Origin of the sequence: Bacillus cereus group sp. MYBK101-2, assembly GCF_051918845.1 — a bacterium.
GTDB lineage: Bacteria > Bacillota > Bacilli > Bacillales > Bacillaceae_G > Bacillus_A > Bacillus_A paranthracis.
This window is the reverse complement of sequence record NZ_JBQAIE010000015.1, coordinates 1-57,671: the sequence shown is the minus strand read 5'-3', so window position 1 is coordinate 57,671 and position 57,671 is coordinate 1. Positions and strand designations below refer to the sequence as shown.

Below are 57,671 nucleotides of genomic sequence, written 5' to 3'. Positions count from 1 at the left end.
GGGTGGGATGATGTAGTCAATACGATGAAATACAACGTAGAACGATACTGGAGTGAAAAAGCGAAGCAGCCATATTTATTTTTTATAGAAGAGTGGGTAGAATCAGCTGTCGTTACGATGGGCCGCATTTTATATACTCTAGATCATAAAACAATCGTTTCAAAAGATAGAGGATTGCAATACTTGTCAGAACGTTCAGGGGAAGAATGGGAGATTTTATTAAAAGAAGTAGCAAGAATACGGCAGAATCCAAAAGAAAAGCGAATGCTCTCAAGGTGGAGAAGGGCAGATATGACGAAGAGGTATTTGCTGCACTTAATTGAGACGTGTAGAGAGAAATGGTAGGGAAGAAAATGGACGATACAGTTGAATGTATTGTCTTTTTTTACGTTTAATTTGGTATATAATGGTTGAAAAGGTTTAATTATACTGGAGGGGATATAGTGGACACGGAATTAGTTACATATAAAGAAAAGAATGTGCAAATGAGTATGTTAGAAGTAATCAGCATGATAGTAATTATTTTTGGGATCATGTATGGAATTGGTTATTTGAACTTTTTATATGACTCCTCATTATATCCGTGGTATGTAGATCATCTCATTTCACCCTTCACGTTTTGTATGATTATTGTAATGTATGCACCGGCAAGAAATTACTGTGTGCATTTACTAAAATCAATACAATTCAATAACTTAAAACATTATGTAACAATAATAATGACGATGATCGTACTGCTTATATATCTTGCGGTATTAAATTTAGTTTTACCACATGGGCTTCGTGTGGAGGAATCTAATATAGTAATAGAGCCTACTAAAAATGAAATCATTTTATATGTAGTTGTACTCACGATTTTTGCGCCGATTTGGGAAGAGCTTGTATTCCGAGGTATGTTTTTTATGAAATTATCTCAGCGCTTCTCTACACTTAGTAGTGCCGTTATAAGTGCTTTCATATTTACTTTAGGGCATCCCCTTACAGTAGGGAGTATTTTATATATTTTTGGTATAGGCATAAGTTTAGCCTACACCTATAAGAAAACAAACAATTTACTCGTTCCAATTGGAATTCATGTATTAAACAATGCATTTTATTTATTAGTAAATTTTCAACTGTAAAAAAGACGCCTTTTTGAAAGGGCGTCTTTCGTATTTTGTAGTAGGTGGGAAAGGCTTTACAAGTATTATGTAGAGGAAAGATAATAGAAAAAATATGTGTGTGGAGGAAGACGATGAATAAATATAAATTACATATAGATAGAGAACAATTATGGAAAGGCTGCATCTTAAATTCGATTGCAAATGCAATTTTTGTAGCACATGATCCTGATCTCTCACATGAAAGTTCATGGGATGGATGTAACTATAGTATGCAAGATAGTCAAGGCGGAAGAGGGACAATTACGTTTCATCCGGATTATACGATCGTATGTCTTCAAGATGTGAATAGTGAAAGAATTGATGAGTGGATTGATGCGAAAAATTATTTTGAAGAGGCACCTTCGGAAGTAATAGATATTGCGAAAGAAGAAGCACTTCAATATGTATTAGAAGAAGTAGAAGGTGAAACAGTTCCTTTTATTACAACTGCATTTTGGATTGAGGATAGCGGTGCGTATTCAATTGATTCATTTGAAGAGATGGAAGAGCACGGCGGATTCTTATTAGAAATTCCATTACTTGATAAGGAATCAGCGATGGAAAGATTGGAAGAAGAGTATGAGCTAACAGAGGAACAAATAGAGCTTTTACAACTCGTGTATGAGAGAAAAATTAAAAATCCAAACGAGGAAATTATGTTGTCTAAAGAAGAAGTAGCGATGATCGGAACGGATGATAGTGAAGGATTGGAAGTATGTAAGGATTCATTTGAAGAGATGAATATTACTTGGGCGTTGTAGGAGGATATAAAAGGTGTGATAAAGGACTAGTGGGAAGCAAAATGTGAAATTATATTTTGCTTCCCACTAGTTTTTTCATATACATATCAACTTCACGAAAGAATACTTGCTCTTTTTCCTCGGTATTAAGATGTACAGCACAATGCAAATATTGCTGTAAGTAGCGATTAGCTTGTTCGTACTGTTTTAAGCTATAGAAAGAGAAACAAGTAAGAAGCAGAAATGCTTTTTCTTGTAATATTGGAACGACAGCTAGTACCGGAGTAATAGCGTGTATATTTGTTTTTATTAAATTTTCATAAGACGCCTACACATGAAACCAGTCGAAAATAGTAGAAAGGTAATTCGGAATGTCGATAGTTTCATGTGAAACATTATGCAATAATTGGTTCTGTTTCATATGTATAGGTTCTATTCTCGTTTGTAGAATGCAATCGAATATTGAAGTGTTTTCTTGTATTTGTAACTGGTCTGTAATAAGCTGCGGGAGACCGATCGGGTGAACTCCGATATTTACATAAAAACTATCTTCAAACTGGCTTTTTTGTATGTTAATGAGCTTATAAAATCCGTTTTCAGCTTTGCAAAATGTATGTCTTTTTTTCTTAAATCCAAGCGGTTTTAAAGCAACATGTAAACTTGCAATGGAATTTTGTACCGCTTTAGAATAAGGCTTACTCTTCGTCATATTCATATGTAGTTAAGTTTTGTAAGAAACTTTCAAAGTTAGGTGCTAATTCAATTATTTGCTCAACTTCATTATCAATAAATATAACTGGAGGATTTTCAGCTACATTTCGATAGTCTAATGCAATCCACGTATGCCCGTCCCCTGATAAAAGTACGAGATTCTCAGGCATTTCCCATTCCTGAATGAAATAATGACTCTCTAAAATACTAGATTCATTTTCATCAAAAGAAATGCCATATAAGCCAGAAACATTAACGTGATCGTCTGCCCAAGAATTCGGCTCTGAAGTAGGGTGAGCATCAAGGCGCAGTGTTCCTCCATTTTGTTCTTTTAGAAGGTTTATGTATGATTCCGGAAGCTTTACGTTCAGTACTTCTTCTGCTTTTTTGATTAGTTCGTCGTTAATGGGTGCTAGTTTTAAATAATCATCTTCTGTCCAAATTGTAGTCTTCATATTGGATCACCTCAAATAATAGTTTTAAGAATCTTATGTCATATATTATAGTTAGTTTGAATAACGAGCAATAGAGGGAGGAAATAATGAAAAAGTTTCAAGTCGAACTAAATAAACTGCCGACAGAAAATGCCGGAGAAATAGTAATTAGTATAGATGAGAGAATTGTGTTGCAAGAAAAAACAGACATAATCGACCCGATTTGTCAGTTGTTTGACGCATGGGGTGAATGTTTTAAAGATGATGGTGCTGTGATTTTTTTAGATGGATATGAAAAAAAGGTAGAGTTTAAGAAGAAGGATGGGGACTTTCTCATTATTAATCAGAGAGGAAAAAAGTTAGCTAGTGTTGATAGCGAACAATTTTTACGAGTAATCTTTTCGTTTCTTAAAAAAGAGATAGAGCAGATTTACATAAGTGGAGTTGATTCTTTTCGAATAAAAGATGCGTATCATAGAATTTTAGAAATTGAGCCATTTCTTTCTGAACTTGTAAATGGAAATAACGCAATTATGTATCGAACATATCATTCTACAAGTGGTAAGTATGAATTAAACTGGAATTATGTAAAGGGGATAGAGGTTGAACCGATATTTATTCCGTTACTATCTCATGATGAGAAGAGTATCTTTTATGTGGAGGAAAATAACCACGAAATTCGTAAACTCGATAGTGAAACGAAAGAAGAGATTTGGCAGTGTCATATTCCACTAGTAGAAGATTGTGATTGCATAACTGTGGATGGTGTCATAATTATTTGGCATGCAAATAGATTTGGAGAAAGTATTACGAAATTGTCCGTAATTTCGTCCAGTTGTGGGGAGCTTCTATGGGATTTAGAAATAGAAGGGCATGTCATACAAGAGGTAAAAGCTACGAGGGAAGAGTTACCACGTTTATTAGTTATTACACAGGAAGGCTACAATGTTTTATTAGAGCTTGAAAGTGGAGTAAAAGTATGGGAAAAGAATGTCCAAGTCGGAGGAGAAAAATTGCAGTGCCATATTGGCCGAGATTACTATGTATTAGCAGGGAATCCTTCTGATGAAGATGGGGAAATGGATGTATATAGTAACGCTGCAATTGCCATTCAATTATTAGACGCTTCTACACTATGGAAACAAACAATTGAAGAGTGTAATCCAAATGAACCAGTTGCTTTGACTCATGAACATTTTATATGTGTAGCAATGGAGGTATTACAAAAGTGGGAATACGGAAAAGAGGGGTATAACTTAATTTTTGAAAAAGCTCTTGATGAGGCCTGGTATTCTCACATTGCATCAGATGAATCAAAAATACTATTAACAAGAACAGAGTATGGATATGAAGATGTAAGTAGACAAATACAATGTTATGACCATAAGAACAGTCAAAAGTTATATGAAGTAAATATGTCTTTTGAAATCAAACTGCCTCCATTTTTTATCGGAGAGATAATGGTAGTGTCCTTAGGAGAAGGCAGAATTTGTGGTGTTCATATTCAAACGGGTAAAGTGATTTGGAACAATACTACTTTACATGACATTGTAGAAGTTCTGTTATATAGAGATGGTGAAATTTACATTGCTACTTCAAATTTAGAATTAATAATACTTGATGCTGAATGTGGTGAAGTAAAAGATATAGTGAAACTGCCTAAAAATGTAGTCAACATAGATTTTATTGTATCAATTGAGGAAGTGAATGATAGATTATTTATTAGTTGTGTAAGAGGGAATATGTTTGAAATAGTAAAGAAAGGTGTTTCAAAGTGATTTTGAAACATCTTTTTTTATGAATATACAAAATGATTAACTTAGTGTATTAAATGTATCATTCATAAGTATTCTAATATATTTAAAAGTAAAATGAAATAATAAACGGATAATTGTCGGATTATATTCGATTTTCGTTCATTTTTATGAAATATATGTACTTTTTGTTAGAATCCTTCTTTTTATTTCTATAAAATACACGTATGTAGAAATAAGAAAAGGATGATGTACGTGAAGGACACGGTTTTACAAGAAACAATTTCTCCGCAACAGTTACATACAGTCGTTCAAAAGAATACGGCGTATTATGATTTTAAGTGGGGCAAAGTAGAAAATCCAGCGCAAGGAAATACGTGGAATTGGGTAGCCTTTTTCTTCCCTCCCTTTTGGTTAGCTTATCGTAAAATGTATAAGTTGTTTAGTATACTTATGTTATTATCGGTTCCTAGTATACTGATCCCTCCTTTTATAGACATTCCAGATGGGATTTTTTTATCAATTGGTTTAGTTCTTCAATTAGGAATAATGATATTTACTGGATGGCAAGGAAATCGTTTATATTATAAGCATGCTGTTCGTATTTTACATAAGGGAGAAAATATGCCTGATCATGAGAAGGCATATTACTTACAATCAAAGGGTGGCGCTAGTTTTGCTGGCATGGTTGGTTTACACATTATAGTTGGGTTAGTATTTGGCGGAGCCACGTTCGGACTCTCCTTTTTACCAACTGAACCAAATATAAAAAACGTTGTTCGTTCAAGTGATGAAGGATTTACTTTAGAGATTATGACGGATAATCCAACTTGGAAGTTTGTGAAGAAAGAAAAAGATTATGATGTAGTAGAATTTACTGGATATGATTATACAGAAAAGAAAAACGTGAAAATAAAATTTGCTGTTTATTTCGATGAAGATTATTTCGAGTGGCAAGAAGTATATGAAAATAATAAGAAGTTAAGTGAAGAAGAGTTAGAAGAGTATCAATTTTATATTGAAGAAAATAGTTGGAGTTTCTAGTGAGAACTCATTCATTTTGAAAAGAAGAATCTTGTAAGGATTCTTCTTTTTTTATCCTTTTTGGCAAGAAGACTCCATCTGATTTGTGTTACGGGTGAAACCCAACAATTCAGGTGGAGATGAATTGCCGTCATAAGGTAGATCAAACACTTTTGTTTCTTTTTGTCTTATGATACAATCTGCCTTTAGGTAAGGAGGGAATAGATCGTAAGACACCGAAATTGGATAATCATAATCATTTTGTTATTTGAGCCAATAGGAATTGCGATGAAGACTATGTTCACATTTTGTTTCGTTCCCAATATTGATTTGCCAAAAGTAATTAACAGTTACAAAAGTGTTAGTTCTTGTTTCGTGAAACGAGATTTCCTAAGATAAAATACGATTTTAGAAAAAAAATTAATGAACTCTCTAAGAAAGGTGGTGAAAACAATGGCTAGAAAGAAAGCCGTGAAAGTACTACGTAAACAAAAGAAAAGAGAAAACATGCAACGATTCACGCAAAAACAAAATCTCGGGCGAGCTTGCTTGACTGCAAAAGAATTTCGCTTACTTCAGCGCATGTCGCATAGTTCAAAAGCGTTGCGAAATGTTGGATTGTATACCATTAAACAAAGTTACTTGAATCATAACAAGATAGCTACTGTAAAAGAAGTGGACACTGCTATGCAAGCCGATTCGAATTACTGGGGCATGCAATCCAACTCTGTTCAAGCGATTCGTAGAGCCTTATATGCAGAAGTGAAGAGCTTTTTTAAAGCAATGGAACAATGGAAGAAAAATCCTGAGAAGTTCACAGGACGTCCTAAGTTTCCGAATTATTCTCGTTCAACGGACAAACGAATCATTGAAATCTATCAAGTTCCAAAAGTAGATGAGAATGGGTATTGGATGATTCCGATGAATGCTGCATTCAGAAAAAAATTCGGTTCCATTAAAATACGCATGCCTAAAAATGTAAGAAATAAAAAAATCTCTTACATCGAGATTGTACCGAAGCAAAAAGGTCGGTTCTTTGAGGTGCATTACACATATGAAATGTATGTTTCTCAAATGAAGAAACAACCCACGACTACGAATAACGCTTTGAGTTGCGATTTAGGTGTAGATAGATTAGTAAGTTGCGCAACAAATACAGGTGATACATTCTTAATTGATGGAAAAAAATTAAAATCTATTAATCAGTACTTCAATAAAATGATACGTAATCTAGGGCTGAAAAATATGGAAAACGGAATTTCAAAACGTATTGTAACGAATAAAATGGCCGCACTTTGGCATAAACGAGAACGACAAATAAACGGTTATATTTCACAAACTGTAGGCCTGTTATTTAAAAAAGTGAAAGCATGTAACATAGATACGGTTGTAGTAGGATATAATGTTGGTTGGAAACAAAAATCTGATATGGGGAAAAAGAATAATCAAAAGTTTGTTCAAATCCCGTTTCATAAACTGCTTTCAGCAATTGAGAATAAATGTATAAAAGAAGGGATACGATTTTTCAAACAAGAAGAAAGCTATACTTCAAAAGCTAGTTTTCTGGATAAAGATCCGGTTCCAGTTTGGTCTAAGGATGATAGGACGCATTATCGCTTTAGCGGCAAACGAATCACTCGTGGTCTGTACCAAAGTAAATCAGGAACATGTATCCATGCTGATATTAATGGTGCGCTGAATACATTGCAAAAATCAAGAGTTGTAGAATTGGATGAAAGTCTGAAAGTGAAAACACCGATTCTATTAGAAGTGCAAAAACGTAAGGCTGTTGCTTCGCGCATAGCTTAGTGGGTGCGTCAACCATCCATGTGTACTCGACTTGTCGGGGCTTGTAGCACACGCCAGATTCATTTGAGTGGTGGCTTCTTCCACAAGGGAGAACTGCTCTTTTTCGAAAGGGTGGTGCAAGTGGGAAAACAATCGTTCGTTGTCAGTACCAACCAAAAATATACTTGGGGTGTTACCATAAGGTGGCATGAATGCTAGAGCGTCAACTGTTTAGCGATAGACGAAAAGACCTAGCGTTCGAATTCAAGCTCCCACTGAAGCGTTTCATCTCAGTGGGGTAGTTGACTTATCGAGATGTAAACATCAATTTTGATTTTTACGTATAAATAATGAACGGAGGAAATGAATTTATGGCTACTTTACCAAATTGTCCAAAATGTAATTCGGAATATACGTATGAGGATGGCGTTCTTTTCGTATGTCCAGAATGTGCTCATGAGTGGGGCCAAGAAGCAGAAGCTGAAAATAATGATGGTGCAAAAGTTGTAAAAGATGCGAACGGAAACGTTCTGCAAGACGGAGATGCTGTTACTGTCATTAAAGATTTAAAAGTAAAAGGAACTTCTTCAGTTGTGAAGATCGGTACGAAAGTAAAGAGCATCCGTCTAGTTGATGGCGATCACGATATTGATTGCAAAATCGACGGTTTCGGAGCGATGAAGTTAAAATCACAATTCGTTAAGAAGGCGTAAGTAAAAAGAGGAGGCGACTAGCCTCCTCTTTTTATTGTCATTTTTTGTCGGTAAGTCGATATTCCTTGTCGAATCGTCGATATAATTTCATTTACCATTTACCGCCCACCATAATCAATCTCCTTCAACTGACACCGCTTATTAAAGAATGTTTTATAACCAAGCTGTAAAAAGATAATAACAGCAAAGGCAGTGCTTCCTGAAATACCAAGTATAATGGCAATTTGATATTGAATAGCTGTGAACGGTGATACACCAGATAAAATTTGTCCTGTCATCATGCCTGGTAAGCTTATAATCCCCATTCCGACCATAGAATTGATCGTTGGTAAAATAGCAGAGTCAAAAGCGTCACGGATGAGCGGAGCAGTTGCTTCTTTCGGCGTTGCGCCGAGCATAAGTGCTCCTTCAATTTGACCTCTTTGCGATTTCATATTGTTTAAGAACGTATTTGCACCGAGAGAAACACCAGTCATAGCATTTCCAACTAACATTCCTGTAATCGGAACGATATATTGCGGCGCATACCAAGGATCATGTCCGATAATAACAAAGATAAATAGTAGAAGTGGCCCAATGGATCCGGCTACCATAGAAAGAGCGGCTACTCGTTTTAATTCTTTGGACATTGGGATATTAACTCGTTTATAAATATTAAAAATTGCAAAGGTAGTAATAGAAGTAATGAGAGCAATTGTATAAAATGGATTACTATTTTCAAATACGTATGTAAGGACATATGCAACGAGTACGAGCTGAATCGTCATACGGAACGTTGCGAGCGCGATTTGTTTTTCGCGAGGTATCCCTTTTAATTTCACGAGCCCGATTAAAATAAGAATGAAAATATATGCAGCGGCAAGTTGCCAAATTTGGAGTTCAATCACGCCCTTCAACTGAGAGCACTTCCTTTCTAGTTGCACCGTTTGCTTTACTAATCTCAATAATATCGTCTGCAATTTCTTCTGGAAGCTGTTGTGAGTGTGTGATGAAGATGACTGTTTTTTTCTTTTCTTTTGCTAGCATAGTGAATTGCTTCATAACGCGTCGTTCTGTATCGCTATCTAACGCCGAAGTTGGTTCATCTAATAAATAGACAGGTGGATCCATAAGTACGATACGTGCAAAAGCAAGTCGTTGTTTTTCGCCACCTGATAATGAATCAGCGTTGTCTTCTAAATTTTTTTCCAAGCTAACAGTCGTTAATGCACTTCGCAAGGCAGCATCATTTGGAAATGGTTTTTCAGAAAGACGAAGTCCCATTAATAGATTGTTTTTAATGGTTCCATCGAAAATAGGTGGCGTTTGCCCAAGCATGACTACTTCACGTCGTAATTGAATAGGGGGATAGTCAAAAATCAATTTTCCGTTATATTCAATTGTTCCAGATGTTGGAGATTGTAGATCATTTAACATACGGAGCAATGTGCTTTTTCCGCTCCCACTCTCGCCGATAATACATGTGATTTTTTCTTTTTGAATCTGTAAATAAGGAATGTGCAGTATATCTTTATATGTAACGTCTTTTAATATAAACATAGTTGGCTCCTTTCTGATTCTAGTTCTATCGTATCAAAAAAGAGAAGGTAACGGTTATAAAGAGCAACGTTTTTTCTTCGTCTTAATTTCTATTAATAAGTTAAGTAAACGATCTAATTCTTGGCTGAAAGAAATTACTTTATGATGAGTGAATCCGTACTTTTCAACGAGATAGATCAATTCTTTCTTCTTCGCTTCTATGCGATCATTTAGTTTCGTTACGTTCATAAGTGAAATGAAATGCCTCCTGTAAAAGTATTTACAACACAAAAAATAAGACCGAATGAATTCGGCCTTAAAGGAAATAAAACAACTTATCAATAGCATACACTGTTTATTGGTAGTTTTTAATATGAAAATGAAAAATAAATCATGATTCATATTGAGAAAGATGTGTCTGATAATTATATTTTAACGAATAAGAGAGGCTGCCTAATTAGGAGACAGCCTGTAAAGTATTAACCGTTATGATATTTGTACATCCAGAGGATACCGGATTTTAGTAACCTTGGTACACGTCCCATTAATGGTTGGTTTGCTAGCAAACCAAAGCCATGCTTCTTACCAAGAGAGCCGAGAACACCTTTTAATTTAATGACAGGTAGTTCGTCAGGAAGTGGTTCATTATTCCAACGTTTTAATAATATTTGGACAATTTGTTCCCCTTGACCTTCAGCAAGTTGTGCAGATGGTGCGTGTGGAAGTGCTGCACAATCTCCTACAACATATACGTGCTCGTTATTTGGAATATTGTGATATTTTGTTAAAACAACCCGTCCGCTACCATCTTGTTCAACTGGAAGGTTTCGAACAACTTCATTTGCTTGAATACCAGCTGTCCAGACGATTGCATCACATTCAAGTGGTTCATCGTGGTTGTACACAATATTTGGCTCTACTTTTGTAATGTTAGAGTTTCGTATAATAGTAACTTTATGTTTTACGAACCATTCTTCTACATATCTACTTAATTTCTCTGGATATGGGAATAGAATTCTATCTTTTCGATCAAATAAGTAGATTTTTAAATCAGAACGACTTTCGCGAAGTTCACTTGCGACCTCAACGCCACTTAATCCAGCACCAACGACTGCTACTGTTGCATTTGGTTCTAGACTATTTAATTGTTCATATGTCTTACGTGTTTGTTCAATCGATTGTAGGCTATGTGTATATTCCTTCGCCCCAGGAACGTTATGATATTTATCCTCACAGCCAAGTCCAATAATTAAATCATCATATTGAATTGCTTCACCGCCATCGAGATGAACAGCTTTTTCTTTGAGATCAATATTTGTTACTGTGCCGTATTGAATATTGAGGCGTGGGTGTTCAGGAAACGGTATACGAATATGCGTTTCTGAAATAGTACCCGCAACTAATGCATAATATTCAGTTTTGAAGCAATGATATGGTACTTTGTCGATTAATGTCACTTGTACATCATCCGGAAGTTGGTTGCTTGGAAGTAGCCGTTGCAGAATTCTCATTCCACCGTAGCCGCCACCTAATATTACGAGGTGTTTCATGATGGATTACCCCTTTTCTGTTGAAATATCCCCTAATCATAAAATTTTATATTAATAAAATATTTTGACTTTACTCAATCAAATTATATCGAATTTGTGAACAAATAACAATGCATGAATGAATACTCTGTTGTACAATAAGAAGAAAAGTAGAGTAAACGATCTGCATTATTTAGTTACCATTTCATCGTAAATAGCATGTTATATAGAAGGAATCATCTATTTTGAAGTGAAATAATGAAGTAACTAAATAGTTTAGAAGGTGTAATGAAAACAACAAGAAACAGCTTAGTTTTTTTCTTATAGATGAAGTCAGAAAGTAATTTGTTTTGTAGTACAGGGGGGAGAATTTTGATTAAACCATTAATTGAATTTTGTGTAGGTAACCTTGCAAGTGGTTCACAAGCAGCTTTAGAGAAATTAGAAAAAGATCCGAATTTAGATGTAATGGAGTATGGTTGTTTAGGATATTGTGGCATTTGTTTTGAAGGACCGTTTGCACTTGTAAATGGTGAAGTAGTACAAGGTGCTACAGTAGAAGAACTTGTTAATAATGTATATGAGTATTTGGATGAAAATCCAATGTTTTAAGGTGTTGCAATCGGCAGCACCTTTTTCTTTTTCTATTAGATAAAATTTTCTTTCGCAGGGGAGGGTAATATTGTATATAAATAAAAAAGGCCCTTTTTAGAAGGGCTTTTTTCTTACACAATTTGCGCAAGAATGGCTCATCGCCAAATGTTGTCAAATATGAGAAACGGGGGACATTCATATTGTGTTCTAAAAGCGTGCATTTTATACTTAACATAACAAATTATTTTTGGAGTGAATACAAATGAGCCAATTTTCTTTTACAAAAATGCATGGTCTTGGCAATAGTTATATATATGTAAATATGTTTGAAGAACAAATTCCTGAAGAAGATTTAGCTCTTGTGGCGGAAAAGGTTTCAAATATTAATACTGGTATTGGAGCAGATGGAATGATTTTAATTTGTCCATCTGACGTAGCGCCGGTAAAAATGCGCATGTTTAATAATGATGGATCAGAAGGAAAGAGCTGTGGTAACGGTTTACGCTGCGTAGCGAAATATGCGTATGAGCATAAACTAGTAGAAGATACAGTTTTCACAATTGAAACGTTAGCTGGCATTGTAACGGCGGAAGTAACAGTAGAAGAAGGGAAAGTTACATTAGCGAAAATCGATATGGGAGCACCTCGTTTAACCCGTGCAGAAATACCGATGCTTGGTGAAGGTGAAACACCATTTATTCGTGAAAACTTCTTATACAATAACCATCGTTATGCATTTACAGCTGTTTCAATGGGAAATCCGCATGCAGTTATTTTTGTTGATGATGTAGACCAAGCACCTCTTACAACGCTTGGTCCAGTCCTTGAGACACATGAAATGTTCCCGGAACGAGTAAATGTTGAATTCATCGAAATCTTAAATGAGGAAGAGATGAACTTCCGCGTTTGGGAACGTGGATCTGGTGTAACACAAGCTTGCGGAACGGGGGCGTGTGCAGCAGTTGTAGCCTCTATTTTAAATGGAAAGATGGAACGTGGTAAGGAAATTACAGTTCATTTAGCTGGCGGTGATTTAATGATTGCATGGACAGAAGAAGGCAATGTGTTAATGAAAGGACCAGCAGAAGTAATTTGCCGCGGAGTGTATGAGTACAAGATAGAAGCGTAAAGATGTATAATAGAATGAGAACAGAAAGGATGGTGTATTTCATGATTGAAGTAACAGAACAAGCAGCTTTTCAAATTAAAGATATGTTAAAAGATGCTGAGGATGGAGAGAAGTACGTGCGCCTTGCTGTACACGGCGGCGGATGTAGTGGTCTTTCTTACGGCTTAGGATTTGAAGTAGAACCAAACGAAGACGACACAGTTCTTGAGTTTTTCGGTGTCGAATTTGTTATCGATAAAGAAAGTGCTCCGATTGTTAAAGGAGTAAAAATTGATTATAAACAATCTATGCTTGGCGGCGGATTCACAATCGATAATCCAAACGCAATCGCATCATGCGGATGTGGATCATCTTTCCGTACAGCGACGAATGCTGGTAAGCCAGAAGAGTGCTAAGTTTTTAGTTGAAATAGAGAAAGACCTTTTTAGCGATGGAGTGCAATCGCTAAAAAGGTCTTTTCTTTTGGCGTAAAAGTCCAATTGGTGACGGGATGACGGTTTCTAAAGTGAAGAAATAATTATTATCTTACAAAAGTGTAATGTTCATGTCATGTTTTTGAATTTCTTCTTTAAGCTTTGGGCTTTAAGATAAGACTATAAGAAAAAACATATGAGGTGAAGGAAATGAAAAGATATATTGCACTTTTTAGTATTTTAGTCGTATTCGCAAGCCTGTTAGTAGGTTGTGATATTAACCGTATGGGTAAAGATGAGTATTACGTTCAAATTACAACTGATGGAATTGAGAAGAATGAAAAAGCTGATAACGGTGAGCCACATAAATCATTCGAGTATAAGTTACCTGCATTTGATAAAGAAGGTAAAGAAAAAGAGTTAGAATTTACAGCTGTGAAAAACCTTCGTAAAGAAGCATTCCTACGCGTATATCACTCAGATAAAAAAGGTGTAACAGCTTGGGAAGAAGTAAAGAAAGACGAGCTTCCTGCGAAAGTGAAAGAAAAATTAGGTGCAAAATAAGATAGAAAAAAGGAATTGACGAACAGGGTCAATTCCTTTTTTCTTTCTCAAAATCCTCTTCTGACATAACTTTTAATCCATGTCTTTTGAATAAAGCAGTTGTTACCCCGTAACCAATTTGTTTATTCCCGTTAAATTCTCCCGTGTAAATTGTAGAACTACCACAAGATGGACTACGTTCTTTCAAAATAATATATTCTGGGTGTAAATTTTTGATTTGTTCTAGCGCTTTATAAGCACCGCTCACGAAAGATTCCGTGACATCTTCACCATCTTTTGTCATCACTTTCGCTTTTCCATCCAAAACGTCATCGCCATTCCCGCCAATAATTTCAGCTGAGGGACGAGGCGTTGGCAATCCACCTAATACTTCAGGACAAATAAGGACTGTATCTTCTTTTTGCAGGAGCTCCTCTATTTTTGAAATGAGATTGTCATTTCCATCATAACGACAAGCGATACCACCTAAACAAGCGCTAATTACGATCATATTTTCATCTCCAATAAAAAATATTAATTACCACGCCAAATTCCCTTCCGATTCCTTATTTATAAGTGAGGTGATAAAAATGGGAAGCTTATATAATTTAATGAAACCATATAGTGAATTTCGAAGTAAAGAAGAGTTTAATACATATCAAAAACAAGTTTTGAAACATTATCGATTTCAATTAAATAAAACGGATGCTACTATTATTCATTTTTTAGGAAAGTATGCAGTGAATGAGAAACAGAAAACAGTGGGGGTTGCTTGTCCGTTAATGGAGATGATTGCTACAAATGTGGGAAAAAGCATTCGTACAGTACGCCGCTCCATTGCAAAGTTAGAGGAATTAGGAATTATAAAGCGTGTTGCAACGAAAGAAAGACATAAACGCGGCGGATATAGTGCGAACTTATATGTTTTTCTTACATCTGCAATTGACCGCATGGATGACCGTATGAAATTGTCCGCATGTGAAAGTGAGAATTATGCAGCTGGCTGTAGTGGAATGGGGCAAAAATATGAGGGGGAAACAATTCTTTCTAAAAACATTCCACAAATAAAAGAGAATAGAAAAGTAACGTACGAGCTTGATGAGACGTATTGCCGTCATGATATACCGAAGCCTTTTATATATGCACTTCTACCGATGACGAGTAATCCGAAGAAGATTAATATATTTTGGAGTAAGGTGGAACTTGCGTATAAAAAGAGTGGGTTACTAGAACAAGGTGTTTTACTGGAGCAAATATTAGCTGATGAAGAAGTGTATGGGAATTTCATTTGGCGCGTGAAAAGTGTTGTGAGAGCGTATAAATACGGGGAAATCCGTAAAAATGTGAAGGCACTTTTATATAGTACAGTGCGGGATTTATTTTTAGAGGTTGGATTAGAATGGGGAGCAGCACTGAGAAGAAGTAAGGGGATACCGTTATTTGATCCGTTTAAAAAGGAGCCATGCGTAAACGCATGACTCCAAGTAGTTAATCAAACTTTCTTACAACTGGAACACGAATCGCTACAAATAGTACGAAGACGATAACGGCGATTGCACCACTTTTCATAACGGTTACGATTGGAATTCCTATTGCAAGCGCGATTGATGTGAATGCATAAGAGAGCGGGATAAAGCCCATTGATGATAGCATAAGCAAACTCATTACGCGTCCCATCATTTCTTCTTTTACTGTCGATTGAATCATCGCCATAAGCGGAACGATAGCCATTGCAATTGTAATACCGTAAAACATGCCGGCTAATAACGCTTGCCATAGTACAGTGCTAAAGTTGATAGATAAGAAGAATACACCAGACAGTAGCATCATGATAATGCAAAATAGACCGCGCCTACGATTAATATTTTTTAAACCGACAATGACTGCGCCTATTGCCATTCCGCCTCCTACAGATGCTTCTAAGTAACTGAATTGAAGCGAGTCACCGTGTAGAACATTTTTAATGAAAAGCGGGAAACCGACTTGCATCGGACCGATTAAAAATAAGTTTAGAAAGGCGCTACAAATAAGGAAAGTTGAAAGGAATGGAGATTCCTTTACATATAAAATTCCTTCTTTAATAGAAGTGAACATGCTTTTGTCTGTATTTTGCTGCTCTGGCATCGTAAATTGTATTTTTTGAACGAGTATGGCTGCGACAATGAGTAATAAAATTGTAATCGAGAAAATCGTTTCATAGTTCGTAAATTTAATAAGAATGCCGCCAAGTACAGGCCCTAAAATAACCGATGCTTGGTTCGTCATTTGTGTAAGTGAGTTTGCTTGTGTTAAACGGCTTTTTTCGACAAGTTCAGGCAAGATAGATCCATCAGCTGACCAGAAAAAAGCATCAGCAAGTCCAAAGAATAAAGCGAATAAAGCAAATGTATATAGTGTTACATCACCTACGATGAACCATGTAAGGATAGTTGCGACAAGAATAGCACGAACAATATTAGAATAAAACATAATGTTTTTTTTCGGGAATTTATCAGCTACAGCGCCGCCGATAATCATAAAAATAAGCCTTGGAACACTAAGAGCTACGAAAACAACACCGAGTGATGCCTCAAGGTTTAATGTTTTTGCTATGTACCACGTTTGTGAAAAAGTAAAAAAGGCTAAAGCGAAACTTGAAAAAAGAGTAGCTGCCCAAAGAAAAAGGAAATTCGTATTTTTTAATAACGGTTTTCCGCTTCCTTCTAAAGCAGATTTATTTTGTTGTAGTTCCTCCATATTGCTTCCTTTCTATGTGACAAATTTAAACTAAAAAACTTGTTAACAATCAATTTATCCCGCGTTAACGGGCAGTAAAACTCCCACCTCAAAATTTGGCTCGAGCAAAGAAGTTAGGTGGGAGACTAACTGCCCGTAAACGTCCGATTGGTGAGGGCTAATACTCAGTGGTGGGGGATGAATCCCCCCCACCACTGAGTATAGTTTCACTTTATACAGTTTCTAATATTTCTATACTGCACTTTCTCATTGTAGACAATTATGTTGGATTTGCACAGTGGCTATTTAACGACAAAAAAGAAGATACCATTTGGTATCTTCTTTTTTGTCATTTAGGCTAATGCAATATAAATATCCAATTGTGCGTTGTTTGGATCTGTTGCTTTTTCATCGTATAGCTCGAAGTCTATTGTGAAAGCACGTTTATTTTCTTTTGACCATTTCCAAATATATTCCCAAGCCTCGCAAACGATTTCAGCAACTGGTCCCTTTCTCGTTGTAAATACCGCATACGTAGCGGCAGGTATTGTTAAAGTTGTCATATTTTCAGGAACGTCTTCTAATGAAGAAACAGGCATGCCAATCGTAAAGGTATATGTACCCGTTTCATCTGATTCGTAGTTCGAGTAGAAAGCGAATGTTTTTTTCGTTTGTTGATTTGGAATGTGGTGCATGATTTGTTCTTGGAAGTACCGGTTCCAAAGCCCGGGAATTTTCCCTTCAGTAGATGCCTCTTTTTCATTTGTTGTCATAATCGAAATGCCGATTGCTTGGAAAGCTTCTTTTTTTACGAGGATAGGTTCGTTTATCATGGAAATTTCCTCCTTTAAATTAAGAACGTTTGTTCTTAATAATATAACATATTTTTACATGTAACGGTTACTATTTTTCGAAAATTTTAATGATAAATAAGAAACTGAAATAAGTAAAAAATGGTAAATTTATCATTGTATGTATAAATAGATTATGGAGTATGTTAAGATTTTTATGTATCCTTTAACTGTTATATAAACCTATATCATAGGGGATTTTTACTATAAGTAAAAAGTGGTAGAGGTTTATATGAGTATCCGTTATATATACTATTTTTGATAAATTAAAATAGTAATATTCTATGAGATTTGTATTGTTGAAATAAAGATTTCAATGATAGATTTTCATAGGACGGATTGTTGCGAGTGGATATATATTGTTATGTTTTCGTCTATAAGTAGACGGATAGCAAATATATAGGAAGGAGAAAGGTAAATAATATGAAGAAATCGTTGAAGTGTTTTAATGTCGTAACAATAATCGCACTTCTCCTATCCATCACCTTGCCTTCACCTAGTGCTTTTGCAGAGATACATAAGAAGAGCTGGGATGAGTTACAAGGAAATGATGTAAGAATTAAGGCAGAGCAAGTAAATGCTGAAATATATAGGGGAGAAGTAGCTGAGAGGGAGCACGTATTTCAATATACGATTGAAAATACGGGAGATACACCAATTCAAGAATTGGTGCTTAAACAAAGTAATGAAAATGAAATTACGTTCCTCTCGCAATCTGTGAAAGTAAATGGAGAGAAGTTACCTGAAAATAAAGTGGCTGATTTCTATGTAGAAGAAAAAGATAAGGGAGGAAAGCTTCTTTCTTCTAATCTTAAAATTCAAGATTTAAAATCACATGAAAAAATGACGGTGTTAATAAAAGCTAGTCGCACGCAGCAGTTTAATAAAGAGTACAAACAAAAGATTAGTGTGCAAAAAGATCAAGTACAAATAGGGAGCATGTCCGTTGATGTGGAAGGGATTCCCTCTGAAGAAAAGGTAGAAGCTAATGCTGATGATGAGCCTGACAGTAGTAAGAAAGAAGTAGGTCCATCAGCTGATAGTATAACTAAAAAAGTTGATGAAAAGCTAAAAGTATCTGTAGAAGATAAAAATAAATCTACATCAAAAACAGAACTGGTAAAGCAACCAGTAACTGAAGCTGAGAAACAGCCAGAAAAAGGGGCAGCAAAGCAGAGTAATGCAGAAGTACAAGCTGCGTCAGAGAATGCTTCAAAGGTTCAAATTCAGGTAGGGGATAAGCAAGGGTTTGGAGATCCTCTGTATTCTACAATTGCTCCTGGAAATTTAGTACAGACTGGTAATGTAACACTTGGTTTGACAACTGATCATTATGGCAGACAAAGTATGGGGTATAAGACGAATAAAATGACTGTGGACGTTGATAACGATAATAGTACCTTTAATTCGTCAACAGGAGCTTTTCCTACTATTCCCGCTGGAAGTAAAGTGAAAAAGGCCTACCTATTTTGGACAGCAGCAATGGGGGTACCAGGAAATATTACTGATAGAAAAGTTACTGAGGATCAAGTAAGGCAACCAGTCAAAATGAAAATGGGAAATAAGCAATACGCTGAAGTAAGTGCTGATAGCATACGCAAAGCGGATTATTTACCTTATATTTCTAATTACTCAGGTAGTGGTGCTGGTTATGTCGCATATGCAGATGTAACAAATGTAATTGCACAGCAAGGTATTTCTCAAACGGTAACAGTTGCGAATGTACCACAAATTAAATTTGAAAAGGGTAGTGGCTACTACTGGGGCAACTGGAATCTTATATTAGTTTATGAAAACTATAAAGAAACCGTAAAAGATATGAAAATTTGGGAAGGGTTAGTTTCTCAAAAAAGTACAGCTTGGACGGATGTTAGTGTTAATAAAATAAACACACCAAAAGAAGGTGCTTTTAAGGCGAAATTTAGTTATTTTTCATCACAAGGTGATCCAGCTGAGAAAGATGGATATGCATATGATTATGGAGAATATGATTTTGGTGCTGGATATATAAAGATAAAAAATATTAACGGTAAAGACAATGACGCGAATGATTCATCTATGACAGAAGTTCAAGTAGACGGCACGAATGAATTTGTTACAAAAAAATATCCAGGATATAATCCGGATTGGACAAATTCATTTAGTACAGATATTCATACGTACCATTTCGAAGGACCTACTCAAGTGAAAAATGATTTAAAAGAAGCAAAAATGCGTTTTAGAGCAAATGGTGCTACTGGTGATATTTACGTACTAAACAACGCCACATTCGTTACAGAACATAATGCTCCAAACTTACAAGTAGATAAAAAGGCATTAGATAGTACCGGAAAAGAAATTAAGGAAGTTAAAGCTGGCGAAGAGATTACGTACAAAATTGAAGTGAAAAATGATACGAAGAACAATCAAGCGCCGGTATCTAATGTAAAAGGCTTTGATAAATTAGATGATCGATTAGAGTATGTCCCGGGATCAATTCAATATGTTACTGGTAGCAATAGAGGACAAAAAACAGATGATGCAAGCGATGATGAAGCAGAGTTTGTAAATAATCAAATTGATTTCCGTATTGGTGAAGGGGCAGATGCTAAAGATGGTGGTGTTTTAAAGCCTGGTGAAAGTGCCATTCTTACATTTAAGGTGAAAGTGAAAGAATCTATAAAATCAGATACAACAGTAAAAAACGTCGTTGCTGTAAAGGGACAAGATAGTGCCGAGATAAAGTATGAGAGTGAAGACGATGCAAATGTTACGGTTACGATTCCAAAAGAGGTTCCTGGAGAAATAGAAGCGAGAAAAATAGCTTCTAATAAATCACCGAAGTTAGGTGATGAGGTAGAGTATCGTATTACATTTAAAAATAAAGTCAAAGATGGACGTCTAGATGTATTGACGATTGAAGACGAGTTACCAGGTAGTCTTGAGTATGTGAAAGATAGTTTGAAAGCAGAAGGTGAAAAACCAGAGCCAGTAGAACTGAAATTTGAAAATGGAAAAATCATTGCAAAGTATCCAGAAATTGCGGATATGGAAGAAAGAAGTATTGTTTTTAAAACAAAAGTAAAAGAAACTGCAAAAATTGGTGAAGAAATTGTTAATAAAGCAATTGTTAGTGATAAAACAAATCCACCCAAGAATATAGAAGAAAAGATTACACCGCAGCATAAGGCCGGCAAGATTGATGCAAAGAAAAAAGCAACAAATAAGAAGCCGAAGCTAGGAGAAGAATTTGAGTATCAAATTAGCTTCAACAATACGGTGGAAAACGGAAAACTAGAGGCCGTTACAATAGAAGATGAAATTCCAGCTAACTTAGAATTTATTCAAGGTAGTGAGAGAACTGAAGGTGCTGGACCAAATCCAGTAGAGTTAAAAGTAGAAAATGGTAAGATCATCGCAAAATATCCAGAAATTACGGATACGAAAGAGCGAAGCATCATTTTTAAAGTGAAAGTAAAAGAAGAAGCAAAAGCAGGAGAAACAATTGTTAATAAAGCAGTTGTGAGCGATCCGAATGTTCAGTCTGAGCATCCAGAAGAAAAGATTACGCCAGGTTATAAAGACGGTAAAGTAACCATAGATAAAAGCGTAACAAATCAAACACCAAAACTAGGAGAAGAAGTGGAGTACCGCATTACATTTCATAATACGGTAGAAAACGGAAAGCTAGAAAAGGTAATGATAGAAGACACGTTGCCTGCAGGTGTTGAATACGTGAAAGATAGTTTGAAAGCAGAAGGTATAAAACCAGAGCCAGTAGAACTAAAAATGGAAAATGGCAAAGTAACTGCAACATATTCAGAAATTACGGATATGGAACAAAGAAGTATTGTTTTTAAAGTGAAAGTAAAGGATTCGGCAAAAGTAGGAGAAGCAATTGTAAATAAAGCAATTGCAAAAGATCCGAAACATGATCCTGTGGATGCAAAAGTTGTTATTACACCGCAAAGTAAAAAAGGTGAAATTGCTGCTACAAAGGTAGTTAATAATGAAAAGCCAAAGCTAGGAGAAGAAATCGAATATCGAATTAGTTTTCATAATACGGTAGAGAATGGAAAACTAGCAGAGGTGCGAGTAGAAGATATGATCCCAAAAGGTCTTGAATATGTAGAAAATAGTATTAAGGCTGAAGGGGAAGCTCCGGGACCAGTGGAATTAGCAGTTGAAGCTGGGGTAGTTAAAGCTAAGTATATCGATATTACGGATACGAAAGAACGCAGTATTGTCTTTAAAGTAAAAGTGAAGGAAGAAGCAGAAGTAGGCAAAGAAATTGTGAATAAAGCAATCGTTGATGATACGAAACATCAACCAATTGAGCCGGAAGAAAGAATTACTCCACAACATAAAGATGGGATAATTGATGCGACTAAGATAGTAGATAATCCAACACCGAAACTAGGGGAAGAAGTGGAATACCGAATTAGCTTTAAGAATACGGTAGAAAACGGAAAACTAGAAAAGGTAACGATAGAAGATACAATCCCTAATGGTTTAGAGTATGTAAAAGGTAGTGAAAAAGCGGAAGGCGATAAACCAGCTCCAGTAAAGTTACATGTGAAAGATGGAAAAGTTATCGCTGAATACGAAAATATTACGGATACGAAAGAAAGAAGTATCGTCTTTAAAGTAAAGGTGAAGGAAGAAGCGGAAGTAGGCAAGGAAATCATCAATAAGGCAATTGTTGATGATACGAAAGATTCAAAAGAGCCAGAAGCAAAAATTACGCCATTACACAAAGACGGAAAAATGAAAGCAAAGAAAAGCGTAAATAATGAAACGCCGAAGTTAGGAGAAGAAGTAGAATACCGAATTAGCTTTAAAAATACGGTAAAGAACGGAAAACTAGCAGAGGTGAAAATAGAAGATACGTTACCAGAAGGTTTAGAGTATGTAGAAAATAGTTTGAAAGCAGAAGGTGCCGGACCAAATCCAGTAGAGTTGAAAATGGAAAATGGGAAGGTACTGGCGAAGTATCCAGAGATTACGGATACAGAAGAAAGAAGTATTACTTTTAAAGTAAAAGTAAAAGAAGAAGTAAAAGTTGGTGAGAAAATCGTCAATAAAGCAATTGTTGATGATACGAAACATGATCCAATTAACCCAAAAGCAGAAATTACTCCTCAGTATAAAGACGGAAAAATTGAAGCGAAAAAGGTAGTAAATAACCCATCACCGAAGTTAGAAGAAGAAATCGAATACCGAATTAGCTTTAAAAATACGGTAGAACATGGAAAGCTAACAGAGGTAATAATAAATGATGATTTACCAAATGAATTAGAGTACGTAAAAGATAGTTTAAAAGCAGAAGGCTCTAAGCCGGATCCAGTGGAATTGAAAGTGGAAAACGGTAAGGTAGTGGCGAAGTATCCAGAGATTACGGATACAAAAGAGAGAAGTATCACCTTTAAAGTGAAAGTAAAAGGTAACGTGAACGATACAATTGTCAATGAAGCAATTGTGAGCGATACGAAACATCCGCCAGAGACACCGAAAGTAGAAATTATTCCGCAGCATAAAGACGGAAAACTTGAAGCGAAAAAAGTAGTAAATAATTTATTGCCGAAGTTAGGAGAAGAAGTAGAATACCGAATTAGCTTTAAAAATACGGTAGAAAACGGAAAACTAGCAGAGGTAAAAATAAAAGATACTTTACCAGAAGGTGTAGAGTATGTAGAAAATAGTGTGAAAGCAGAAGGTTCTAAGCCGGATCCAGTAGAATTGAAAGTGGAAAATGGTAAGGTAATGGCGAAGTATCCAGAGATTACAGATACAGAAGAAAGAAGTATCACTTTTAAAGTGAAAGTAAAAGATGAAGTGAAAGTCGGTAAAAAAATCGTCAATAAAGCAATTATTGATGATACGAAAAATGAGCCGGAAACACCGAGGGCAGAAATTACTCCGCAGCATAAAGATGGAAAAGTTAAAGCGGAAAAAGTAGTAAATAATCCAGCACCGAAGTTAGGAGAAGAAGTAGAATACCGAATTAGCTTTAAAAACACGGTAGAAAACGGAAAACTAACAGAGGTGAAAATAGAAGATAGTTTACCGAATGGCCTAGAGTATGTAAAAGATAGTGTGAAAGCAGAAGGAGCTAAGCCAGAGCCGGTAGAACTGCAAGTGATAGATGGAAAAGTAATTGCTAAATATCCAGAGATTATGGATACAGAAGAAAGAAGTATCGTCTTTAAGGCGAAAGTAAAAGAAGATTTCAAAGTTGGTGACGGCATTGTCAATAAAGTAGTTGTTGATGATATGAAAGATCCAACGACTTCAGAAGTAACGGTTACACCAGAATATAAAGACGGTAAGCTGAAAGCTGAGAAATTTGTAAATAATAAGAAGCCGAAATTAGGAGAAGAAGTAGAATACCGAATTAACTTTAAAAATACGGTAGAAAACGGAAAACTAGTAGAGGTTAAAGTAGAAGATGAAATTCCAGCTGGATTAGAGTATGTGGAGAACAGTGTGAAAGCAGAAGGTTCTAAACCGGATCCAGTAGAACTGAAAGTGGAAAACGGCAAGGTAATGGCAAAGTATCTAGAAATTACGGATACGAAAGAAAGAAGCATTGTCTTTAAAGCGAAAGTAAAAGAAGAGGCAGAAATAGGTAAGGAAATTGTCAATAAGGCAATCGTAGTAGATACAAAAAATGAGCTAGAAGAACCTTATGTGGAAATTACTCCGCAATATAAAGACGGTAAAGTTGTTGCTCAGAAAGTGGCGAATAATCATAAGCCAAAACTAGGAGAAGAAGTAGAATACCGAATTCGTTTTAAAAACACGATAGAAAACGGGAAACTAGCAGAGGTAAACATAAAGGATACATTACCAAAAGGTTTAGAGTATGTAGAAGGCAGCATCACGGCAGAAGGTTCTAAACCGAAACCAGTAGAACTTAAAGTTGAGAATGGAAAAGTAACAGCAAAGTATCCAGCAATTACAGATACAGAGGAAAGAAGCATTGTCTTTAAAGCGAAGGTAAAAGAAAGCGTAAAAGTGGGAGAAGAAATCGTAAATGAGGCGATTGTGGATGATACAAAGAATGTACCAGAAGAGCCTTATGTACCGATTACACCGCAATATAAAGATGGGAAAATTGAGGCAAGAAAAGAAGTAAGTAATCACGAACCGAAGCTAGGAGAGGAAATCGAATATCGAATTATTTTTAATAATACGGTGAAGGACGGAAAGCTAGCAGAGGTGAAGATAGAAGATGAAATTCCAGCTGGTTTAGAGTTTGTACAAGGCAGTGAAAAGGCGGAAGGTGACGAGCCGAAACCAGTAGAGTTGAAAGTAGAAAATGGCAAGGTAATCGCAACATATTCAGAGATTATTGATACGAAAGAAAGAAGTATTGCTTTTAAAGTAAAGGTGAAAGATTCAGTTGCAATAGGTAAGGGGATTACAAATAAAGCGATTATTCATGTGGATGATCCAAATCACCCTATAATTGAACCGACAGCTAAAATTACACCTCAATATAAAGATGGTAAAGTTAAAGCTGATAAAAAGGTAAGTAAAAAAGATCCAAAGCTGGGAGAAGAAATTGAATACCGCATTTCATTTAGTAATACGGTGAAAGATGGAAAGCTGGCAGAGGTGAAGATAGAAGATGAAATTCCGTTTGGCTTAGAATACGTGAAAGATAGTCTAAAAGCAGAAGGTGATGAGCCGGCGCCAGTAGAGTTGAAAGAAGAAGCTGGTAAGGTTACCACGAAGTATGAAAATATTACTGACACGAAAGAAAGAAGTATTATCTTTAAAGTGAAGGTGAAAGATTCAGTTGAAGTGGACAAAGCAATTGTAAATAAAGCAATTGTTGATGATACAAAAAATCCACCAGAGCGACCAGAAGTAGATATTACACCGCAGCATAAAGACGGTAAAGTTAAAGCCGATAAAAAGGTAAGTAAAAAGGATCCAAAGCTAGGAGAAGAAGTAGAGTATCAAATTCGTTTTAAAAATACGGTAGAAAACGGAAAGCTAGCAGAGGTGAAAATTGAGGATCAATTACCAACTGGTTTAGAGTATGTGAAGGATAGTTTAAAATCAGAAGGTAATGAACCTAATCCAGTAGAGTTAAAAGAAGAAGCTGGGAAAATTACAGCGAAGTATGAGAATATCACTGATACAGCGGAGCGTAGTATTAGCTTTAAGGTGAAAGTAACGGAAACAGCAAAAGTTGGTAAGGAAATCGTGAATACGGCAATTGTGGATGATGATAATCCGAAGAATCCTCCGCAAAAACCAGAAGCGATTATTACACCAGAGTATAAAGACGGAAAATTAAAAGCTGATAAAACAGTAAATAATCCAGCTCCAAAATTAGGAGAAGAAGTAGAATATCGAATTACATTCCGTAACGTAATTGAGCATGGAAAAGTAGCAAAGGTGAAGATTAAGGATGAATTACCAAATGGCTTAGAGTTTGTAGAAGGTAGTGAAAGAGCTGAGGGAGAGAATCCGAAACCGTTGCATGTGAAAGTGAAAAACGGAATTGTTCTTGCAGAGTATCCAGAAATTACGGATACAAAAGAGAGAAGCATTGTCTTTAAAGTGAAGGTGAAAGAAAAAGCTAAAGTAGGCGAAGAGATTGTGAACAAGGCGATTGTGGAAGATACAATAAACCCACCAGAGCAACCGAATATCTCTATTGTGCCTCAATATAAAGATGGTGCATTACAAGCAGAAAAAACAGTAAGTAATCATGAACCGAAGCTAGGAGAAGAAGTAGAATATCGAATTAGCTTTGAAAATACGGTAGAGAACGGAAAACTAACTGAGGTAAAGGTAGAAGATGAAATTCCAGCCGGTTTAGAATACGTACAAGATAGTATAAAGTCGGATGGGCCGGAACCACATCCAGTAGAACTTAAAGTTGAGAATGGAAAAGTAACAGCGAAGTATCCAGAAATTACGGATATGAAAAAAAGAAGCATCATCTTTAAAGTGAGAGTACAAGAAACGGTACAAGTAGGAAAAGAAATTGTAAACAAGGCGATTGTTGATGATCATAATCCAACGACTCCGCCAGTTGAGTCACTTATACCAATTACGCCACAATATAAAGATGGGAAACTAGAGGCAAGGAAAGAAGTAAGTAATCATGAACCGAAGCTAGGGGAAGAAATCGAATATCGAATTACTTTTAACGGCACAGTAGATGGCGGGAAATTAGTTGATGTAAAAATTGAAGATGAAATTCCAGCCGGTTTAGAATATGTGAAAGATAGCCTGGAGGTTGTAGGTGATAAGCCTGTACCAACAGAGCTTACAGTAGAGAATGGAAAAGTAACAGCGAAGTATCCAAAAATTACGGATACGAAAGAAAGAAGTATCATCTTTAAAGTGAAGGTAAAAGAAACAGTAAAAGTTGGAGGGGAAATAACAAATAAAGCGATTATTCATGTGGACGATCCGAACCATCCAGTTATAGAACCGACAGCGACAATAAAGCCAGAATATAAAGCTGGTAAGTTAAAAGCAACGAAGGCAGTAAGTAATAAAGAACCGAAGCTAGGAGAAGAAGTAGAATACCGAATTAGCTTTAAAAATACGGTAGAAAACGGAAAAGTAGCTGAGGTAAAGGTGGAAGATGAAATTCCAGCTGGTTTAGAATACGTGCAAGATAGTCTTAGATTTGAAGGTGCTGAGCCAAATCCAGTAGAGTTAAAAGTGGAGTTTGGAAAAGTAATCGCGAAATATCTAGACATTGCGGATATGAAAGAACGGAGTATTATTTTTAAAGCGAAGGTAAAAGAAACGGTTAAAATTGGTGAGGATATCGTGAATACGGCGATTGTGGGAGATACAATAAACCAACCAGAAGAACCGATTGTTTCAATAACACCGCAGTATAAAGATGGTATGCTTGACGCAAAAAAAGAAGTAAGTAATAAAGAACCGAAGCTAGGAGAAGAGGTCGAATACCGAATTAGCTTTAAAAATACGGTAGAAAACGGAAAACTAGCAGAGGTGAAAATTGAGGATCAATTACCAACTGGATTAGAGTATGTGAAAAATAGCGTAAAAGCCAAAGACGCAATAGAAGTAAAAGTAGAGAATGGAAAGCTAACTGCAAAGTACGAAAATATTATAGATACAAAAGAAAGAAACATTACTTTTAAAGTGAAAGTAAAAGAAAAAGCCGGTGAAGAAATTGTGAATAGAGCGATTGTTGATGACGGAATAAATCAACCGCTTGAACCAACAGTCTCAATTAAGCCGAAAGAGCCAGAAGTGAAACCGGAAGATCCAAAAGAGCCAGAAGTGAAACCGGAAGATCCGAAAAAACCAGAAGTGAAACCGGAAGATCCGAAAGAGCCAGAAGTGAAACCGGAAGATCCGAAAGAGCCAGAAGTGAAACCGGAAGATCCGAAAGAACCAGAGGTGAAACCGGAAGATCCGAAAGAACCAGAAGTGAAACCGGAAGATCCAAAAGAGCCAGAGGTGAAACCGGAAGATCCGAAAGAGCCAGAAGTGAAGCCGGAAGATCCGAAAGAGCCAGAGGTGAAACCGGAAGATCCAAAAGAGCCAGAAGTGAAACCGGAAGATCCGAAAGAACCAGAGGTGAAACCGGAAGATCCGAAAGAACCAGAGGTGAAACCGGAAGATCCAAAAGAGCCGGAAGTGAAACCGGAGGATCCGAAAGAGCCGGAAGTGAAACCGGAAGATCCGAAAGAGCCGAAAGTGAAACCAGAGGATCCGAAAGAGCCGGAGGTGAAACCGGAAGATCCGAAAGAGCCGGAAGTGAAACCAGAGGATCCGAAAGAGCCAGAGGTGAAACCAGAAAATCAAGAAGTTAGATTGGAAAAATTAATTAAAGAGCCGCAAGTAAAAGTAGAAAGAGAATTACCGAAAACAGGGGCAACATCTCCATTGATGATGTCAGTTGGTGCGGGAATTTCATTCTTAGTTGGTGGAGTATTATTCATATTAGGTAGAAGAAGAAAACAATAATTCTTTTTTAGGTCAAAAGCACGATGAGTTCGATCTTGTATCGGATTCATTGTGCTTTTGTTTTTGATATATAAAGAAAAGCTCCTTCCATACATGGAAGGAGCTTTATTTTTGTATATTAAAACATACTAGAGCTATGCATCGGTTGAAGTTTTGCGTTTGGATCGAAGTAAGCTTTTGCATTGTTTACTGCTGTTGGTGCTTCACCGAAGCCGCAAGCAATGAGTTTTACTTTTCCTTCATATGTACAAATGTCACCAGCAGCGTAAATGCCAGGAATATTTGTTTCCATTTTCGAATTCACGAGAATGCTGTTTTTTTGTATATCTAAGCCCCAGTTTTTAATTGGGCCAAGGGAAGAAACGAAGCCGTAGTTTACGATTACATCATCAACATCGATGATAATTTTTTCTTCCGTTTTTACATGCTGAAGAACGACTTGTTCAATTTTGTCATCACCAATGAGTTCTACTGGAACGTACGGTGTACTTACTTCTGCACGAGAGTTCATTAAGCTTTCTACGCTATGTTCATGCGCACGGAATTTATCACGGCGATGAACGATTGTAACCTTGTCAGCGATTGGCTCTAACATCATTGCCCAATCAACAGCTGAATCGCCGCCGCCAAATACTACGACGCGCTTACCAGCAAATTTATTCATATCATCAACGAAATAATGTAAGTTTTTCTTTTCATACTTTGCTGTTCCTTCTAATTCTAAGCGGCGTGGTTGGAAAGCACCATTGCCAGCAGTAATAATTACTGATTTAGAATAGTGAGTTTGCTTATTTGTAACAAGTTTAAATATACCGTCAGCTTGTTTCTCAAGCGTATCAACAGCTTCTTCTAAACAAACGGTTGGATCAAATTTCTTCATTTGCTCTTTTAAGTTATCAACTAACTCTTGTGCACGCACTTTCGGGAATCCGGCTACATCATAAATGTATTTTTCAGGGTAGAGCGCGGATAATTGTCCTCCAAGCTGAGGTAAGCTTTCAATAATTTTTACACTTGCTTGTCTCATACCACCATAAAATGCTGTGAATAGTCCTGTTGGACCACCACCAATAATCGTTATGTCGTAAACTTTTTGATTTTCTGCCACTTTCATTCCCCCTATAGATGGAATTTTGATATTGATTTCATATATTGTTCATATGTACACGAAAATCCTGCAAATGATGACACTTTCAAATAAATGATAGCATATTTGAGTTCATAATACTTCTGAAAACGACTGAATTGTGTGTAAGTTTTCGCATAGATGTTTTTTACATTGTATAAAATATACAGAAAGGAAAATACATGAAAAAAAGGCTGAAAAACCCTTGAAAACGCTATGTTATTTTAAAATATTGATAATTCTCCAGACGCTTGAATTCTGGAATAAAACCGACTAATATAGGGAAGTATTATGTTAAATTTCTATGACAAAATTCGTACGATTTTTTGACTGCGTTTTGTTATGATATAGAATGTGATAAATTCCACATTCTTGACAAATAGAGTTTTTAGTACTTGGTATTATTTTTTATTACTATTATATAAAGAAAAGGGTTGTGATTTGGTGAAGACTCCAAAAATCGTAGTTTTAGGTGCAGGTTATGGCGGGATGATTACGACTGTTCGTCTGCAAAAAGCATTATCTGTAAATGAAGCTGAAATTACGTTAGTAAACAACAACAGCTATCACTACCAAGCGACTTGGTTACACGAGAGCGCAGCTGGTACATTACAAGATGAAAAAATCTGTCTAGATATTCAAGACGTTATTGATACAAATAAAGTGAACTTTGTACAAGACACAGTAGTAGAAATTAAAGCTGCTGAAAAACGTATTATCTTAAAAGATGGCGAGTTAGAATATGACTACTTAGTAATCGGTCTTGGTTTCGAATCAGAAACGTTCGGAATTACAGGATTAAAAGAGCATGCATTCTCAATCGCTAACATTAATGCAACTCGTCAAATTCGTGAGCATATGGAAGCTAGTTTCGCTAAATATGCAACTGAAAAGCGCGATGAGTTAGTAACAATCGTTGTTGGTGGTGCTGGATTTACTGGTATCGAGTACGTAGGTGAGCTTGCAAACCGTGTTCCTGAACTTTGCAAACAGTACAATGTACCACGTGAAAAAGCACGTATTATCTGTGTAGAAGCTGCTCCAACAGCACTTCCAGGTTTCGATCCGGCATTAGTAGAATACGCTGTGAAACAACTTGAGAAAAAAGGCGTAGAATTCCGCATCGGTACAGCAATTAAAGAAGCAACTGAAGAAGGTATTATCGTTGCAAACGGTGATGATACTGAATTAATTAAGTCTGAAACAGTAGTTTGGGCTGCAGGTGTTCGTGGTAACGGTATTGTGGAAGAGTCTGGCTTTGAAGCAATGCGCGGACGTGTAAAAGTTGATGAGTACATGCACGCTCCAGGATACGAAGATGTATTCATGGTTGGTGACGCAGCGTTAATCATTAACGAAGAAATTAACCGTCCATACCCACCAACAGCACAGATCGCAATTCAACAAGGTTACAACATTGCGCACAACTTAACTGTGTTAGTTCGTGGTAAAGGCGAAATGAAGAAATTCGTATTCGACAATAAAGGATCTGTATGTTCTTTAGGTCATGACGATGCAATGGGCGTTGTTATGGGCAAAAAGTTAACAGGTTGGAAAGCTTCCTTCATGAAGAAAGTGATCGATAACCGTTACCTATTCTTATTAGGTGGACCTTTATTAGTTCTTAAAAAAGGTAAATTAAAGTTCTTTTAATATATAGTAGAGAAAGCAGAAACGGCTAAGAGCTGTTTCTGCTTTTTTCATTTAAAAAATATAGTATAATATATAAAAAAGAAAGAATATTCTGTCCGTTCTAATAGAGGAGGGTATGGCATCATGGAGAAGCGAGGAAAAGTATGGTTAGCTGTCAGTGGTCTAGTAGCTACAAAAGATGGCAGGTGGTTATTCGTTAAGAAGAAATACAGTGGGTTAAAGGGGAAATGGTCTTTACCGGCTGGTTTTGTAAATGAAGGTGAGACCGTTGATGAAGCTGTGAAACGTGAAGTGTTAGAAGAGACAGGTATTGTCGCTCATGTGAAGGGGATCATTGGTGTTAGATCGGGCGTGATTCGCAATGAGATTAGTGATAATATGATTATTTTCCTTTTGGAGCCTGAAGGGGAAGAGATTATTGTACAGGAGAAGGAATTGTCTGAAGTAGCGTTTCTACATCCAGATACGATTGCGGACGATCCAAATACGTCTGTACTTATTACATATTTGTTAGAAAGACAATCAGAATTACATCTTGAAATGGACAAAACATTAAATCCAGGAGAGCAGTTTGGTTATACAGCCTATCACGTATTTACGGCACATACGAAGGAGAGGGAGAAAGAGTGAGTATACCGGTATTACTTATTTCAATGATGTTATTTTTCATTTTGTTTTTTGGAATTGGATTTTTACTTAATATGATATTGCGAGCGACATGGGTAATGGTTATTGTATATCCGATTGTTTGTATGCTTATTATTAATAAGGCGAGTATGTGGGATTATTTTTCAAAGCCAAAAGAAACATTCTCTTCATTTGGGACAAGTGTATCGCATTTAGGACAAGCAGATGTGTTTATTTTATCTACTGGATTGATTGGTGCTGCTTTAGCGGGAATCGTTATTAAGAAACTTCGGAAAAGCGGATATCAAATGTTTTAATCTCCAATGCAATTGGAGATTATTTTTTTGCATATTCTTTCATCGTATAGGGAATGATTAACGATGAAGGAGTGTGGAATATAAAAATGTTAAAACGATATTGTATTCGCATTATGATGACTTGTTTACTTGCAATTGCATTATGCGTAACATGGAATGCTTTCACAGGAGTTTCTTTATTAGAGATTGTAAAGAAATATGAGGGAACGAGTGCAAAAGAAGTACATGCAGCAGAAGTTAAGAGAAATGTTGCTCCGAGTAAAGAAGTGATAAATGCTTTAGAGCAGGCAAATGACTGGTCTAAATATCGTTCAATTGAAATGACTGCAACAGGTTATACATCGGGAATTGAGTCAACTGGTAAGAGGCCGGGACATCCGGAGTATGGTATTACATATTCAGGTGTTAAGGCGAAACGGGATTTATATTCCACAATCGCAGCGGACCTACGCGTGTTCCCAATTGGAACAATTTTATTCGTACCAGGTTATGGGTATGGTGTAGTAGCTGATAAGGGCGGTGCAATAAAAGGAAACCGTCTTGATTTGTATTATGATACAGTGAAAGATGTTTATAGCCAATGGGGTAAGAAAAAAGTAAATGTGTATATAGTTAAGCTAGGAAATGGTAAGTTGTCAGAAGAAGAGTTAACGATGTTAAATCAAGATGAAACGATGCAAGTGTTTCGTGGTCAATATTTAAAACAAAGATAGTCTAGTGGTAAGTACGCTAGACTTTTTTTATGTTATATAGGATGTAACAGAAGTTAGAATTGTCGCATTTTATCGAAAATAAAGTTATAATAAAGATAGAGTAGAGAAATTTAGGGGGTCTGAACATGTTTCACGTACAAAAAGAATTAGGAAGCCATGAAGCGCTGATTGTTGCCTTATTTGAAGAAGAGCAAACGAGTAGTTTTGTACAAGAACTGGACAAAGCGTTTGAAGGACAATTACAAGTTTTATTAGAAGAGAAAGAACTTTCTACGAAGAAGAAAGCTATTTCAAAAGTACATAGTTTAGGAAAAACAAATGTGAAACGCTATTATTTCGTTGGTTTAGGTAAGAAAGAATCTTATACGACAGAAACATTACGTGCAGCTCTTGGTAAGGCATTTAAAACATTGCAAGCAGCAAAAGTACAAGACGCAGCAATCTTGCTTGATTCTTTCGTAACAGAGAAATTAGACGCGATTGATGTCGCTCATATCGCAGCAGAAGTACAAGGCCTTGGTACATATGAGTTACAAACGTATAAATCAGATAAAAAGGATCGTGTGGAGCTAGAGAAGTTCACGGCTATTACAGCGGAAGATACACAAGAAATTGAAGCTGCATTAACAGTTGGCTACGTACATGGACGTGCAACAAATTCAGCTCGTACACTTGTAAATATGCCGCCAAACGTATTAACAGCAACAAAGCTTGCTGAGTATGCTGTTGAGTTAGCGGAAAAGTATGATATGGATTATAAAGTTCTTGAGAAAGAAGAGATGGAAGAGCTTGGTATGGGCGCATTACTTGCAGTAAACCAAGGTAGTGTAGAGCCACCAAAAATGATCGCTCTTATTTATAAAGGAAAAGAAGAGTGGACAGATGTTATTGGATTCGTTGGAAAAGGAATCACATACGATACAGGCGGTTATTCTTTAAAACCACGTGAAGGCATGGTCGGTATGAAAGGTGATATGGGCGGTGCGGCTGCTGTATTAGGTGCGATGGAAATTATCGGTGAACTTCGCCCAGAGCAAAATGTGATCGCTGTTATTCCATCAACAGATAACGTTGTAAGTGGTACCGCATTTAAGCCAGACGATGTAATCACATCTATGAGCGGAAAAACAATTGAAGTATTAAATACAGATGCAGAAGGTCGCTTAGCATTAGCTGACGGTATTACGTATGCGAAAAAATTAGGTGCAAACTATCTAATTGATGTTGCGACATTGACAGGTGGTGTAATTGTTGCACTTGGAAATCATACGACAGGTGCAATGACAAACAATGAAGAGTTATTCGAGCAAGTGCTAGAGGCATCTATGGAAACAGATGAATCAATTTGGCAATTACCGATTTTTGATCGTGACAAAGAACGCGTGAGAAACAGTAAGTTTGCTGATTTAAATAACTCACCAGGCCGCGAAGGACATGCGGTTATGGCAGGTACATTCCTAGGTGAATTCGCTGAAGATACACCTTGGGTACATTTAGACATCGCTGGAACATCTGAATCATCAGGAGCGCATGATTTAGGACCAGCTGGAGCGACAGGTGCAATGGTACGTACACTTGCAACGCTTGTTGAACGTTTCGGCGAAGAATAAGATCGTAAGAGAGGGCTGTTCCTACATTTTGGAACAGCCTTTTTTATTGATATATAGTGTTACGGCCGATGTAATTTTACTTTATAGAGAAATTGTATACAAAGTCCCGTTTAAAGCAAAGGAAGTGCGGCCCGTTTCTTCAGAGACAACTAAAATAAGGGCATCGCTTTTTTCTGATAAGCCAATTGCAGCTCTGTGACGTGTCCCTAGTTCAGGATCAACTTCTGTGCTTTTCGTTAATGGAAGAATATTAGCAGCAGAAACAATATGGTTATTTTTAACGAGAACGGCTCCGTCATGAAGAGGGTTCCCTGGATAAAAAATCGATTCGAGCAGTGGTGCGGTTAAATGAGCATGTAATGTTGTTCCAGTTTGAATACAAGATTCAAGTGGCTCGTTTCGTTCCACAACAATAAGAGCACCATGTTTTCTGGCACTTAAATGTTGAACAGCTGTTGTAATGAACTGTGAGCTTTCTGTATAAGGTGATAAATACGCTTGAATATAGTATGTAGCTGCCAGTGTTTGTACATTTGCTAACATATGATGAATATCTTCCATCTTGCACAAAATACATTCATCTTCTTTATCAATTGCCTGCCTCATAATTGATAATTCTTTTTCAGCAATTTCAATCATTTGCTTTGTTTGTATTTTGAGCTCTTCTGACAAGCCCCATTCTTGCATAATCCTCATTCCCTTTAGTGGAGTATTTAATCATAGTGTATACAAATATTCCTAGTAAAATCCTGTTAGATTGTAAAAAATATTGAGATACAGGTTGTTTTTTTCATATAATAAAGGTATGACAAGCGAGAGGAGATAGAAGTATGAACTGGAAACAAGAATTTAGTCGCTGGCTTTCATATGCAGAGTTAGATGCAGAACTAAAAGAACAGTTAGAAAACATGAAGCAAGATGAGAAAAAAATCGAGGACAGCTTTTATAAAAATCTAGAATTCGGCACAGGTGGTATGCGTGGTGAACTTGGTGCTGGTACGAACCGTCTGAACGTATATACAGTTCGTAAAGCGACACAAGGATTAGCGGAGTTTATTGAAAAGTTAGGTGAAGAAGCGAAGAAGCGTGGTGTTGTTGTAGCGTATGATTCTCGTCATAAATCACCTGAGTTCGCAATGGAAGTTGCTGCTACACTAGGTGCACACGGCATTACAACATATGTGTTTGAAAGCTTACGTCCAACGCCAGTGCTTTCTTTCGCAGTTCGTCATTTACATACAGTGAGTGGAATCGTTCTTACTGCAAGTCATAATCCGCCTGAATATAACGGTTATAAAGTATACGGTGAAGATGGTGGACAGTTGCCTCCGAAAGAAGCTGATGAATTAATTAGCTACGTAAACGCAGTGGAAGATGAATTAACAGTTGAGGTTGCTGATGTGGAGCAATTAAAAGCTGACGGTTTATTACATATTATTGGACAAGAAGTCGATGATGCATATGCTGCAGAATTGAACAATGTCATTATTAATAAAGAAATGGTGGAAAAGGCCGGCAAAGATTTAAAAATCGTCTTCACACCACTACACGGAACATCAAATATTTCTGTACGCCGTGGTTTAAAAGAAGTTGGATTTACAGATGTAACAGTTGTAAAAGAGCAAGAGTTACCAGATCCGAACTTCTCTACAGTAAAATCGCCGAACCCAGAAGAGCATGCAGCATTTGAATATGCAATTCGTGAAGGTGAGAAGGTAGGCGCAGATGTGTTAATCGCAACGGATCCTGACGCAGATCGCCTTGGTGTAGCAGTTCGTAATCACGATGGTGAGTTCCAAGTATTAACTGGTAACCAAACAGGTGCATTAATGCTTGATTACTTATTATCTCAAAAAAAAGAAAACGGAACGCTACCAGAGAACGGTGTTGTATTAAAAACAATCGTAACGTCTGAAATTGGTCGTACAATCGCGAAAGCATACGGTTTAGATACAGTTGATACGTTAACTGGATTTAAATTTATCGGTGAGAAAATTAAACAGTATGAAGAAAGCGGACAATACGAATTCCAATTCGGTTATGAGGAAAGCTATGGTTATTTAATCCGTCCATTCTGCCGTGATAAAGATGCAGTACAATCTGTTCTATTTGCATGTGAAGTAGCTGCGTACTACAAATCACAAGGTAAAACGTTATATGATGGTCTATTAGAAGTGTTTGAGAAATACGGTTTCTTCCGTGAAGATCTTGTATCGTTAACGCTAAAAGGAAAAGATGGAGCGGAACAAATCCAAGAAATGATGGCAACATTCCGTGAAAATCCTCCGAAAGAAGTAGCGGGCTTAACAGTTGTAGCAGTTGAAGACTATAAAGCAAGCATTATTACATCTTTACAAGATGGACATAAAGAAGAGATTCACTTACCGAAATCAAATGTGTTAAAATATCAATTAGAAGATGGTTCTTGGTTCTGCCTACGTCCATCTGGAACTGAACCGAAGATTAAGTTCTACTTCGGTGTTCAAGATAATTCTTTACAAAATAGTGAACAAAAGTTACTTACTATTAAAGAAGATATTATGAATCGTTTATAATATAAAGTAATTTTAAGTAGTAAGGAACAAAAGGGAGCGAAATCTCCCTTTTGTTTTATGTAGGAAATGATTGCTATTAATTCCGACAGGAGAGAGGGTATTTTGTGATGAAAAAAGTAAGAAAAGCGATAATCCCAGCAGCTGGATTAGGAACACGTTTTTTACCAGCAACGAAAGCGATGCCGAAAGAAATGTTACCGATTGTTGATAAACCAACTATCCAATACATTGTAGAAGAAGCAGTAAAATCAGGAATCGAAGATATTATTATCGTTACTGGTAAAACGAAGCGTGCTATTGAAGATCATTTTGATAATGCATTTGAGTTAGAGCAAAACTTATTAGAAAAGAAAAAGTATGAGTTACTTGAAAAAGTACAGGCTTCTTCAAAAATGGTAGACATTCACTACATTCGTCAAAAAGAACCAAAAGGATTAGGTCACGCTGTTTGGTGTGCGCGTAAATTCATTGGTGATGAGCCATTCGCTGTTTTATTAGGTGATGATATCGTTCAAGCTGAAAAACCATGTTTACGTCAATTAATTGAAGAATATGATAAAACGCTTTCTTCTGTTATTGGCGTACAAACGGTTCCAGAAGATGAAACACACCGTTACGGAATTATCGATCCGTTAGAGCAGGAAGGACGTCGTTACCAAGTTCGCAATTTCGTTGAGAAACCAGCAGCAGGTACAGCACCTTCAAACTTAGCAATTATGGGACGTTACGTTTTAACACCTGAAATCTTCATGTTCTTAGATCAGCAACATGTTGGTGCTGGTGGCGAAATTCAGTTAACAGATGCTATCCAAAGTTTAAACGAAATTCAACGTGTATTCGCTTACGACTTCGAAGGAAAGCGCTACGACGTAGGTGAAAAGTTAGGATTTGTTCAAACAACAATCGAAATGGCACTGCAACACCCAGAATTACGTGATGACATGGTTACGATGATGAAGAAAATTTTAGAAGAACAAGCGAATCAAGAGTCTTAATATAAAAAAGGAGTTGTTCCTACTGGAACAACTCCTTTTTCTTATGAAATCGTCGAATGAGAATGCTGATAAGCTGAACGACGTACAGCATAGTATATACGAGGTGCGATAATAGCACCGATAATGGTAAATGCAATATCTTTTACTGCGAACCACATCATAATCATCCAAGCAGCTTTATAGCTCATATTACCACCCATGAAGAGATTGACTGCCCCGTACATGTAAGTAGTACCGATAATATACGTTAAAATGATTCCTGTGAACGAAGCAATTGCAAATGTACTGAATGTCGGTCGTTCTTTTTGTTCTACTAGTTTTCCTGATACGTAAGCAACGATAATAAATGCGATAATAAAACCACCAGTAGGATCTAAAAGTGCTCCAAATCCAGCTTTGAAGTTAGCGAAGATTGGTGCACCTGCTACTCCAACGAGCATGTAAACAGTCATTGATAATGCACCAAGTCTACTTCCAAGAAGAAGCCCTGCTAAAATTGCGAAAAATGGTTGCATAGATAATGGGATGCCCGCTACTTGCAGGAATGGTGCCCAAGATACAATATTTGCACCAATGGCCATAAGAGCGACGAACATGGCAGCTAATGCTAAATCTAAAACATGAAATCTCCTCATAATGTTAACCTCCTGTTGTTTTTAGGTTAACATTATCGTAGCGAAAAGATTTACTTGTTGTCAATTAAAATATTTTGATAAGAAGTCTTCAAATAGTCTCTTAACAACGTATAAGGAATACGAAATTGCGGAATTCCACTTGAATAAGGGGCAATCTCATATAAAGGGAAATAAATGACGAGATTGTCCGGTTCTAAAAAGAAGTGGAACTTTTTCGTGCTCATGACTTTTTCAGATGCATCAGGAAAATAAATACTTTCATTTTGTTTAATTTGTCTTACAATCTCAGCACGAATTACTTCTTTGTATGCATCTTTTTGTTGAAATAAATCGTCTAAGTGTAGTAACTTTTTTTCGTTTAAATCGAATGTGTTTGCCTTCCACGTATAAAGACCATGTGCTCCGCCTGTATATTGATAGTAATTCAAATATAGGCTAAGAAAAGGTGGTTTATTTAAAGAGACTTTATAATCAACATTCGCCACGTATGGATGAAATGGTATACTTGACCCTTCTGTTTCTTTATAATATTTTTTTGCGTCTTTTTCTAATTTGGTTTTAAATTTGTCAGTAGATTTTTTGTAATAGAAATTGAGCTTATTTTGAAATTTAGAATCGGAAAAGTTATGAAAAGAAGGTCTGTTAATTTGATATTCTATATAAGGTTTCTTACCTTTTTGCGTGACAGTCTGAACATCGATTGTCAGGTTAGATGCTTTGGCTGCTAGTGCACAATTTGGTACAATAGTCAGCAAGGAGCACATAAGCAGTAATATACAAAATTTCTGTTTCATTTAGGTGAAACCTCCTTATATAAGTGTTATAAGTAGTTTGAAAATAAATAGGTAAAATTATACATTTTATTAAAGCAAGAGAAGGGGGAAACGATATGGCAAAAACTTTAATGGATTCACTTGGAATTGAGTTGTTAGAGATGACAGAAGATAAGGTGGTTGCTACAATGCCCGTAGATGAGCGTACGCATCAGCCATTTGGATTTTTACATGGTGGTGCTTCTGTTGCGTTGGCGGAAACAGTAGCAAGCGTTGGTTCATACAATTTAATTGATCAAGAAAAATGTATTTGTTTCGGTTTAGAAATTAATGCAAATCATATTCGCTCAAAGAAAGATGGAATTGTAACAGCGATCGGAACACCGATACATAGAGGAAACTCAACGATGGTTTGGGATGTACGTATCATTGATGAGAATGACGATTTATTATGTATTTCAAGATGTACAGTAGCAATTAAAGAAAAACGTGAAAAGTAAAAAAAGAGGCGCTCATTAGAGCAGCCTCTTTTTCTTATAATTAGAACTGGATTTTCTTCTCTAAGAAACCTTTTAGTTCGCTAATTGGCATACGAACTTGTTCCATTGTGTCACGGTCACGTACTGTAACAGCTTTGTCTTCAACTGAGTCGAAGTCATAAGTGATACAGAATGGTGTACCGATTTCGTCTTGACGACGGTAACGTTTACCGATAGAACCAGTTTCGTCAAAGTCTACCATGAAGTCTTTAGCTAGTTCTGCAAATACTTCAGTAGCACCTTCAGATAGCTTTTTAGATAATGGTAAGATCGCTGCTTTGTATGGTGCTAAAGCAGGGTGGAAACGAAGAACTGTACGAGAATCGTTTTCTAATTGCTCTTCTTCATATGCATCACATAAGAACGCTAATGTTACGCGGTCAGCACCTAAAGATGGCTCGATGCAGTACGGTACGTAACGCTCATTCGTTTGTGGATCAATATAGTTAAAGTCTTCGTTAGAGTGTTCCATGTGACGTTTTAAATCGAAGTCTGTACGAGATGCAACGCCCCATAGTTCGCCCCAACCGAATGGGAATTTGAATTCAATGTCAGTTGTTGCGTTACTGTAGTGAGATAATTCCTCTTCACCGTGGTCACGAAGACGCATGCTTTCTTCCGTCATACCAAGTGAAAGTAACCAGTTCTTACAAGTTTCACGCCAGAATGCGAACCACTCTAAATCTTCACCAGGCTTACAGAAGAATTCAAGTTCCATTTGTTCGAATTCACGTGTACGGAATGTGAAGTTACCAGGTGTGATTTCGTTACGGAAGCTCTTACCGATTTGGCCAATACCAAATGGAAGCTTTTTACGCATAGAGCGTTGTACGTTTTTGAAGTTTACGAAAATACCTTGTGCTGTTTCTGGACGAAGGAAGATTTCGTTTGTGCTAGACTCTGTAACACCTTGGAATGTTTTGAACATTAAGTTGAACTGACGGATTTCAGTGAATTCTTCACTACCGCAATCAGGACATTTTACTTCATGTTCTTTCATTAAGTCAGCCATTTGGTCGAAAGTAAGACCATCAACAACCATTTCGATGCCTTTTGCATCTAATGCATCTTCAATTAATTTGTCTGCACGGTGACGCGCTTTACATTTTTTACAGTCGATCATTGGATCGTTGAAGTTACCAACGTGACCAGAAGCGATCCAAGTTTTTGGGTTCATTAAAATAGCTGCGTCTAAACCAACGTTGTATGGAGATTCTTGAATGAATTTTTTCCACCAAGCTTTTTTAACGTTATTTTTTAATTCGATTCCAAGTGGACCGTAATCCCAAGTGTTTGCAAGACCACCGTAAATTTCAGAACCAGGGAAAACAAAACCGCGATGTTTCGCTAAGTTTACTACTTGTTCCATTGAATACATAAGAAAATCCTCCTTTTGAAAGTTAACGTATTGGCGATGACGTGCTCAGGTAACTTGTGAAACGAGCAGTATATGCTTTGAAAAACATAAAAAAACGCTCATCCCAAGGCTTAATTGCCTAGGGACGAGCGTTTGCCCGCGGTTCCACCCTAGTTGATACACAAAAGGTGCATCCACTTTATCACGTATTGCTCGAGACTGCCGTTTCCTTGCGGCTTCAGGCTTTCACTATCCCTGAATCGCTTTTTGTGCAAGTACTTATAAGTCCGTCATCGCTACTTATATTAATAATAATGAACATATTCTAACACGTTCTTTTTTAAATCTCAATAGAGGAACGCGTCTATCTATGATAGAGTCTCGCCTATTTTTTCGTTATTTATTCCGTAATTTTGTTTAATGTGCTTAATTGCTTCACGCCTGCTGAGCGGGGCAAGCTCGTTATTTTGCACGTATTCCCAAACGACATCGGGCTTTGTTTTTGCATATTCACGAAGGACCCATCCAATCGCTTTTTGAATGAAAAATTCTTTCGAAGAATGTAGTTGTCCAATAACCCAAAAAAGAAGTTCTTCATCCATCTTTTGTTTATATTTTAGCTGGAATAAAATAGCGGCGCGTTGTAACCATATGTTATCTGATGCAATCCATTTTGGAATATAGGCAGAAATCAATTCTGGATGTTGTAAAAAGATATTACCTAAAAATGTAGGGACGATGCTATCGACAGTGTCCCACCAAGATTTTGTTACAATAAGTTCTTCTAAGAAGGGGATATGCGTTTCGTTTATATGCTTTTTATATTTTTGCATCATATCGAGTGCGGCTGCCTGAAATTCTCGTTCTGGTAAATCCCACAGCTCACGTACGATAATTTGGAAGTCTTTTGGATCTGGGAGAGTATGTATTTGGATGACGTCTTTTAATAATTGTCTTCTTTCAGGTGTTTGAATACCAAGAAATGGGAAGTGATTTTTCATATAACGTGCCATCGGTTCTGCTTTTTCCGGATTTTTGTGAGCTATGAAATGCTCTTGTAATGCTTTTACAAATGGATGCATCGGTTGTTCTCCTCTCTTATTATCTTACTCCTATTATTATACAGAGAGTTTGGTTGAATTTTAAAACATAACTTGCAATGCAATGAAATATGTTGAGAGTAGAGAGGAGAGGATAAGATGGAAGATCAAGGCTTACTAGCAGGTTTCTTTGCTCTTAGTTTTGCGTTTATTCTTGTTATATTGATTTGGGCAGTTATTGCGTATTTGTTAACGGCTTTTGCACTGTATACGATGGCGAAAAATGACGGTGCAACGGATGGAGTTCTAGCATTTATTCCTTTTTTAAATAGTAAAATATGGGGTGATTTAGCGAAAGATAAATTACCAGATTTCTTGAAAGAAGAAGCAGGATGGAAAGTATTCGGCATATATGTCGCATGTTTTATTTTTAATTTCGTACCAATTTTATATTTAATAGCAACAGCTGTATCCATTGTGTTGTCTATTTATCTTATCTACGCTATTTTAGACAGATATGGAACGAACTCTATATTATTTACGATTATTCATGTCATCACATTTTCAGTGTTCTTGCCGATTCACTTGTTCATTATCAGAAATGAGCCGGTGAGGTATAACGAGTAAGTTTAATTTAAATATGTGTAATGAAAAAAGCGCCCTGGTTATCAGAGCGCTTTTTGTGCTACATAAGGTAGCGTACATAAATATAAATATGAGAAATGATTAATGAAACGATCATAATCGGGAAACCGACTTTAAGGAAGTCCATGTAGCTAAATTTATGTCCTTCGCGGCTTGCGATACCTGCGACAATTACGTTAGCAGAAGCGCCGATTAATGTTCCGTTTCCGCCTAGACAAGCACCTAATGCTAATGCCCACCATAATACGTCGATTTGTGCGTCAGCAGGTGATAAACCTAATCCGACAGCCATATCGTTAATAAGAGGAATCATTGTTGCAACGAATGGAATGTTATCAATTGTTGCAGAGGCGATACCAGATACCCATAAAATAAGGATAGATGCGTAAGAAATATCTCCGCCTGTTATGCCAATTACTTTTTGAGCTAACATTTTAATAAGACCGATATCGATAAGTCCTCCAACGAGTACGAATAGTCCTGCGAAGAAGAAGATTGTTACCCATTCTACACTTGCGAACACTTCTTCAATTTCATGTTCTTTCACACCGATTAACATAAGTACAGTAGCACCAGTTAAAGCGATGATAGCTGCATCAACGTGGAAAATGGAATGAGTCATGAAACCTACAATTGTAAGTCCAAGCACTGTTAAAGATTTTTTCATTAATATTGGATCTTTAATATATTGCTTTTCATCTAAACTCATTAATTTTTTAACTTGTACAGGATCAGCGATTAATTGTTTGCGGTACATGAAGTAAAGTATTGTCGCTGTCACACCAATGATAATAATTACGATTGGCGCTAAGTTTAGTAAGAAAGCATTGAAATCTAAATGCTTATTGGCAGAACCAATCATAATGTTAGGTGGATCACCAATTAATGTTGCTGTTCCCCCAATGTTTGAAAAAATAATTTCAGAAAGTAAATAAGGGACAGGATTTACTTGCAGTATGCGCGTAATAGATAAAGTAACTGGAACAACAAGAAGTACAGTTGTAACGTTATCTAAAAACGCGGAACCAAGTGCAGTAAGTAAGGAAAGTGAAATTAAAATTTTAATTGGATTTCCTTGCGCTCCTTTTGCTGCTTTAATGGCAACGTATTGGAAGACGCCCGATTTACTCGTAATGTTCACCAAAATCATCATACCGATGAGTAGTGTAATCGTCCCCCATTCAATATGTTTCGTAAAGGCATTGTGTAAATCAACAACCCCCATAATTACCATGAGTGCTGCACCAAGAAGTGCGATGACAGCGCGATTAATTTTTTCAGAAATAATAATGGCATATGTAATTAAAAAGACTGCGATAGCAAAATAATACTGCCAGTTTGCGAGCTCTTGCGTTGTTTCGTGCAAAACTCTCATCTCCTTTCATTCACTTTTCTTAGTGTGTCAAAAATTAACTAGATGAAACACACATAACGTCATTATAAAGTAGAAAAATGTCGGATGTAAATGAAAGGGCTTATTTTGTTATATTTTCTGCAAAGGTTACTTTTTCTTATTTTTAAAAATATTTGCGGGCATTTGACATATATATAAGATACATCCAATCTGAATATTTAAAATGGAATTAGCATTCGAGCTTGTTCGTGTAGGAGTGTCAAATAGAAAGGAATGACAAAGATGATAAGGAAGGGATCGTATGAATGAACAACAATTTTTATTTTTGGATTTTGAGTTTACGATGCCCCAGCACAGAAAAAAACCAAAAGGATTTTTCCCGGAGATTATTGAGGTAGGACTCGTTTCGGTTGTTGGCTGTAAGGTAGAAGATACGTATTCAGCTCATGTTAGGCCGAAAACTTTTCCATCTTTAACGGATCGATGTAAGAAGTTTTTAGGGATTAAACAAGAAGTCGTAGATAAAGGAATTTCGTTTCCAGAACTCGTTGAAAAACTTGCAGAATATGAAAAGAGATGTAAACCGACCATTGTTACGTGGGGAAATATGGATATGAAAGTGTTGAAGCATAATTGTGAAAAAGCGGGAGTAGATTTTCCTTTCCAAGGACAGTGTCGTGATTTATCACTTGAGTATAAGAAGTTTTTTGGTGAGAGAAATCAAACAGGATTGTGGAAAGCAATTGAGGCGTATGGAAAAGTAGGGACGGGTAAGCATCATTGTGCGCTAGATGATGCGATGACGACGTATAATATTTTTAAGTTAGTAGAAAAAGATAAAGAGTATTTAGTGAAACCAGCACCTCCAACATTAGGGGAACTCGTTGATTTTTCAAAAGTGTTAAAGAAAGTGAGTACACAGTAACGACCAAATTGCACAGTATGTAATTTGGTCGTTTTGTTTTTTTAAAGTTTATAGTCTTTTTTTAATTGTTCTAATGTTTCTAGACTACGAACTGCAAAAGGTGAATCATCTTCAGAAAATGAATTCATTTGAGTTTCTAATGCTAATTTGAGTGAATCTGTATAATCTGGAATTTCTCCTTCATATTTCTTCACCATTTGCTCTGGAATGTTCGTCTGTTCACGAAAAGCTAAAGCACGTCTTTCGTGGAAAAATGGTACGTCAGCTTGTTTTACGTTATGTAAGTCACCTTGCACCGGATGTTTTAAAACAGCTAATACTTTTACGACGTAACTGCCAGGGCGGCTATTTGTAACTTCGCCAATGTATTTTCCCGTTTTATAAATACCAGTAACGATTTCGCCAATTTCAAATGTTTCTCTCATATTTTTCACCTCAAGTTTATAGTAAGGAAAGTAGGATAAGGAGTCAAAGAAATCATTCGCTTTCGGAATGCCCCCTTGAGAATGTGGATAGGTTCCACTATAATTTAAGACAATATAACAGAAAATTTTGATGTTTTGTGAATCCTATAATAAGGAGTGATCTATATGATGCCATTATATTTTCCAGAAGATAAAACAGAATATATTATTCCAGGGATTGTTTGTGTTCTATTTATTATCGGTGCGGTTGCCACATGGCGTATGTTCATTCGTGTGTCAAAACGAGAAGCAGATCGATTACAGAAAGTTGAAGAAAAGCTGTTAGCTGAAAAGAAACAGTAACTCATTTTTGTATGTTTCCCTCTATGCTCGGACAATCTAAGGGCAGAATGTATTTTGGAGGGAATAAAATGAAAAAACGGCTTTTTTTCAGTTGTTGTTTACTATTTCTGATGGCAGGTTGTGACCAAGGAAAGCCGAAAGAAATTGACGTGAAATTACATAATGCTTCAGGTGATGAAGTGGGGACTGCGAAAGTAGTGCAGCAAACAAGCGGAGTAAAAATTAAGATTAAAGGGGAAGGGTTCACACCTGGCCCGCACGGCATACATGTACATGAAATTGGTGAGTGTAAAGCACCTCGTTTTGAATCAGCTGGAAATCATTTTAATCCAGATGATAAAAAGCATGGACTACTCAATCCGAAGGGGGCAGAAAACGGTGATTTACCGAACGTAATTGCAGACGGTTCTGGGAAAATTAAAGCAGAAATTGATGCGCCACATATAACGCTTGAAGAAGGGAAAACGACGATTCATAGAAAAGATGGAGCGTCTATTATTATTACAGAAAACCCTGATGATGGTATGACTCAACCGACAGGTAAATCAGGTGATCGAATTGCTTGTGGTGTTATTGTAAAAAAAGCGTCGGATATGAAGAAAAAGTAAAAGCTACCGTGCGCGGTAGCTTTTTTGTGTAGTGTAAGTGAAAATATATCAGCGATTATTGGAATATATCGACCGTAACTCAAAATATATCGACTTACCGACAAAAGTTCACAAAGGAGGCTGTCCCAAACAGTCTCCTTTCTTATTATGAAAACGTATGGCGCAGCTTATTTAAAATTTCTTCTAAAACAGACCTTGGACAGCCGATGTTAATTCGAATATGTTCTTCGCCGCCTAATCCGTATTTCTCACCAGGCTCAACAATAATTTTTCCTTTTTCTTCGAGCAATTTAGTGCGCTCATCTTGAGAAAGCTGTAGGCGAGAGCAATCAATCCATAATAAAAAGCTACCTTCTGGCTTCGTTACGGAAAGAGTAGGTATGTGATCTTTAATATATTTACAAGCAAATTGAGCATTATCTTCTATATATAATCGAATTTCATTTAGCCAATCATTACATTCTGTATAGGCACTTACCATCGCTGTATAGGCAAATGTATTTAATCCGTGGAAGCCTTGTCTATATTGGATAGATGTAAAGGCTTGACGGAGTTTTTCATTTGGAATGATAATAATCGATGCTTGTAATCCAGCGATATTAAATGTTTTACTTGGAGCCATACAAGTTATCGTGCGCGCTGCTAGTTCTTCAGATAAAGAAGCGAACGGTGTATGTGTATGATTTGCATAAATAATATCGGAATGAATTTCATCTGCGACAACGATTACATTATATTTGGTACATAAAGATCCAAGCTTTGTTAATTCTTCTTTCGTCCAAACACGACCTATCGGGTTGTGAGGACTGCAAAGAAGCATAAGTTTGACGCCTTGTTGAAATTGCTTTTCTAAATGCTCGAAGTCTATCGCATATGTATCATTTTGTTTCTGTAATGGACTTACGCATAATTGTCTATTGTTTGTTGTGACCATTTCGAAAAATGGGGGATAAATAGGTGGTTGTACGAGAACGGATTCGTTTTCCTTTGTGAAGGCCTGTATGCTCGTACTAAGAGCTGGAACGATTCCGGCGCTAAAGACAATCCATTCTTTTTGAATATCCCAGTTGTACTGTTTTTTTGTCCAGTTACAAATAATATCGCCAATATTTTCGGGAGGAAGTGTATAGCCGAAAATAGGATGCTCGATACGTTGCTTTAAAGCAGTTTGAATTGGTTGTGGTACTTCAAAATCCATATCAGCAATCCACGCGTGGATAAGTTCTTCGTTTTTATATGTATCCCATTTTGTACTATGAGTTCCACGGCGATTGACTGCTTTATGAAATAGTTGCATAAGTTTGCTCCCTTCTTCTGTAAAACCGTTAAGTTATGAAAGTTCTCTCTCTTCTTATAGAATAGCTGATGTGATAGGATAAAGAAAAGTATTAAAAAGTGAAAAGGCGGGAAGCGAATGGGTACATATGAAAAGATGATAGAGGTTGTGAAGAATTGGGATCCGTTTCAAATGGGACCGGAGTTTTATGAAACAGAAGCGAGCGATGTTGTGAATGTCGCAAGTGTGTTTGATGATTCAAAATACATCGCAAAGAAGATTCAACATATATACTTTATGTCTTTTGAGGAAGTACCTGCGCTTGAAAAATGTGAGAAGTTAGCTGTGGAATTACTTGTAATAAAAGAAGGCGGAAGTTGTTCATTGTAGGCTGTCGGAATTTCCGACAGCCTCTTTGATATTATTGCGCAGAAAAAGCGATAATTTCTTCATAAACATGTTCCGGTTTTTCTTCAGGTAGTAAATGCCCTGTATTTTCGTAAGAAATAAATTTCGAATTCGGTAAATCTTTGTGCAGACGATGACCTACATGTACAGGGACGACCCGATCTTTTTCACCCCAAATGAGTAGAGTAGGTGTTTCGATTTTTTGTAATTCAGTTGAAGATAAGTCACCTTCACGATCTCGTATCATACGAGTTAAAGCGGGGAATATACGGTTGTCATAAAAAGGAGCAGAGTAACCTGCCTTCATTTCATCGTCAATTAATGAATGATCATGAACGACATTCATTAAGTTATGAACAATGCCGCGCCGTATAATCCAATTCTTTACGTATAAATGAAAGAACGGTAAATAAGAAGAGTACAGTAAAGGTAAAGTTGCGCGTGCTAAATAGCTAGAGCTACATAGTAAAATTGTCTTTGAAATTAATTCAGGACGTATACGGTTTACGTAAAGTGAAATTTGGCCGCCCATAGAATGTCCAACTAACACAATGTTTGAGAGAGATAAGTGTTCAATTAAATCGATTATAATCGTTGCTAAATTATGATAAGAATACTTAAATAGATGAGACTTATCACTCTTCCCGAACGGTGGTAAATCAAGAGCAATGACTGTTCCTTCTTTCGATAATAAAGGAATTAGACGGCGGTAGCTGAATGAGGAAGATAAAAAGCCGTGAACGAGTACGAAAGTAGGACGTTCTGTTTTATTTTCATGTTCATACAATTCGTAATGAACAGTAGTGCCGCGAGTGGAAAAAGTGAAATAAGGACAAGTAGATTCGTGATTCATTTTTTGTCACTCCATTGATTTTTGTTCATATCATTTCCAAGGCAGAAAAAAATATGTTAACAAAAAAAGGCAAGATGACGATGTCATCTTGCCTTTCGTACATTCAGTATTACCCGCGAACAATATTAGGCGGTGTTTTTCCTTGTAACGCTGCAACTAAATTTTCAGCGGCGGTCATAGCCATTTGTTGCCTAGTTTTTAATGTTGCAGATCCGATATGTGGTAAGGTCACAACATTTTGTAAGGATAAGAGCGGATTGTCTTTTTGAATCGGCTCTTGTGTAAAAGTATCGATGCCCGCTGCAAAGATTTTCTTTTCTGTTAACGCATCGATTAACGCTTCTTCATCTACTGTTTTCCCGCGAGAAGCATTAATGAAGATAGCTGTTTCTTTCATGAATGAAAATTCCTTTTCTCCGATAAGATGGTACGTTTCATCTGTTAATGGAGTAAGAAGAACGATAAAGTCAGACTGCTTGAGTAGCGTCTGTAAATCACAATATGTAGCAGCGAATTTTTGTTCAGCTTCTTCTTTTCGGCGACGGTTATAATAAAGAACATCCATATCAAATCCGAATTTCGCTCGTTTTGCAACAGCTTCACCAATTCGGCCCATACCGATAATGCCGATTGTACTATGGTGTACATCTAGCCCAAAGTGCTCTTTTCCAATTTCCGCATTCCATTTACCATTTTTTACGTAGGAGTCGAGTTCACAAACACGACGACCAGCAGATAACATAAGAGCAAAAACGAGGTCAGCTACTGTATCATCTAGTACGTAAGGTGTATTTGTTCCGATGACATTGCGCTTTTCCATCGCTTGTAAATCAAAATTATCGTAACCGACAGAAATGTTGCTTACTACTTTTAAGTTAGGAGCCGCCTCCAATAATTCTTCATTAATAGCAGATCCGAAATTTAATAAACCATCTTTATCTTGTATTTTCTCTAGTAGAACATCACGAGGTACCTTCTCATTTTGCTCCCATTTTTCATAATCACAGTGTTCTGATAAATAGTTTTCTACAAATGTTGGAACTGGTTCAGCAATATAAACTTTTGGTTTCACGATTCCATCCCCTTTCGCTTTATTACGCATTTTTCTGCTGATTAAAGTTTCACTTTACCCCGCTTTAACGGACAGTAAGCCTCTCGCCTCAAAAAGAAGCTCAAGCGAAGAGGTTAGGCGGGAGAGCAACTGTCCGCAAAAGCCCGATTGGTGCGGGCTAATAATCCATGGGATGAACCTTTCCATGGATTAAAGTTTCACTTTATTTTGACATAATTCACTAAAAAAATCTTCTTTTCAAACTGGAAAGGCTATTTGTATAATTTAGACACAAACGAAAAGGAAGGATGATTTATATGGTGACAGAAAAAGAATTAGAATTATTAGCTTGTCTTGAAAAAAGTAGTCGATTATCTGTAGATACATTAGCGAAGCTGTTAAATATAGAAGTAGAAGAAGTAAAGAAAATGGTTGAAAAATTAGAAGCGGAAAAGATTATTGTGGATTATGTCACACATATCGATTGGACGAAGGTGAAAGAACATACAGGTTTAACGGCGATGATTGATGTGAAAGTTACGCCAAAGCACGGCGTTGGGTTCGATGCGGTTGCTGAGCAAATTTATCGTTATTCAGAAGTGAAATCTGTGTATTTAATGTCAGGGACATATGATCTTTCTATTACGTTAGAAGGAAAGACAATGGGAGAAGTAGCGATGTTTGTTTCTGAGAAATTAGCAACAATTGAATCTGTCGTTTCTACGACAACGCATTTCATTTTGAAGAAATATAAACATGAGGGAATTATCTATGAAAAAAATGATGATGATAAGCGAATTGTGGTGACACCATGAAGCAATTTGAACTATCTAGAGCGGCAGAATCATTACAACCATCTGGTATTCGAAAGTTTTTCGATTTAGCAGCTAATATGAAAGGTGTTATTTCTCTTGGAGTAGGAGAACCAGACTTCATTACGCCATGGAATGTAAGGCAAGCATGTATCCGTTCTTTAGAACAAGGATATACGTCATATACAGCAAATGCAGGATTATTGGAGCTCCGTCAAGAAATAGCAAAGTATCTAAAAAAACAATTTGCAGTATCATATGATCCAAACGATGAAATCATTGTTACAGTTGGAGCGAGTCAGGCGTTAGATGTAGCGATGCGCGCCATTATAAATCCTGATGATGAGGTACTCATTATTGAGCCAAGTTTCGTTTCTTATGCCCCGCTTGTGACATTAGCTGGAGGGGTTCCAGTTCCTGTGGCTACTACTTTAGAAAATGAATTTAAAGTACAACCAGAACAAATTGAGGCAGCTATTACAGCGAAGACAAAGGCAATTTTACTTTGTTCACCAAATAACCCAACAGGTGCAATGTTAAATAAGTCCGATCTTGAAGAAATAGCAGTGATTGTTGAGAAGTACAATTTAATCGTATTATCTGATGAAATTTATGCAGAACTTGTATACGACGAAGCATATACAAGTTTCGCGAGTATTAAAAATATGCGCGAGCATACGATTTTAATTTCAGGATTTTCAAAAGGATTTGCGATGACAGGGTGGCGCCTTGGTATGATTGCAGCTCCTGTTCACTTTTCAGAATTAATGCTCAAAATTCACCAATATTCCATGATGTGTGCCCCGACGATGTCTCAGTTTGCAGCACTTGAAGCGTTACGTGCGGGAAATGAGGAAGTAATTCGAATGAGAGATAGTTATAAGAAACGCCGTAATTTTATGACGACATCTTTCAATGAAATGGGATTAACATGTCATGTGCCGGGCGGAGCGTTTTATGTCTTTCCTTCCATATCTTCAACTGGACTATCTTCGGCGGAATTTGCAGAACAGTTATTACTAGAAGAAAAAGTGGCTGTTGTACCTGGAAGTGTATTTGGCGAAAGTGGTGAAGGATTTATTCGTTGTTCATATGCAACATCGCTTGAACAGCTTATGGAAGCAATGAAGAGAATGGAACGGTTCGTAGAGAATAAAAAAAGGACAAAACACAATACGTTTTGTCCATAAAAGGGGGGGAATACTAGAAAGCCATGTGTTAGTATTCTATCCTAATATTGGAGAATTATACTTACTTAAGGAAATTTTTTCATGAATTTTGAATGAGCTCTGTCATAGTGGTATAATTTACTAATATAAGGTATGCGTATCCTGAGTTGCTTTACTTAGGGTACGTATTAACTAATCGGATATTTAACAATAAATCATCTGCTTTGCTATCTACAATTGTAGAGAAAATGGTAAACGTATGGGAGTGTTTCATATGTCAGAACAATATACAACAGGAGTGGTTGTAACAGGGAAAGTGACTGGGATTCAAGATTACGGTGCATTTGTAGCGTTAGATGCAGAAACACAAGGACTTGTGCATATATCTGAAATTACAAATGGATATGTAAAGGATATTCATGACTTTTTAAAAGTCGGCGATACAGTAGAAGTAAAAGTACTTTCAATTGATGAAGAACACAGAAAAATGAGTTTATCGTTAAAAGCGGCGAAAAGAAAACAAGGACGGATTCTTATACCGAATCCATCTAAGGACGGATTTAATACGCTGCGAGAAAAGCTAACAGAATGGATTGAAGAGTCCGAGTTAACAAAGTAAAAGAGGAGCGCATATGAGCGTTCCTCTTTTACTTTTTCTTATGATATATATTTGCAAATATGATTGCATGCAATCATATTCGTATGTCGGAGGTGAAGTAGAGACATACTGATTAGCGAATTTCGTTCGTTTCTGGGTGAGTACCAAGATTTTCTGATGGTTTAAAGAGTAAACCAAGATTGATAAGCCCAGAAATACCAACGATGCCGTAAATAATACGTGCAAGAGCTGAGTTTTGTCCACCGAAAATGGCTGCCACTAAGTCAAACTGGAAGAACCCGATTAGTCCCCAGTTTACAGCGCCAATTACAGTAAAGACTAATGCGATACGTTGTAAAGTACTCATGAAAAAGCCCCCCTTAATTGTGAAGCATGAGCAAGCGATGAGTTAATTAACTCTTTTATAGAATAGGGTAGTTATGTTGTTTTTATACATAAAAAATGTTCGAAATAGGATGTATATACATCTATACCGAAAAATGCGAATTTTTATGCAAAAAATGAACTTTTTTTAAAAAATATATATTGGTTACGTTTACAAGGGGTGAATCGCTTGATTTACAACTTCAGTTTCGCTAAAGTGAATACAGAAATACATATCCATAATTGGAGGGAAAAAGATGAGTACACATGTAACGTTCGACTATTCTAAAGCGTTATCCTTCATCGGTGAACATGAAATCACTTATTTACGTGATGCAGTGAAAGTAACACATCACGCAATCCACGAAAAAACTGGAGCTGGGAACGATTTCCTTGGGTGGGTAGACCTTCCGCTTCAATATGACAAAGAAGAATTTGCTCGCATTCAAAAATGCGCAGAAAAAATTAAAAATGACTCTGACATTTTACTTGTTGTAGGTATCGGTGGTTCTTACCTAGGAGCACGTGCAGCAATTGAAATGTTAAACCATTCTTTCTACAACACACTTTCTAAAGAACAACGTAAAACTCCACAAGTGCTATTTGTTGGACAAAACATTAGCTCCACTTACATGAAAGATTTAATGGATGTATTAGAAGGTAAAGACTTCTCTATTAACGTTATTTCCAAATCAGGTACAACGACAGAGCCAGCACTAGCATTCCGTATTTTCCGTAAGTTATTAGAAGAAAAGTATGGAAAAGAAGAAGCTCGCAAACGTATTTATGCAACTACAGATAAAGCGCGTGGTGCATTAAAAACATTAGCTGATAATGAAGGTTACGAAACATTCGTTATTCCAGATGATGTTGGAGGACGTTTCTCTGTATTAACGCCAGTTGGTTTATTGCCAATCGCAGTAAGTGGCTTAAATATTGAAGAGATGATGAAAGGTGCAGCTGCTGGTCGTGAGGACTTCGGTACATCAGAACTAGAAGAAAACCCAGCTTACCAATACGCAGTAGTTCGTAACGCTCTATACAATAAAGGAAAAACAATTGAAATGCTTGTTAACTATGAGCCAGCACTTCAATACTTCGCTGAGTGGTGGAAACAGTTATTTGGTGAAAGTGAAGGAAAAGATCAAAAAGGTATTTTCCCATCTTCAGCAAACTTCTCAACTGACTTACATTCATTAGGTCAATACGTTCAAGAAGGTCGTCGTGACTTATTTGAAACAGTTCTAAAAGTAGGTAAACCTACACATGAACTAACAATCGAATCAGAAGAAAACGATTTAGATGGATTAAACTACCTTGCTGGTGAAACTGTAGACTTCGTAAACACGAAAGCATACGAAGGTACATTACTTGCACATAGCGATGGCGGAGTACCAAACTTAATCGTAAATATTCCTGAATTAAATGAGTACACATTCGGTTACCTTGTATACTTCTTCGAAAAAGCATGTGCGATGAGCGGCTACTTATTAGGCGTAAATCCATTTGACCAACCAGGAGTAGAAGCATACAAGAAAAACATGTTTGCTTTACTTGGTAAACCAGGATTTGAAGAATTAAAAGCAGAATTAGAAGAGCGTTTAAAATAATAAAAAGCGGCCGGATTCCGGCCGCTTTTTATTATTTCATCGAAAAGTCCATCAGTATATTCAAACTAGAGTGGGTATGCTAAAGAAAAAGTCTAGGAGGGATGGGCTTGATTCCGATTCAATCAAATTTAGAAGGACGTACATATGCGTTATATAAGTTAGAAGAAATAATGAAGCCACTTGGATATAGCATTGGTGGCAATTGGGATTATGATAAAGGATGCTTTGATTATAAAATCGATGAAGAAGACGGCTATCAATTTTTACGAGTGCCATTTACAGCCATTGATGGAGAACTAGATGTACCAGGCGTAATAGTTCGTCTTGGAACGCCGTATATTCTTTCGCACGTATATCAAGACGAACTAGATGATCATGTAAATACTTTAGCAGCTGGAACGAGTGGAATGGATCAATTTGCTGAGCCGAAAGATCCAGATGGAGATGTGAAAAGAAAATATATCAATATTGGGAAAGTGCTCATGCAAGAATTAGAGCGTCATTTTACTAATGGTGAATAACAATGAGTATGTCGCTTTCAATGAGAACAAAGGAATGAACTGGATTAATCATATATTGTTCGTCGCGCTTTATACCTAGTAAGAGAATGTTTTGTTTTAAAAGAGTATAGCTACAATTGGCAAAAGTTTGTCCGGTGCAGGACATGGGAAGCTCCATCAGTTGTAATTTATTATCAGAGATTTCGTCGTAAAGTGAAAATAGTACACCTGAAATGGAAGGGAATAAAAGAGAAGCGGTAAATACATAGCTCGTTAATTTATTTCCTTCTATAATTTCTGACACGCCAGCTCTCGTTGCATTTTGTATTTGTTCAGAAGTAAGAAGTTCAGCGATGCAGTGAATGTTTGGGTTGAGCCCTTTTGCAGTTAAAATATTTAAAATGGACTGTGTATCCGCTAAGCTTTCGTTTTTTTCTTTATCGGCTGTTATTAATATGGTGTGTGCCGTTGTAATATTAGCTTTTAATAACGTTTGATCGTGATGGGGGCACCCCTTTATAAATTCTAAATGATGAAATGGTTTTGGCAGTAAAGAAAGTGTTTCATCAATTAAAACGATATCAAGGTTTGGTTGTAGTACGTGCATTTGTTTTACAACATGTTTTGCTCGTTCATTCCAGCCGACAATAATCATATGACCGTTAGAAGTCGCAGCTTCTTCTCCTTTAATTTTCATATATTGTTTATTAATCATTTCAGTAGCAAACAGCACCATATAATAAGAACAAAATCCAGTTCCTAATAAAATAATACTCATACCGATAAGTTTCCCGATTAGTGTATGAGGGGCAAAGTCACCATAGCCAACAGTGAAAATTGTAACGATTGACCACCAAATTCCATCAAACCATGTGGTAAAGTGTGATGGTTCTAATCTATGTATAAGAAAGCCGGAAAAAGCAGTAAGTATAACAATAAAGCAAATTAAACGAAAAATAATGGAATCACGAAATGTATCTACTAAATTCGGACGGGATTTCAATTGCCTATTCCTCCTTACTTTGCAGGACTACATTCATTGTTGCCATTATAGAAAAAAGAAAAACTCTCTAATTGAAAAGAGAGTTTGTTTTACGTTACATACTTTCCACTTCAGTTTGTTGAACACTTTCGAGATGCTGGAGAGCATAGTAAACATCAGCAGTATGTCTTTTTTGATCGATACATAATTTAAGATGTAAATAGTGAGAACCATTTTCTAACGTTTTAAGCTTCATATTCTTCACTTTTATATCCATTTCTTTTATTTCTTCAATTACAACCGGGATATTGTCCATATTTCGCACAACAAGTTTTACTGCGATATCACGTTGACGAAATGATCTAGGCCCTACAAATTTCATTGTTAATGGTATAAGTTCAACGCTAATCATAAGGAAACACATTCCGAAAATTGCTTCGATATAGAACCCAGCTCCAACAGCAATACCAATACCAGATGCGCCCCAAATCATAGCAGCAGTTGTTAATCCGGCAATACTATCGTTTCCTCTACGTAAAATAACACCGGCACCTAAAAAACCAATCCCTGATACAATTTGAGCGGCAAGTCGAAGTGGGTCCATATTCATATGATCAGTATGTGGTAAATTGTAAGCTGCTTTAATAGAAACAATGGTCAGGAGGCAACTAATGATAGAAATAACTAAACACGTTTTTAAACCAAGTGGTTTACGTTTTAATTCGCGCTCTAAACCAATGGCGAACCCTAAAATAGCCGAGAGACCTAGTTTGATTAATAAATCGGTATAGTCCATATATATTCCTCCTTGTATGGTATCGTATATAAATAAAACGTTTATTATAGAAAGAAACGTTTTTGGATAGAGTGACTTTATATAGAATATATGTAGGAATCTCTTAGAAATGAAAGAGATATTTCGTTTAAGTATATGATATTAAAAAAGAAATGTAGTTAATTTAAAAAAAGTTTATAAAAGGTGTTGCATTTCATTTTTCTGCATGATATATTAATAACCGTCGCTGATGCGGAAACGCAGAAAACGACAAAAAAGAAATTGAAAAACTTAGTTGACATCGAAAAACGAAGATGTTAACATAAGGGAGTCGCAAATGAGCGACCAAGTAGTTCTTTGAAAACTGAACGAAACAAACAACGTGAAACGTCAATTTTTATTTTAGATGCTAGACAAACTAACTTTATTGGAGAGTTTGATCCTGGCTCAGGATGAAC

General features: G+C 36.6%; 53 protein-coding genes and 2 pseudogenes (1 of these 55 running past the window's edge). 32 read left to right on the top strand and 23 right to left on the bottom strand.

The features are described from left to right. The 3 genes from ACTFSI_RS22590 to ACTFSI_RS22580 all read left to right on the top strand — a co-directional run. Nucleotides 1-345 carry the 3' end of a nucleotidyltransferase domain-containing protein gene (locus tag ACTFSI_RS22590; RefSeq protein ID WP_014481777.1) on the top strand. The gene continues 450 nt to the left of window position 1, outside the view, so 345 of the gene's 795 nt are visible here — the last part of the coding sequence; its start codon lies beyond the left edge, outside the window; it ends in the stop codon at nucleotides 343-345. Nucleotides 346-443: 98 nt separating this feature from the next. Continuing rightward, nucleotides 444-1,121, top strand: a complete 678-nt coding sequence (locus tag ACTFSI_RS22585) for a CPBP family intramembrane glutamic endopeptidase (RefSeq protein WP_000379274.1) — start codon at nucleotides 444-446, stop codon at nucleotides 1,119-1,121. 113 nt (nucleotides 1,122-1,234) lie between these two features. After that, complete coding sequence (locus ACTFSI_RS22580) at nucleotides 1,235-1,903, top strand: hypothetical protein (RefSeq protein ID WP_275894371.1); 669 nt, start codon at nucleotides 1,235-1,237, stop codon at nucleotides 1,901-1,903. A 49-nt stretch (nucleotides 1,904-1,952) separates the two neighbouring features. On the opposite strand, the pseudogene ACTFSI_RS22575 reads toward ACTFSI_RS22580, so the two are convergent. Continuing rightward, nucleotides 1,953-2,591 (bottom strand): annotated as a pseudogene (locus tag ACTFSI_RS22575) (DUF4304 domain-containing protein). Further along, nucleotides 2,578-3,048: an SMI1/KNR4 family protein gene (locus ACTFSI_RS22570; RefSeq protein ID WP_002028779.1), complete on the bottom strand. Its 471-nt coding sequence runs from the start codon at nucleotides 3,046-3,048 to the stop codon at nucleotides 2,578-2,580. Before ACTFSI_RS22570 ends, ACTFSI_RS22575 begins: the two are co-directional and overlap by 14 nt. A gap of 86 nt (nucleotides 3,049-3,134) precedes the next feature. Between ACTFSI_RS22570 and ACTFSI_RS22565 the strand changes: the two genes are divergently transcribed. The 5 genes and pseudogenes from ACTFSI_RS22565 to phnA all read left to right on the top strand — a co-directional run bounded on the left by ACTFSI_RS22565 (nucleotide 3,135) and on the right by phnA (nucleotide 8,305). Then, the gene (locus ACTFSI_RS22565) at nucleotides 3,135-4,805 is read left to right on the top strand and encodes an outer membrane protein assembly factor BamB family protein (protein ID WP_440045651.1); all 1,671 of its coding nucleotides are present in this window, start codon (nucleotides 3,135-3,137) and stop codon (nucleotides 4,803-4,805) included. Between the two features lie 222 nt (nucleotides 4,806-5,027). Further along, complete coding sequence (locus ACTFSI_RS22560; protein WP_275894373.1) at nucleotides 5,028-5,825, top strand: DUF2628 domain-containing protein; 798 nt, start codon at nucleotides 5,028-5,030, stop codon at nucleotides 5,823-5,825. A gap of 260 nt (nucleotides 5,826-6,085) precedes the next feature. Continuing rightward, a pseudogene (locus ACTFSI_RS22555) lies at nucleotides 6,086-6,226 on the top strand (transposase); the annotation flags it as partial. Nucleotides 6,227-6,257: 31 nt separating this feature from the next. Then, nucleotides 6,258-7,613, top strand: a complete 1,356-nt coding sequence (locus ACTFSI_RS22550; RefSeq protein ID WP_275894374.1) for a transposase — start codon at nucleotides 6,258-6,260, stop codon at nucleotides 7,611-7,613. Nucleotides 7,614-7,963: 350 nt separating this feature from the next. Beyond that, nucleotides 7,964-8,305 carry an alkylphosphonate utilization operon protein PhnA gene (phnA, locus tag ACTFSI_RS22545; protein WP_000212737.1) on the top strand — a complete coding sequence of 114 codons (342 nt, stop codon included), beginning with the start codon at nucleotides 7,964-7,966 and terminating at the stop codon, nucleotides 8,303-8,305. A 98-nt stretch (nucleotides 8,306-8,403) separates the two neighbouring features. Here the strand turns inward: phnA and ACTFSI_RS22540 are convergent, their stop codons facing one another. The 4 genes from ACTFSI_RS22540 to ACTFSI_RS22525 all read right to left on the bottom strand — a co-directional run bounded on the left by ACTFSI_RS22540 (nucleotide 8,404) and on the right by ACTFSI_RS22525 (nucleotide 11,373). Continuing rightward, the gene (locus ACTFSI_RS22540; RefSeq protein ID WP_000679263.1) at nucleotides 8,404-9,201 is read right to left on the bottom strand and encodes an ABC transporter permease; all 798 of its coding nucleotides are present in this window, start codon (nucleotides 9,199-9,201) and stop codon (nucleotides 8,404-8,406) included. Next, nucleotides 9,185-9,844: an ABC transporter ATP-binding protein gene (locus ACTFSI_RS22535; protein ID WP_139896229.1), complete on the bottom strand. Its 660-nt coding sequence runs from the start codon at nucleotides 9,842-9,844 to the stop codon at nucleotides 9,185-9,187. The genes ACTFSI_RS22540 and ACTFSI_RS22535 overlap by 17 nt, the downstream gene beginning before the upstream one ends. 54 nt (nucleotides 9,845-9,898) lie before the next feature. Further along, on the bottom strand, nucleotides 9,899-10,072 hold the full coding sequence (locus ACTFSI_RS22530; protein ID WP_001103328.1) for an aspartyl-phosphate phosphatase Spo0E family protein: 174 nt from the start codon (nucleotides 10,070-10,072) through the stop codon (nucleotides 9,899-9,901). Nucleotides 10,073-10,302: 230 nt separating this feature from the next. After that, complete coding sequence (locus ACTFSI_RS22525) at nucleotides 10,303-11,373, bottom strand: NAD(P)/FAD-dependent oxidoreductase (protein WP_000682081.1); 1,071 nt, start codon at nucleotides 11,371-11,373, stop codon at nucleotides 10,303-10,305. Between the two features lie 351 nt (nucleotides 11,374-11,724). On the opposite strand from ACTFSI_RS22525, the gene ACTFSI_RS22520 reads away from it, so the two are divergent. The 4 genes from ACTFSI_RS22520 to ACTFSI_RS22505 all read left to right on the top strand — a co-directional run bounded on the left by ACTFSI_RS22520 (nucleotide 11,725) and on the right by ACTFSI_RS22505 (nucleotide 14,052). Further along, a complete protein-coding gene (locus tag ACTFSI_RS22520; protein ID WP_000595026.1) occupies nucleotides 11,725-11,964 on the top strand; it encodes a YuzB family protein in 240 nt (79 codons plus the stop codon). A gap of 244 nt (nucleotides 11,965-12,208) precedes the next feature. Continuing rightward, nucleotides 12,209-13,075 (top strand): diaminopimelate epimerase, encoded by an 867-nt coding sequence (gene dapF / locus ACTFSI_RS22515; RefSeq protein WP_000077382.1) that lies wholly within the window; start codon nucleotides 12,209-12,211, stop codon nucleotides 13,073-13,075. Between the two features lie 41 nt (nucleotides 13,076-13,116). Then, the gene (locus ACTFSI_RS22510) at nucleotides 13,117-13,470 is read left to right on the top strand and encodes a HesB/IscA family protein (protein ID WP_000573827.1); all 354 of its coding nucleotides are present in this window, start codon (nucleotides 13,117-13,119) and stop codon (nucleotides 13,468-13,470) included. A gap of 228 nt (nucleotides 13,471-13,698) precedes the next feature. After that, nucleotides 13,699-14,052: a YxeA family protein gene (locus ACTFSI_RS22505; protein WP_147791447.1), complete on the top strand. Its 354-nt coding sequence runs from the start codon at nucleotides 13,699-13,701 to the stop codon at nucleotides 14,050-14,052. Between the two features lie 28 nt (nucleotides 14,053-14,080). On the opposite strand, the gene ACTFSI_RS22500 is transcribed toward ACTFSI_RS22505, so the two are convergent. Then, nucleotides 14,081-14,542 carry a DUF523 domain-containing protein gene (locus ACTFSI_RS22500; RefSeq protein WP_277617219.1) on the bottom strand — a complete coding sequence of 154 codons (462 nt, stop codon included), beginning with the start codon at nucleotides 14,540-14,542 and terminating at the stop codon, nucleotides 14,081-14,083. Nucleotides 14,543-14,621: 79 nt separating this feature from the next. On the opposite strand from ACTFSI_RS22500, the gene ACTFSI_RS22495 reads away from it, so the two are divergent. Next, nucleotides 14,622-15,509: a helix-turn-helix domain-containing protein gene (locus ACTFSI_RS22495; protein ID WP_440045650.1), complete on the top strand. Its 888-nt coding sequence runs from the start codon at nucleotides 14,622-14,624 to the stop codon at nucleotides 15,507-15,509. 10 nt (nucleotides 15,510-15,519) lie between these two features. Here ACTFSI_RS22495 and ACTFSI_RS22490 read toward each other — a convergent pair whose 3' ends face one another. Next, entirely contained in the window at nucleotides 15,520-16,767 is a 1,248-nt protein-coding gene (locus ACTFSI_RS22490) for an MFS transporter (protein ID WP_000391922.1), read from the bottom strand. 332 nt (nucleotides 16,768-17,099) lie between these two features. Next, nucleotides 17,100-17,579 (bottom strand): GyrI-like domain-containing protein, encoded by a 480-nt coding sequence (locus tag ACTFSI_RS22485; RefSeq protein ID WP_138320848.1) that lies wholly within the window; start codon nucleotides 17,577-17,579, stop codon nucleotides 17,100-17,102. 441 nt (nucleotides 17,580-18,020) lie between these two features. On the opposite strand from ACTFSI_RS22485, the gene ACTFSI_RS22480 reads away from it, so the two are divergent. Next, nucleotides 18,021-28,556, top strand: a complete 10,536-nt coding sequence (locus ACTFSI_RS22480; RefSeq protein WP_440045649.1) for an isopeptide-forming domain-containing fimbrial protein — start codon at nucleotides 18,021-18,023, stop codon at nucleotides 28,554-28,556. A 118-nt stretch (nucleotides 28,557-28,674) separates the two neighbouring features. Here ACTFSI_RS22480 and ACTFSI_RS22475 read toward each other — a convergent pair whose 3' ends face one another. Further along, nucleotides 28,675-29,664 carry an NAD(P)/FAD-dependent oxidoreductase gene (locus tag ACTFSI_RS22475; RefSeq protein ID WP_138320852.1) on the bottom strand — a complete coding sequence of 330 codons (990 nt, stop codon included), beginning with the start codon at nucleotides 29,662-29,664 and terminating at the stop codon, nucleotides 28,675-28,677. Between the two features lie 462 nt (nucleotides 29,665-30,126). Here ACTFSI_RS22475 and ACTFSI_RS22470 point away from each other — a divergent pair, with 462 nt between their 5' ends. The 5 genes from ACTFSI_RS22470 to pepA all read left to right on the top strand — a co-directional run bounded on the left by ACTFSI_RS22470 (nucleotide 30,127) and on the right by pepA (nucleotide 34,602). After that, nucleotides 30,127-31,335, top strand: a complete 1,209-nt coding sequence (locus ACTFSI_RS22470) for an NAD(P)/FAD-dependent oxidoreductase (protein ID WP_014481776.1) — start codon at nucleotides 30,127-30,129, stop codon at nucleotides 31,333-31,335. A gap of 123 nt (nucleotides 31,336-31,458) precedes the next feature. Further along, nucleotides 31,459-31,965, top strand: coding sequence for an NUDIX hydrolase (locus ACTFSI_RS22465; protein WP_000415311.1), 507 nt, complete (start codon nucleotides 31,459-31,461; stop codon nucleotides 31,963-31,965). Next, nucleotides 31,962-32,279: a YuiB family protein gene (locus ACTFSI_RS22460; RefSeq protein WP_000027014.1), complete on the top strand. Its 318-nt coding sequence runs from the start codon at nucleotides 31,962-31,964 to the stop codon at nucleotides 32,277-32,279. The genes ACTFSI_RS22465 and ACTFSI_RS22460 overlap by 4 nt, the downstream gene beginning before the upstream one ends. 86 nt (nucleotides 32,280-32,365) lie before the next feature. Beyond that, nucleotides 32,366-32,992: a 3D domain-containing protein gene (locus tag ACTFSI_RS22455; protein ID WP_014481775.1), complete on the top strand. Its 627-nt coding sequence runs from the start codon at nucleotides 32,366-32,368 to the stop codon at nucleotides 32,990-32,992. Between the two features lie 125 nt (nucleotides 32,993-33,117). Beyond that, the gene (gene pepA / locus ACTFSI_RS22450) at nucleotides 33,118-34,602 is read left to right on the top strand and encodes a cytosol aminopeptidase (protein ID WP_000469183.1); all 1,485 of its coding nucleotides are present in this window, start codon (nucleotides 33,118-33,120) and stop codon (nucleotides 34,600-34,602) included. An 81-nt stretch (nucleotides 34,603-34,683) separates the two neighbouring features. Here pepA and cdaS read toward each other — a convergent pair whose 3' ends face one another. Then, nucleotides 34,684-35,289 (bottom strand): sporulation-specific diadenylate cyclase CdaS, encoded by a 606-nt coding sequence (cdaS, locus tag ACTFSI_RS22445; RefSeq protein ID WP_001158738.1) that lies wholly within the window; start codon nucleotides 35,287-35,289, stop codon nucleotides 34,684-34,686. Between the two features lie 143 nt (nucleotides 35,290-35,432). On the opposite strand from cdaS, the gene ACTFSI_RS22440 reads away from it, so the two are divergent. Together ACTFSI_RS22440 and galU are read left to right on the top strand one after the other, a co-directional pair. Then, complete coding sequence (locus ACTFSI_RS22440) at nucleotides 35,433-37,157, top strand: phospho-sugar mutase (protein ID WP_001104182.1); 1,725 nt, start codon at nucleotides 35,433-35,435, stop codon at nucleotides 37,155-37,157. Between the two features lie 107 nt (nucleotides 37,158-37,264). After that, on the top strand, nucleotides 37,265-38,152 hold the full coding sequence (gene galU / locus ACTFSI_RS22435) for a UTP--glucose-1-phosphate uridylyltransferase GalU (protein WP_044791680.1): 888 nt from the start codon (nucleotides 37,265-37,267) through the stop codon (nucleotides 38,150-38,152). A gap of 41 nt (nucleotides 38,153-38,193) precedes the next feature. Here the strand turns inward: galU and ACTFSI_RS22430 are convergent, their stop codons facing one another. After that, a complete protein-coding gene (locus ACTFSI_RS22430; protein WP_001252165.1) occupies nucleotides 38,194-38,787 on the bottom strand; it encodes a biotin transporter BioY in 594 nt (197 codons plus the stop codon). Between the two features lie 50 nt (nucleotides 38,788-38,837). Continuing rightward, nucleotides 38,838-39,581, bottom strand: coding sequence for a DUF3298 and DUF4163 domain-containing protein (locus ACTFSI_RS22425; protein WP_000810315.1), 744 nt, complete (start codon nucleotides 39,579-39,581; stop codon nucleotides 38,838-38,840). 95 nt (nucleotides 39,582-39,676) lie between these two features. Here ACTFSI_RS22425 and ACTFSI_RS22420 point away from each other — a divergent pair, with 95 nt between their 5' ends. Continuing rightward, nucleotides 39,677-40,060: a hotdog fold thioesterase gene (locus ACTFSI_RS22420; RefSeq protein WP_001140611.1), complete on the top strand. Its 384-nt coding sequence runs from the start codon at nucleotides 39,677-39,679 to the stop codon at nucleotides 40,058-40,060. 40 nt (nucleotides 40,061-40,100) lie between these two features. Here ACTFSI_RS22420 and ACTFSI_RS22415 read toward each other — a convergent pair whose 3' ends face one another. Beyond that, a complete protein-coding gene (locus ACTFSI_RS22415; RefSeq protein WP_000287154.1) occupies nucleotides 40,101-41,477 on the bottom strand; it encodes a glycine--tRNA ligase in 1,377 nt (458 codons plus the stop codon). Nucleotides 41,478-41,824: 347 nt separating this feature from the next. Next, a complete protein-coding gene (locus ACTFSI_RS22410; protein WP_000553293.1) occupies nucleotides 41,825-42,538 on the bottom strand; it encodes a DNA alkylation repair protein in 714 nt (237 codons plus the stop codon). Nucleotides 42,539-42,655: 117 nt separating this feature from the next. Between ACTFSI_RS22410 and ACTFSI_RS22405 the strand changes: the two genes are divergently transcribed. Then, nucleotides 42,656-43,123 carry a hypothetical protein gene (locus ACTFSI_RS22405; protein WP_000390057.1) on the top strand — a complete coding sequence of 156 codons (468 nt, stop codon included), beginning with the start codon at nucleotides 42,656-42,658 and terminating at the stop codon, nucleotides 43,121-43,123. A 58-nt stretch (nucleotides 43,124-43,181) separates the two neighbouring features. Here ACTFSI_RS22405 and ACTFSI_RS22400 read toward each other — a convergent pair whose 3' ends face one another. After that, a complete protein-coding gene (locus tag ACTFSI_RS22400; protein ID WP_000545223.1) occupies nucleotides 43,182-44,507 on the bottom strand; it encodes an ArsB/NhaD family transporter in 1,326 nt (441 codons plus the stop codon). A gap of 289 nt (nucleotides 44,508-44,796) precedes the next feature. Here ACTFSI_RS22400 and kapD point away from each other — a divergent pair, with 289 nt between their 5' ends. Further along, nucleotides 44,797-45,420: a 3'-5' exonuclease KapD gene (kapD, locus tag ACTFSI_RS22395; protein WP_001005369.1), complete on the top strand. Its 624-nt coding sequence runs from the start codon at nucleotides 44,797-44,799 to the stop codon at nucleotides 45,418-45,420. 41 nt (nucleotides 45,421-45,461) lie between these two features. Here the strand turns inward: kapD and ACTFSI_RS22390 are convergent, their stop codons facing one another. Next, nucleotides 45,462-45,845 (bottom strand): kinase-associated lipoprotein B, encoded by a 384-nt coding sequence (locus ACTFSI_RS22390; protein WP_001209341.1) that lies wholly within the window; start codon nucleotides 45,843-45,845, stop codon nucleotides 45,462-45,464. A gap of 165 nt (nucleotides 45,846-46,010) precedes the next feature. Between ACTFSI_RS22390 and ACTFSI_RS22385 the strand changes: the two genes are divergently transcribed. Next, nucleotides 46,011-46,187 (top strand): hypothetical protein, encoded by a 177-nt coding sequence (locus tag ACTFSI_RS22385; protein ID WP_000982762.1) that lies wholly within the window; start codon nucleotides 46,011-46,013, stop codon nucleotides 46,185-46,187. A gap of 68 nt (nucleotides 46,188-46,255) precedes the next feature. Beyond that, on the top strand, nucleotides 46,256-46,795 hold the full coding sequence (gene sodC, locus ACTFSI_RS22380) for a superoxide dismutase [Cu-Zn] (RefSeq protein WP_000746510.1): 540 nt from the start codon (nucleotides 46,256-46,258) through the stop codon (nucleotides 46,793-46,795). Between the two features lie 145 nt (nucleotides 46,796-46,940). Here the strand turns inward: sodC and ACTFSI_RS22375 are convergent, their stop codons facing one another. Continuing rightward, complete coding sequence (locus ACTFSI_RS22375; protein ID WP_270363418.1) at nucleotides 46,941-48,092, bottom strand: MalY/PatB family protein; 1,152 nt, start codon at nucleotides 48,090-48,092, stop codon at nucleotides 46,941-46,943. Between the two features lie 117 nt (nucleotides 48,093-48,209). Here ACTFSI_RS22375 and ACTFSI_RS22370 point away from each other — a divergent pair, with 117 nt between their 5' ends. Then, a complete protein-coding gene (locus tag ACTFSI_RS22370; RefSeq protein ID WP_000537636.1) occupies nucleotides 48,210-48,461 on the top strand; it encodes a YugE family protein in 252 nt (83 codons plus the stop codon). A gap of 31 nt (nucleotides 48,462-48,492) precedes the next feature. On the opposite strand, the gene ACTFSI_RS22365 is transcribed toward ACTFSI_RS22370, so the two are convergent. After that, nucleotides 48,493-49,332, bottom strand: coding sequence for an alpha/beta fold hydrolase (locus ACTFSI_RS22365; protein WP_001015187.1), 840 nt, complete (start codon nucleotides 49,330-49,332; stop codon nucleotides 48,493-48,495). Nucleotides 49,333-49,441: 109 nt separating this feature from the next. Then, nucleotides 49,442-50,434 carry a 2-hydroxyacid dehydrogenase gene (locus tag ACTFSI_RS22360; RefSeq protein WP_440045648.1) on the bottom strand — a complete coding sequence of 331 codons (993 nt, stop codon included), beginning with the start codon at nucleotides 50,432-50,434 and terminating at the stop codon, nucleotides 49,442-49,444. A gap of 266 nt (nucleotides 50,435-50,700) precedes the next feature. Between ACTFSI_RS22360 and ACTFSI_RS22355 the strand changes: the two genes are divergently transcribed. From ACTFSI_RS22355 to yugI, 3 genes are all read left to right on the top strand, one after another. Further along, complete coding sequence (locus ACTFSI_RS22355; protein WP_000255699.1) at nucleotides 50,701-51,198, top strand: Lrp/AsnC family transcriptional regulator; 498 nt, start codon at nucleotides 50,701-50,703, stop codon at nucleotides 51,196-51,198. Then, a complete protein-coding gene (locus tag ACTFSI_RS22350; protein ID WP_440045647.1) occupies nucleotides 51,195-52,385 on the top strand; it encodes an aminotransferase in 1,191 nt (396 codons plus the stop codon). Before ACTFSI_RS22355 ends, ACTFSI_RS22350 begins: the two co-directional genes overlap by 4 nt. A gap of 253 nt (nucleotides 52,386-52,638) precedes the next feature. Beyond that, nucleotides 52,639-52,983: a S1 domain-containing post-transcriptional regulator GSP13 gene (gene yugI / locus ACTFSI_RS22345; protein ID WP_000003767.1), complete on the top strand. Its 345-nt coding sequence runs from the start codon at nucleotides 52,639-52,641 to the stop codon at nucleotides 52,981-52,983. A gap of 112 nt (nucleotides 52,984-53,095) precedes the next feature. On the opposite strand, the gene ACTFSI_RS22340 is transcribed toward yugI, so the two are convergent. Then, complete coding sequence (locus ACTFSI_RS22340; protein WP_000105788.1) at nucleotides 53,096-53,329, bottom strand: DUF378 domain-containing protein; 234 nt, start codon at nucleotides 53,327-53,329, stop codon at nucleotides 53,096-53,098. 274 nt (nucleotides 53,330-53,603) lie between these two features. Here ACTFSI_RS22340 and ACTFSI_RS22335 point away from each other — a divergent pair, with 274 nt between their 5' ends. After that, the gene (locus ACTFSI_RS22335) at nucleotides 53,604-54,956 is read left to right on the top strand and encodes a glucose-6-phosphate isomerase (protein ID WP_000103660.1); all 1,353 of its coding nucleotides are present in this window, start codon (nucleotides 53,604-53,606) and stop codon (nucleotides 54,954-54,956) included. Nucleotides 54,957-55,063: 107 nt separating this feature from the next. Continuing rightward, nucleotides 55,064-55,477: a YugN-like family protein gene (locus ACTFSI_RS22330; protein WP_138320856.1), complete on the top strand. Its 414-nt coding sequence runs from the start codon at nucleotides 55,064-55,066 to the stop codon at nucleotides 55,475-55,477. Here the strand turns inward: ACTFSI_RS22330 and ACTFSI_RS22325 are convergent. Beyond that, complete coding sequence (locus ACTFSI_RS22325; RefSeq protein ID WP_000842328.1) at nucleotides 55,464-56,459, bottom strand: potassium channel family protein; 996 nt, start codon at nucleotides 56,457-56,459, stop codon at nucleotides 55,464-55,466. The genes ACTFSI_RS22330 and ACTFSI_RS22325 overlap by 14 nt on opposite strands. Before the next feature lie 94 nt (nucleotides 56,460-56,553). After that, a complete protein-coding gene (locus ACTFSI_RS22320) occupies nucleotides 56,554-57,234 on the bottom strand; it encodes an MgtC/SapB family protein (protein ID WP_000386681.1) in 681 nt (226 codons plus the stop codon). Between the last annotated feature and the right edge of the window lie 437 nt (nucleotides 57,235-57,671).

Bases quoted from the DNA above. Each gene is read 5' to 3' on its own strand.
- ACTFSI_RS22525 (WP_000682081.1), bottom strand. From the start codon at position 11,373: ATGAAACACCTCGTAATATTAGGTGGCGGCTACGGTGGAATGAGAATT.
- dapF (WP_000077382.1), top strand. From the start codon at position 12,209: ATGAGCCAATTTTCTTTTACAAAAATGCATGGTCTTGGCAATAGTTAT.
- ACTFSI_RS22320 (WP_000386681.1), bottom strand. From the start codon at position 57,234: ATGGACTATACCGATTTATTAATCAAACTAGGTCTCTCGGCTATTTTA.
- ACTFSI_RS22440 (WP_001104182.1), top strand. From the start codon at position 35,433: ATGAACTGGAAACAAGAATTTAGTCGCTGGCTTTCATATGCAGAGTTA.
- ACTFSI_RS22405 (WP_000390057.1), top strand. From the start codon at position 42,656: ATGGAAGATCAAGGCTTACTAGCAGGTTTCTTTGCTCTTAGTTTTGCG.
- ACTFSI_RS22335 (WP_000103660.1), top strand. From the start codon at position 53,604: ATGAGTACACATGTAACGTTCGACTATTCTAAAGCGTTATCCTTCATC.
- ACTFSI_RS22485 (WP_138320848.1), bottom strand. From the start codon at position 17,579: ATGATAAACGAACCTATCCTCGTAAAAAAAGAAGCTTTCCAAGCAATC.
- sodC (WP_000746510.1), top strand. From the start codon at position 46,256: ATGAAAAAACGGCTTTTTTTCAGTTGTTGTTTACTATTTCTGATGGCA.
- yugI (WP_000003767.1), top strand. From the start codon at position 52,639: ATGTCAGAACAATATACAACAGGAGTGGTTGTAACAGGGAAAGTGACT.
- galU (WP_044791680.1), top strand. From the start codon at position 37,265: ATGAAAAAAGTAAGAAAAGCGATAATCCCAGCAGCTGGATTAGGAACA.
- ACTFSI_RS22465 (WP_000415311.1), top strand. From the start codon at position 31,459: ATGGAGAAGCGAGGAAAAGTATGGTTAGCTGTCAGTGGTCTAGTAGCT.
- ACTFSI_RS22355 (WP_000255699.1), top strand. From the start codon at position 50,701: ATGGTGACAGAAAAAGAATTAGAATTATTAGCTTGTCTTGAAAAAAGT.
- phnA (WP_000212737.1), top strand. From the start codon at position 7,964: ATGGCTACTTTACCAAATTGTCCAAAATGTAATTCGGAATATACGTAT.
- ACTFSI_RS22350 (WP_440045647.1), top strand. From the start codon at position 51,195: ATGAAGCAATTTGAACTATCTAGAGCGGCAGAATCATTACAACCATCT.
- cdaS (WP_001158738.1), bottom strand. From the start codon at position 35,289: ATGCAAGAATGGGGCTTGTCAGAAGAGCTCAAAATACAAACAAAGCAA.
- ACTFSI_RS22370 (WP_000537636.1), top strand. From the start codon at position 48,210: ATGGGTACATATGAAAAGATGATAGAGGTTGTGAAGAATTGGGATCCG.
- pepA (WP_000469183.1), top strand. From the start codon at position 33,118: ATGTTTCACGTACAAAAAGAATTAGGAAGCCATGAAGCGCTGATTGTT.
- ACTFSI_RS22420 (WP_001140611.1), top strand. From the start codon at position 39,677: ATGGCAAAAACTTTAATGGATTCACTTGGAATTGAGTTGTTAGAGATG.
- ACTFSI_RS22480 (WP_440045649.1), top strand. From the start codon at position 18,021: ATGAAGAAATCGTTGAAGTGTTTTAATGTCGTAACAATAATCGCACTT.
- ACTFSI_RS22425 (WP_000810315.1), bottom strand. From the start codon at position 39,581: ATGAAACAGAAATTTTGTATATTACTGCTTATGTGCTCCTTGCTGACT.
- ACTFSI_RS22390 (WP_001209341.1), bottom strand. From the start codon at position 45,845: ATGAGAGAAACATTTGAAATTGGCGAAATCGTTACTGGTATTTATAAA.
- ACTFSI_RS22455 (WP_014481775.1), top strand. From the start codon at position 32,366: ATGTTAAAACGATATTGTATTCGCATTATGATGACTTGTTTACTTGCA.
- ACTFSI_RS22360 (WP_440045648.1), bottom strand. From the start codon at position 50,434: ATGCGTAATAAAGCGAAAGGGGATGGAATCGTGAAACCAAAAGTTTAT.
- ACTFSI_RS22410 (WP_000553293.1), bottom strand. From the start codon at position 42,538: ATGCATCCATTTGTAAAAGCATTACAAGAGCATTTCATAGCTCACAAA.
- ACTFSI_RS22510 (WP_000573827.1), top strand. From the start codon at position 13,117: ATGATTGAAGTAACAGAACAAGCAGCTTTTCAAATTAAAGATATGTTA.
- ACTFSI_RS22570 (WP_002028779.1), bottom strand. From the start codon at position 3,048: ATGAAGACTACAATTTGGACAGAAGATGATTATTTAAAACTAGCACCC.
- ACTFSI_RS22500 (WP_277617219.1), bottom strand. From the start codon at position 14,542: ATGATCGTAATTAGCGCTTGTTTAGGTGGTATCGCTTGTCGTTATGAT.
- ACTFSI_RS22560 (WP_275894373.1), top strand. From the start codon at position 5,028: ATGATGTACGTGAAGGACACGGTTTTACAAGAAACAATTTCTCCGCAA.
- ACTFSI_RS22550 (WP_275894374.1), top strand. From the start codon at position 6,258: ATGGCTAGAAAGAAAGCCGTGAAAGTACTACGTAAACAAAAGAAAAGA.
- ACTFSI_RS22375 (WP_270363418.1), bottom strand. From the start codon at position 48,092: ATGCAACTATTTCATAAAGCAGTCAATCGCCGTGGAACTCATAGTACA.
- ACTFSI_RS22490 (WP_000391922.1), bottom strand. From the start codon at position 16,767: ATGGAGGAACTACAACAAAATAAATCTGCTTTAGAAGGAAGCGGAAAA.
- ACTFSI_RS22430 (WP_001252165.1), bottom strand. From the start codon at position 38,787: ATGAGGAGATTTCATGTTTTAGATTTAGCATTAGCTGCCATGTTCGTC.
- ACTFSI_RS22535 (WP_139896229.1), bottom strand. From the start codon at position 9,844: ATGTTTATATTAAAAGACGTTACATATAAAGATATACTGCACATTCCT.
- ACTFSI_RS22530 (WP_001103328.1), bottom strand. From the start codon at position 10,072: ATGAACGTAACGAAACTAAATGATCGCATAGAAGCGAAGAAGAAAGAA.
- kapD (WP_001005369.1), top strand. From the start codon at position 44,797: ATGAATGAACAACAATTTTTATTTTTGGATTTTGAGTTTACGATGCCC.
- ACTFSI_RS22340 (WP_000105788.1), bottom strand. From the start codon at position 53,329: ATGAGTACTTTACAACGTATCGCATTAGTCTTTACTGTAATTGGCGCT.
- ACTFSI_RS22415 (WP_000287154.1), bottom strand. From the start codon at position 41,477: ATGTATTCAATGGAACAAGTAGTAAACTTAGCGAAACATCGCGGTTTT.
- ACTFSI_RS22565 (WP_440045651.1), top strand. From the start codon at position 3,135: ATGAAAAAGTTTCAAGTCGAACTAAATAAACTGCCGACAGAAAATGCC.
- ACTFSI_RS22495 (WP_440045650.1), top strand. From the start codon at position 14,622: ATGGGAAGCTTATATAATTTAATGAAACCATATAGTGAATTTCGAAGT.
- ACTFSI_RS22365 (WP_001015187.1), bottom strand. From the start codon at position 49,332: ATGAATCACGAATCTACTTGTCCTTATTTCACTTTTTCCACTCGCGGC.
- ACTFSI_RS22580 (WP_275894371.1), top strand. From the start codon at position 1,235: ATGAATAAATATAAATTACATATAGATAGAGAACAATTATGGAAAGGC.
- ACTFSI_RS22505 (WP_147791447.1), top strand. From the start codon at position 13,699: ATGAAAAGATATATTGCACTTTTTAGTATTTTAGTCGTATTCGCAAGC.
- ACTFSI_RS22385 (WP_000982762.1), top strand. From the start codon at position 46,011: ATGATGCCATTATATTTTCCAGAAGATAAAACAGAATATATTATTCCA.